Source organism: Roseovarius sp. D22-M7 (genome assembly GCF_037083785.1).
Classification (GTDB): domain Bacteria; phylum Pseudomonadota; class Alphaproteobacteria; order Rhodobacterales; family Rhodobacteraceae; genus Roseovarius.
Map to the genome: position 1 here is coordinate 55,671 of NZ_JBAPKY010000004.1, position 55,652 is coordinate 111,322.

Annotated in this window: 52 protein-coding genes and 1 pseudogene (1 of these 53 only partly in view); 22 read left to right on the forward strand and 31 right to left on the reverse strand. The window is 67.5% G+C overall.

The annotated features are described in order from the left end of the window. A protein-coding gene (locus V8324_RS03165; protein WP_336418468.1) for a response regulator transcription factor crosses the window boundary here: on the reverse strand, positions 1-3 show its beginning. 723 nt of this gene lie to the left of the window's left edge; only the first 3 of its 726 coding nucleotides appear in the window; it begins with the start codon at positions 1-3; its stop codon lies off the left edge, out of view. 335 nt (positions 4-338) lie between these two features. Here V8324_RS03165 and V8324_RS03170 point away from each other — a divergent pair, with 335 nt between their 5' ends. Beyond that, positions 339-1,937 (forward strand): phosphoenolpyruvate carboxykinase, encoded by a 1,599-nt coding sequence (locus tag V8324_RS03170; RefSeq protein WP_336418469.1) that lies wholly within the window; start codon positions 339-341, stop codon positions 1,935-1,937. Positions 1,938-2,017: 80 nt separating this feature from the next. Here the strand turns inward: V8324_RS03170 and V8324_RS03175 are convergent, their stop codons facing one another. Then, positions 2,018-2,386, reverse strand: a complete 369-nt coding sequence (locus V8324_RS03175) for a hypothetical protein (protein ID WP_336418470.1) — start codon at positions 2,384-2,386, stop codon at positions 2,018-2,020. 38 nt (positions 2,387-2,424) lie between these two features. Then, on the reverse strand, positions 2,425-2,751 hold the full coding sequence (locus V8324_RS03180; RefSeq protein ID WP_336418471.1) for an arsenate reductase family protein: 327 nt from the start codon (positions 2,749-2,751) through the stop codon (positions 2,425-2,427). Between the two features lie 195 nt (positions 2,752-2,946). Here V8324_RS03180 and V8324_RS03185 point away from each other — a divergent pair, with 195 nt between their 5' ends. Continuing rightward, positions 2,947-3,153 carry a cold-shock protein gene (locus V8324_RS03185; RefSeq protein ID WP_336418472.1) on the forward strand — a complete coding sequence of 69 codons (207 nt, stop codon included), beginning with the start codon at positions 2,947-2,949 and terminating at the stop codon, positions 3,151-3,153. An 83-nt stretch (positions 3,154-3,236) separates the two neighbouring features. On the opposite strand, the gene V8324_RS03190 is transcribed toward V8324_RS03185, so the two are convergent. After that, positions 3,237-3,824: a riboflavin synthase gene (locus V8324_RS03190; protein ID WP_336418473.1), complete on the reverse strand. Its 588-nt coding sequence runs from the start codon at positions 3,822-3,824 to the stop codon at positions 3,237-3,239. A 139-nt stretch (positions 3,825-3,963) separates the two neighbouring features. Between V8324_RS03190 and V8324_RS03195 the strand changes: the two genes are divergently transcribed. The 3 genes from V8324_RS03195 to V8324_RS03205 all read left to right on the forward strand — a co-directional run bounded on the left by V8324_RS03195 (position 3,964) and on the right by V8324_RS03205 (position 8,511). Then, positions 3,964-5,256, forward strand: a complete 1,293-nt coding sequence (locus V8324_RS03195) for a capsule biosynthesis protein (protein ID WP_336418474.1) — start codon at positions 3,964-3,966, stop codon at positions 5,254-5,256. 148 nt (positions 5,257-5,404) lie between these two features. After that, positions 5,405-6,496 carry a polysaccharide biosynthesis/export family protein gene (locus V8324_RS03200; RefSeq protein WP_336418566.1) on the forward strand — a complete coding sequence of 364 codons (1,092 nt, stop codon included), beginning with the start codon at positions 5,405-5,407 and terminating at the stop codon, positions 6,494-6,496. Further along, positions 6,493-8,511: a capsular polysaccharide biosynthesis protein gene (locus V8324_RS03205; RefSeq protein WP_336418475.1), complete on the forward strand. Its 2,019-nt coding sequence runs from the start codon at positions 6,493-6,495 to the stop codon at positions 8,509-8,511. Before V8324_RS03200 ends, V8324_RS03205 begins: the two co-directional genes overlap by 4 nt. Positions 8,512-8,584: 73 nt before the next feature. Here the strand turns inward: V8324_RS03205 and mltG are convergent, their stop codons facing one another. From mltG to fabD, 6 genes are all read right to left on the reverse strand, one after another. Next, complete coding sequence (gene mltG / locus V8324_RS03210; protein ID WP_336418476.1) at positions 8,585-9,745, reverse strand: endolytic transglycosylase MltG; 1,161 nt, start codon at positions 9,743-9,745, stop codon at positions 8,585-8,587. Continuing rightward, the gene (gene fabF, locus V8324_RS03215; protein ID WP_336418477.1) at positions 9,745-11,004 is read right to left on the reverse strand and encodes a beta-ketoacyl-ACP synthase II; all 1,260 of its coding nucleotides are present in this window, start codon (positions 11,002-11,004) and stop codon (positions 9,745-9,747) included. Before fabF ends, mltG begins: the two co-directional genes overlap by 1 nt. Positions 11,005-11,140: 136 nt before the next feature. After that, entirely contained in the window at positions 11,141-11,884 is a 744-nt protein-coding gene (locus tag V8324_RS03220; protein WP_336418478.1) for a 1-(5-phosphoribosyl)-5-[(5-phosphoribosylamino)methylideneamino] imidazole-4-carboxamide isomerase, read from the reverse strand. Positions 11,885-12,125: 241 nt separating this feature from the next. Next, positions 12,126-12,359, reverse strand: a complete 234-nt coding sequence (locus tag V8324_RS03225) for an acyl carrier protein (RefSeq protein WP_050663737.1) — start codon at positions 12,357-12,359, stop codon at positions 12,126-12,128. Between the two features lie 240 nt (positions 12,360-12,599). Then, entirely contained in the window at positions 12,600-13,337 is a 738-nt protein-coding gene (gene fabG / locus V8324_RS03230) for a 3-oxoacyl-ACP reductase FabG (protein WP_336418479.1), read from the reverse strand. Positions 13,338-13,377: 40 nt separating this feature from the next. Beyond that, entirely contained in the window at positions 13,378-14,322 is a 945-nt protein-coding gene (fabD, locus tag V8324_RS03235; protein WP_336418480.1) for an ACP S-malonyltransferase, read from the reverse strand. Between the two features lie 176 nt (positions 14,323-14,498). Here fabD and V8324_RS03240 point away from each other — a divergent pair, with 176 nt between their 5' ends. After that, positions 14,499-15,719: a cytochrome b/b6 domain-containing protein gene (locus tag V8324_RS03240; RefSeq protein ID WP_336418567.1), complete on the forward strand. Its 1,221-nt coding sequence runs from the start codon at positions 14,499-14,501 to the stop codon at positions 15,717-15,719. A gap of 11 nt (positions 15,720-15,730) precedes the next feature. Here the strand turns inward: V8324_RS03240 and V8324_RS03245 are convergent, their stop codons facing one another. Beyond that, the gene (locus V8324_RS03245) at positions 15,731-16,741 is read right to left on the reverse strand and encodes a Hint domain-containing protein (protein ID WP_336418568.1); all 1,011 of its coding nucleotides are present in this window, start codon (positions 16,739-16,741) and stop codon (positions 15,731-15,733) included. 195 nt (positions 16,742-16,936) lie between these two features. On the opposite strand from V8324_RS03245, the gene V8324_RS03250 reads away from it, so the two are divergent. The 3 genes from V8324_RS03250 (at position 16,937) to V8324_RS03260 (ending at position 19,781) form a co-directional block, all read left to right on the forward strand. Then, positions 16,937-17,716: an SDR family oxidoreductase gene (locus tag V8324_RS03250; protein ID WP_336418481.1), complete on the forward strand. Its 780-nt coding sequence runs from the start codon at positions 16,937-16,939 to the stop codon at positions 17,714-17,716. 116 nt (positions 17,717-17,832) lie between these two features. Beyond that, on the forward strand, positions 17,833-19,200 hold the full coding sequence (locus V8324_RS03255; RefSeq protein ID WP_336418482.1) for a sodium:proline symporter: 1,368 nt from the start codon (positions 17,833-17,835) through the stop codon (positions 19,198-19,200). A gap of 56 nt (positions 19,201-19,256) precedes the next feature. Further along, on the forward strand, positions 19,257-19,781 hold the full coding sequence (locus V8324_RS03260; RefSeq protein ID WP_336418483.1) for a DUF3833 domain-containing protein: 525 nt from the start codon (positions 19,257-19,259) through the stop codon (positions 19,779-19,781). Positions 19,782-19,900: 119 nt separating this feature from the next. On the opposite strand, the gene ribA is transcribed toward V8324_RS03260, so the two are convergent. After that, on the reverse strand, positions 19,901-20,992 hold the full coding sequence (ribA, locus tag V8324_RS03265) for a GTP cyclohydrolase II (RefSeq protein WP_336418484.1): 1,092 nt from the start codon (positions 20,990-20,992) through the stop codon (positions 19,901-19,903). 162 nt (positions 20,993-21,154) lie between these two features. Here ribA and V8324_RS03270 point away from each other — a divergent pair, with 162 nt between their 5' ends. Next, positions 21,155-21,841 carry a response regulator transcription factor gene (locus tag V8324_RS03270; protein ID WP_336418485.1) on the forward strand — a complete coding sequence of 229 codons (687 nt, stop codon included), beginning with the start codon at positions 21,155-21,157 and terminating at the stop codon, positions 21,839-21,841. Positions 21,842-22,002: 161 nt separating this feature from the next. Here V8324_RS03270 and speB read toward each other — a convergent pair whose 3' ends face one another. Then, positions 22,003-22,941, reverse strand: coding sequence for an agmatinase (gene speB / locus V8324_RS03275; protein ID WP_442970456.1), 939 nt, complete (start codon positions 22,939-22,941; stop codon positions 22,003-22,005). 284 nt (positions 22,942-23,225) lie between these two features. Here speB and V8324_RS03280 point away from each other — a divergent pair, with 284 nt between their 5' ends. The 4 genes from V8324_RS03280 (at position 23,226) to V8324_RS03295 (ending at position 25,878) form a co-directional block, all read left to right on the forward strand. Next, positions 23,226-24,014 (forward strand): exodeoxyribonuclease III, encoded by a 789-nt coding sequence (locus tag V8324_RS03280; protein ID WP_336418486.1) that lies wholly within the window; start codon positions 23,226-23,228, stop codon positions 24,012-24,014. Between the two features lie 69 nt (positions 24,015-24,083). Then, entirely contained in the window at positions 24,084-25,010 is a 927-nt protein-coding gene (locus V8324_RS03285) for a co-chaperone YbbN (RefSeq protein ID WP_336418487.1), read from the forward strand. 26 nt (positions 25,011-25,036) lie between these two features. Beyond that, positions 25,037-25,684 (forward strand): LON peptidase substrate-binding domain-containing protein, encoded by a 648-nt coding sequence (locus V8324_RS03290; RefSeq protein ID WP_336418488.1) that lies wholly within the window; start codon positions 25,037-25,039, stop codon positions 25,682-25,684. Continuing rightward, on the forward strand, positions 25,681-25,878 hold the full coding sequence (locus V8324_RS03295) for a Trm112 family protein (protein ID WP_336418489.1): 198 nt from the start codon (positions 25,681-25,683) through the stop codon (positions 25,876-25,878). The genes V8324_RS03290 and V8324_RS03295 overlap by 4 nt, the downstream gene beginning before the upstream one ends. Before the next feature lie 18 nt (positions 25,879-25,896). On the opposite strand, the gene recN is transcribed toward V8324_RS03295, so the two are convergent. The 10 genes from recN to V8324_RS03345 form a co-directional block, all read right to left on the reverse strand. Then, the gene (gene recN, locus V8324_RS03300) at positions 25,897-27,546 is read right to left on the reverse strand and encodes a DNA repair protein RecN (RefSeq protein WP_336418490.1); all 1,650 of its coding nucleotides are present in this window, start codon (positions 27,544-27,546) and stop codon (positions 25,897-25,899) included. A gap of 38 nt (positions 27,547-27,584) precedes the next feature. Further along, positions 27,585-28,433, reverse strand: a complete 849-nt coding sequence (locus V8324_RS03305) for an outer membrane protein assembly factor BamD (protein WP_336418491.1) — start codon at positions 28,431-28,433, stop codon at positions 27,585-27,587. 192 nt (positions 28,434-28,625) lie between these two features. Further along, on the reverse strand, positions 28,626-30,224 hold the full coding sequence (ftsZ, locus tag V8324_RS03310; protein ID WP_336418492.1) for a cell division protein FtsZ: 1,599 nt from the start codon (positions 30,222-30,224) through the stop codon (positions 28,626-28,628). A gap of 349 nt (positions 30,225-30,573) precedes the next feature. Beyond that, positions 30,574-31,908: a cell division protein FtsA gene (ftsA, locus tag V8324_RS03315; RefSeq protein WP_336418493.1), complete on the reverse strand. Its 1,335-nt coding sequence runs from the start codon at positions 31,906-31,908 to the stop codon at positions 30,574-30,576. Then, on the reverse strand, positions 31,905-32,780 hold the full coding sequence (locus V8324_RS03320; protein WP_336418494.1) for a cell division protein FtsQ/DivIB: 876 nt from the start codon (positions 32,778-32,780) through the stop codon (positions 31,905-31,907). Before V8324_RS03320 ends, ftsA begins: the two co-directional genes overlap by 4 nt. Further along, positions 32,768-33,646: a D-alanine--D-alanine ligase gene (locus V8324_RS03325; RefSeq protein WP_442970458.1), complete on the reverse strand. Its 879-nt coding sequence runs from the start codon at positions 33,644-33,646 to the stop codon at positions 32,768-32,770. The genes V8324_RS03320 and V8324_RS03325 overlap by 13 nt, the downstream gene beginning before the upstream one ends. A gap of 87 nt (positions 33,647-33,733) precedes the next feature. Continuing rightward, positions 33,734-34,708: a UDP-N-acetylmuramate dehydrogenase gene (gene murB, locus V8324_RS03330; RefSeq protein ID WP_336418496.1), complete on the reverse strand. Its 975-nt coding sequence runs from the start codon at positions 34,706-34,708 to the stop codon at positions 33,734-33,736. Positions 34,709-34,769: 61 nt separating this feature from the next. After that, the gene (murC, locus tag V8324_RS03335; RefSeq protein ID WP_336418497.1) at positions 34,770-36,179 is read right to left on the reverse strand and encodes a UDP-N-acetylmuramate--L-alanine ligase; all 1,410 of its coding nucleotides are present in this window, start codon (positions 36,177-36,179) and stop codon (positions 34,770-34,772) included. Beyond that, positions 36,176-37,297: a UDP-N-acetylglucosamine--N-acetylmuramyl-(pentapeptide) pyrophosphoryl-undecaprenol N-acetylglucosamine transferase gene (locus tag V8324_RS03340; RefSeq protein ID WP_336418498.1), complete on the reverse strand. Its 1,122-nt coding sequence runs from the start codon at positions 37,295-37,297 to the stop codon at positions 36,176-36,178. The genes murC and V8324_RS03340 overlap by 4 nt, the downstream gene beginning before the upstream one ends. A 17-nt stretch (positions 37,298-37,314) precedes the next feature. After that, positions 37,315-38,478: a peptidoglycan glycosyltransferase FtsW gene (locus V8324_RS03345; protein ID WP_336418499.1), complete on the reverse strand. Its 1,164-nt coding sequence runs from the start codon at positions 38,476-38,478 to the stop codon at positions 37,315-37,317. Between the two features lie 133 nt (positions 38,479-38,611). On the opposite strand from V8324_RS03345, the gene V8324_RS03350 reads away from it, so the two are divergent. Further along, complete coding sequence (locus V8324_RS03350; protein ID WP_336418500.1) at positions 38,612-39,793, forward strand: NAD(P)/FAD-dependent oxidoreductase; 1,182 nt, start codon at positions 38,612-38,614, stop codon at positions 39,791-39,793. A gap of 49 nt (positions 39,794-39,842) precedes the next feature. Here V8324_RS03350 and murD read toward each other — a convergent pair whose 3' ends face one another. Next, entirely contained in the window at positions 39,843-41,240 is a 1,398-nt protein-coding gene (gene murD / locus V8324_RS03355) for a UDP-N-acetylmuramoyl-L-alanine--D-glutamate ligase (protein WP_336418501.1), read from the reverse strand. 139 nt (positions 41,241-41,379) lie between these two features. On the opposite strand from murD, the gene V8324_RS03360 reads away from it, so the two are divergent. The 6 genes from V8324_RS03360 to phnE (V8324_RS03385) all read left to right on the forward strand — a co-directional run bounded on the left by V8324_RS03360 (position 41,380) and on the right by phnE (V8324_RS03385) (position 46,397). Beyond that, complete coding sequence (locus V8324_RS03360) at positions 41,380-41,697, forward strand: ArsR/SmtB family transcription factor (protein ID WP_336418502.1); 318 nt, start codon at positions 41,380-41,382, stop codon at positions 41,695-41,697. A gap of 48 nt (positions 41,698-41,745) precedes the next feature. Beyond that, positions 41,746-42,798: a permease gene (locus V8324_RS03365; protein ID WP_336418503.1), complete on the forward strand. Its 1,053-nt coding sequence runs from the start codon at positions 41,746-41,748 to the stop codon at positions 42,796-42,798. 143 nt (positions 42,799-42,941) lie between these two features. Further along, positions 42,942-43,892 (forward strand): phosphate/phosphite/phosphonate ABC transporter substrate-binding protein, encoded by a 951-nt coding sequence (gene phnD / locus V8324_RS03370; protein WP_336418504.1) that lies wholly within the window; start codon positions 42,942-42,944, stop codon positions 43,890-43,892. Between the two features lie 71 nt (positions 43,893-43,963). Beyond that, positions 43,964-44,785 carry a phosphonate ABC transporter ATP-binding protein gene (gene phnC / locus V8324_RS03375; RefSeq protein WP_336418505.1) on the forward strand — a complete coding sequence of 274 codons (822 nt, stop codon included), beginning with the start codon at positions 43,964-43,966 and terminating at the stop codon, positions 44,783-44,785. Further along, positions 44,782-45,588, forward strand: a complete 807-nt coding sequence (phnE, locus tag V8324_RS03380) for a phosphonate ABC transporter, permease protein PhnE (RefSeq protein ID WP_336418506.1) — start codon at positions 44,782-44,784, stop codon at positions 45,586-45,588. Before phnC ends, phnE (V8324_RS03380) begins: the two co-directional genes overlap by 4 nt. Beyond that, a complete protein-coding gene (phnE, locus tag V8324_RS03385; protein ID WP_336418507.1) occupies positions 45,585-46,397 on the forward strand; it encodes a phosphonate ABC transporter, permease protein PhnE in 813 nt (270 codons plus the stop codon). The genes phnE (V8324_RS03380) and phnE (V8324_RS03385) overlap by 4 nt, the downstream gene beginning before the upstream one ends. Before the next feature lie 15 nt (positions 46,398-46,412). Here phnE (V8324_RS03385) and V8324_RS03390 read toward each other — a convergent pair whose 3' ends face one another. The 3 genes and pseudogenes from V8324_RS03390 to V8324_RS03400 form a co-directional block, all read right to left on the reverse strand. Next, positions 46,413-47,225: a hypothetical protein gene (locus V8324_RS03390; RefSeq protein ID WP_336418508.1), complete on the reverse strand. Its 813-nt coding sequence runs from the start codon at positions 47,223-47,225 to the stop codon at positions 46,413-46,415. A gap of 175 nt (positions 47,226-47,400) precedes the next feature. After that, positions 47,401-49,749, reverse strand: a pseudogene (locus V8324_RS03395) (YbcC family protein); the annotation flags it as partial. 16 nt (positions 49,750-49,765) lie between these two features. After that, on the reverse strand, positions 49,766-51,316 hold the full coding sequence (locus V8324_RS03400; RefSeq protein WP_336418510.1) for a proton-conducting transporter transmembrane domain-containing protein: 1,551 nt from the start codon (positions 51,314-51,316) through the stop codon (positions 49,766-49,768). A gap of 100 nt (positions 51,317-51,416) precedes the next feature. On the opposite strand from V8324_RS03400, the gene V8324_RS03405 reads away from it, so the two are divergent. Further along, positions 51,417-52,289, forward strand: a complete 873-nt coding sequence (locus tag V8324_RS03405; protein WP_336418511.1) for a LysR family transcriptional regulator — start codon at positions 51,417-51,419, stop codon at positions 52,287-52,289. Positions 52,290-52,696: 407 nt separating this feature from the next. Here the strand turns inward: V8324_RS03405 and mscL are convergent, their stop codons facing one another. The 4 genes from mscL to pyrC all read right to left on the reverse strand — a co-directional run bounded on the left by mscL (position 52,697) and on the right by pyrC (position 55,516). Beyond that, the gene (gene mscL / locus V8324_RS03410) at positions 52,697-53,128 is read right to left on the reverse strand and encodes a large conductance mechanosensitive channel protein MscL (protein WP_336418512.1); all 432 of its coding nucleotides are present in this window, start codon (positions 53,126-53,128) and stop codon (positions 52,697-52,699) included. 98 nt (positions 53,129-53,226) lie between these two features. Next, on the reverse strand, positions 53,227-53,583 hold the full coding sequence (locus tag V8324_RS03415; RefSeq protein WP_336418513.1) for a DUF805 domain-containing protein: 357 nt from the start codon (positions 53,581-53,583) through the stop codon (positions 53,227-53,229). Between the two features lie 35 nt (positions 53,584-53,618). Further along, positions 53,619-54,227, reverse strand: a complete 609-nt coding sequence (gene plsY, locus V8324_RS03420; RefSeq protein WP_336418514.1) for a glycerol-3-phosphate 1-O-acyltransferase PlsY — start codon at positions 54,225-54,227, stop codon at positions 53,619-53,621. Continuing rightward, positions 54,227-55,516, reverse strand: coding sequence for a dihydroorotase (pyrC, locus tag V8324_RS03425; RefSeq protein WP_336418515.1), 1,290 nt, complete (start codon positions 55,514-55,516; stop codon positions 54,227-54,229). Before pyrC ends, plsY begins: the two co-directional genes overlap by 1 nt. Positions 55,517-55,652 lie beyond the last annotated feature (136 nt).

The following is a 55,652-nucleotide window of genomic DNA, read 5'->3' on the forward strand; positions in this document are numbered from 1 at the left end:
CATGTCGTCACCCATATTTCGCAGTCGCGAGCGCCACTGCGCCGGATTGCGTAAAAACCGAACTTGTCTTTTCCATGGCATCGACCGTAGCCGGGATTCCTTTCAATTCCCTGAATTCCTTCGAACCACACTCCGGGTAGACCCGGGCGCGCAACAAACATGGCCACGCGGAAGCATCAGCCACGTGATTGCGCTAACTGCAAAAATCGACCTGTCATTTCGCAGATCCGTCGTGTTACGAGACTTTCGCCGGGCGAAGCGCCCGACAGGCACCGCCCGGACGTGGTGCCCATTTCTGAGACCGCAGCCGCGGACAGTATGCACAGGAGCGAAACATCATGACATTCGGACGGGTCAACCCGCACTTCCGGCTGGAGGATCAGGGCATCACCGGGCTGGGCGATGTCCACTACAATCTCATCGAACCGGCGCTGATCGAGGCCGCGCTCAAGCGCGGCGAAGGCACGCTGGGCCAGGGTGGGGCGTTCCTCGTGACCACGGGCAAGTTCACCGGGCGGTCGCCCGAGGACAAGCACGTGGTGAAATCCGACACCACGCGCGACACCATATGGTGGGAGAACAATGCGGCGATGGCACCTGATGCGTTCGACACGCTCTACGACGACATGCGCGACTACATGAAAGGGCGCGAGATGTTCGTCGAGGATCTGGTCGGCGGGGCCGATCCCGCGCTGGCGATCAGGGTGCGCATGGTGACCGAGCTTGCGTGGCACAGCCTCTTCAACCGCACCATGTTCCGCCGCCCCGACCGCGACACGCTTGACGCGTTCACCGCCGATTACACGGTGATCAACTGCCCCGGGTTCAAGGCCGACCCGGCGCGTCACGGCTGCCGCAGCGAAACCGTGATCGCGATGAATTTCGACCGCAAGATGATCCTTGTCGCGAACACCGAATATGCTGGCGAGAACAAGAAATCCATCTTCACTCTGCTCAACTACATACTGCCGGAGAAAGGCGTGATGCCGATGCACTGCTCGGCCAATCACGCGCAGGACAACCCGGTCGACGCGGCCGTGTTCTTCGGTCTGTCGGGCACCGGCAAGACGACGCTGTCGGCCGATCCCGACCGCACCCTCATAGGCGATGACGAGCATGGCTGGTCCGAGCGCGGCACCTTCAATTTCGAGGGCGGCTGCTATGCCAAGACGATCAATCTCGACCCCGAGGCCGAGCCCGAGATCTACGCGACGACCACGCGCTTCGGGACCGTGATCGAGAACATGGTGTTCGACCCGGAAACGCTCGATCTCGATTTCTCGGATGACAGCCTGACCGCGAACATGCGCTGCGCCTACCCGCTGCACTATATCTCGAACGCCTCGGAAACGGCGCTTGGCGGACACCCGAAGAACATCATCATGCTGACCTGCGATGCCTTCGGCGTGCTGCCCCCGATCGCGCGGCTTACGCCGGCACAGGCGATGTACCACTTCCTGTCGGGCTTCACCGCCAAGGTCGCGGGCACCGAACGCGGCGTGACCGAACCGCAGCCCACCTTCAGCACCTGTTTCGGCGCGCCCTTCATGCCGCGCCGCCCCGAGGTCTACGGCAACCTGCTGAAAAGCAAGATCGCCACCCACGGCGCGACCTGCTGGCTGGTCAATACCGGCTGGACCGGCGGTGCCTACGGCACGGGCTCGCGCATGCCCATCCGGGCCACGCGCGCGCTGCTGACCGCGGCGCTCGACGGCTCGCTCGGCGATGCCGAGTTCCGCAAGGACGACAATTTCGGCTTCGACGTGCCGGTCACCGTGCCCGGCGTGGCCGAGGTGCTGCTCGACCCGCGCCGCACCTGGGCCGATGCCGACGCCTATGACGTGCAGGCCGCCAAGCTGGTGCAGATGTTCGCCGACAATTTCGCGCAATACGTGCCGTTCATAGACGACGACGTGAAGGCCGCCGCGATCGGCTGACCGCGTGGGTCAAGGCTTCGAAGATCCGCCCCGGGCACACGGCCGGGGCGTCTTCCATTCAGGACCGGCGCGCTTCCCGGTCAGAAATGCGATTTCGGCTCGTCAGGTTTGCCCGCAAGGACGGCGAGCAGGCCGGCAAGGCCCGACATGCCGATGGGAAACATCGTGAAGACGTTGAAGCCGAACGCGTAATACATCATCACGGCCGCCACGATCAGCAGCACCCCGCCCAGAAGCGCGCGGATCTTGGCCATCGCACCCCCGGCGATGGCCAGCAGCGGCGCCAGGAAACTTGCCGTGCGGATCAGGGTGGGGTCGTTCACCTGCCCCAGCAGCCCCTCGACCTCGCCGAAGCGGTCGACAGCCTCGGTATAGCCGTAGCTGAAAAAGCCCACCAGAACCGCCAGGCATCCGCCGATGATCCCCAGAACCATTGCCGCGCTGCGCATGGTTGCAGTCTCCTTTTTCGAGTTGTCGTATTCTTGCGCTAACCGAGCAGCGCCGCCTGTGTCTCCTTGCCCCAGCCCAGATAAAGCGTGCCGCCGTCATCGATCAGCGGGCGTTTCATCAGGGCCGGGTGATCGGCCAGCAGCGCACGCGGGTCGCGGGCGCGCTCTGCCTCGGGCAGCTGGCGCCAGGTGGTCGATCTGCGATTCACCAGCTCCTCTCCGAACCGGGCGAAGGCCGCCTGTGCGACATCGTCGGGCAAGGGCTGCGTGCGCAGATCATGAAACGCCGCACCTCCAAGAGATTTCAAGGCCTTGCGGCAGGTATCACAGGTTTTCAGGCCGTAAAGCGTCACCGTCACCTCCATTCATTTTCCGCCTCAATACCGGGCAAATGCGCCCGCGTCACTGAGTTTAGCTTGATTTTTACATTGGCGGTGCAATCATCCATCGACATCGAGGCACTGGCTTGGCGGGTTGCGACGTATCGCACGGGTCAGGCGCCTTGATGTGAAACCATGGCCCGGCATGTTCCGGGGACGCGAAGACAAAGGAGAAGCGGCATGCCAACCGGCACCGTGAAGTGGTTCAATACGACGAAGGGCTACGGCTTTATCGCGCCGGAAGGCGGCGGGAATGACGTGTTCGTGCATATATCGGCGGTCGAACGGTCGGGGCTGACCGGGCTCGCGGACAATCAGAAGGTCGCGTACGAGTTGATGGACGGGCGCGACGGGCGTCAGATGGCAGCTGATCTGAAGCTGCTCTGACCCGACAGGCAACGGCACGACAGCGTTGGCAAAACGGGGTGCAGGTCGTCGCGGCCTTTACGCACTTGCGGCTTGATCCCGCGTCAGCCTGCCTCGGCCAGCCGTGCAACGTAGCGCGCCAGCGTATCGATCTCGAGGTTCACCTGGTTGCCGATGGCGACATCGCCCCAAGTGGTCACCTCCTTGGTGTGAGGAATGAAATTGATGCCGAAATCGGTCCCGTCCACGTCGTTGACGGTCACCGAGGTGCCGTTGAGCGCGACGGAACCCTTGGGCGCGATGAACTTGGCGAGGTCTCGGGGCGCGCGCAGCGTGACACGGGTACTGTCACCATCGTCGCGGAGGCCGACAACCTCGGCGAGCCCATCGACGTGACCGGCCACGATATGACCGCCCAACTCGTCCCCGACCCGCAGCGCGCGTTCGAGGTTGACGCGCTTCCCCGCCTGCCATTCCGACAGGTTGGTCTTCGCCAGGGTCTCGGCCGAGACGTCGACGGCGAACCAGTCCGGCCCGAGGTCGACCACCGTCAGGCAAGCCCCGTCGCAGGCGATCGACGCCCCGATCGCGATCGTGCCGGTGTCGTATCCCGTGCCGATCCGCGCGCGCCTGTCGCCGCGCTGCTCGACGCTTCGGACGTGCCCCGTATCGGTGATGATGCCAGTGAACATCGGCGGCTCCTCTGATGCTGCACCGATCACCTAGCCCCGCTCGCGGCACAAGACAAGCAGACCGCCCGACGCGGGGTTTGGCTTGCCTGCAACCCATGGCTATCATCTGGTGCCGAGATCGCGAAGGGACGAGGGTGCCATGACAGGGCCTAACGGGGCGGATCGCGCGTTCCTCTTCCTTCAGGGCCCGCACGGGCCGTTCTTTCACCAGTTGGGCCGAATGCTGCGCCGCACGCGGGCGCAGGTCTGGCGCGTCGGTTTCAACGCCGGCGACCGCGCCTTCTGGCCCGAGGGCGACGGCTACATCGCCTTTCGCCGGGACCTCGCCGACTGGCCCGCAAGCCTGCGCCGGATCATCGCCGAAAAGGCGATCACCGATATCGTGCTTTACGGCGACACCCGCCCGGTCCATGCGCAGGCGGTCGAGATCGCGCGCGCCGCCGGGCTGACGGTGCATGTCTTCGAGGAAGGCTACATGCGGCCCTACTGGGTGACCTACGAGCGCGGCGGCAGCAACGGCCATTCCGCGCTGATGGACATCGATGTGCCCCGGATGCAGGCCGCGCTCGACCGATCCAATGCCGACACCCCCCTGCCCCCTGCAAGCTGGGGCGACATGCGCCAGCACATCTTCTACGGCGCGCTCTATCACGGGGTCGTGCTGGCGCTGAATCACGGCTACCCTCGCTTTCGTCCCCACCGCGCGCTGAGCGTGGGACAGGAATTCTCTCTTTATCTCAGGCGATTGATGCTGATGCCGTTCCAGGCAGCGGGCCGGCGTCTCGCGACGCGCCGCATCCGGCGCGGCGGCTTTCCCTATCACGTGGCCTTGCTGCAACTGGAGCATGACGCCGCGATCCAGGCGCATTCGCCCTTCGCCACCACGGCGGAATTCCTCGAGAAAGTGATCGACGGCTTCGCGCGCGGCGCGCCGGCGCATCATCACCTCGTGGTCAAGGCGCATCCGCTGGAGGATGGCCGCGCCCCCATCCGCGCCACGCTGCGCCGGCTGATTCGGGCCCACGGTCTGCGTGGCCGGGTGCATTACCTGCGCGGCGGCAAGCTGGCGCGGCTTCTCGACGAGGCGCGCAGCGCGGTCACCGTCAACTCGACGGCAGGGCAACAGGCGCTCTGGCGCGGGATCCCGATGCGCTGCTTCGGACAGGCGGTCTACGCCAAGCCGCAACTCGTCTCGGACGCGCCGCTGCCCGCGTTCTTTTCCAGCGCCGGTCGACCCGACCGCCACGCCTATGCCGACTACCGCCGATTTCTTCTGGCTACCAGCCAGATCGCCGGCGGGTTCTACTCGGCGCGCGGCCGCCGGCAGGTGCTGCGCCAGGTGGTGGACATGATGCTTTCCCCGGACGACCCATACGACGCGCTGATCCGTGGCACCGCGGCGCCGCGGCAACAGTTGCGGCTGGTGCGCTGACGCCTCGGCACGCAAAGGTTGAATCTTTGGGCGGACCACCATTAGCTCCACGCAACCAAGAACAAGACCGGAAGGTCGAGGAGGCTGGGCAGTGATACCCCGACACATACACGCGACGCGACCCTTCGCGCTCCTGCTCGCCGTCGCGATGCTCTCGGGCTGCGCCCTCCCGCGCGTCGGCCCCGACAAGGCCGAGATCTACCAAAGCGCGGCCGACCCGCAGGGCGACACCCATGTCGTCGATATAGACAGCCGCGTGGCCCGGCTGACCGACATGGATCCCGGCCTGGGCTTTTCGCAGGCGTTCCAGAGCGCCGGGCTTCTGGGCTCCGACACGATCCGCAGCGGCGATACCCTTGGCCTGACCATCTGGGAAAACGTCGATGACGGGCTCCTGTCGGATCAACCCGGCAACCAGACCATCCTCGAAGAGGTGCAGGTCGGCGGCTCGGGCTTCATCTTCGTGCCCTATGCCGGCCGCATAAAGGCCGCCGGCAACACCCCCGAGGCCGTCCGCCGCGTCATCACCGAAAAGCTCGATCAACAGACCCCCGATCCTCAGGTCGAGGTACGCCGCGTCGCCGGCGACGGCGCCACGGTCTCGGTCAGCGGCGCGGTGACCGGTCAGGGCGTCTATCCGATCGAGGCCCCGACGCGTACCCTGTCGGCGATGCTCGCAGCGGCCGGGGGCATCGCGATCCCGCCCGAGGTCGCGCAGATCAAGGTCCTGCGCGGCACGCACAGTTCGCGCGTTTGGTTTCTGGACCTGTTCGAGCATCCGCGCCACGACATCGCCCTGCGCGGCGGTGACCGGATCCTCGTCGAGGCAGACACCCGCGCCTATACCGTGATGGGCGCCACCGGCCGGCAGGCGCGCGTAACCTTCGAGACGCAGACCCTCAGCGCGCTCGAGGCGCTGGCGCAGGCCGGCGGGCTGACCGCCGCCGCCTCGGATCCGACCGGCATCTTCGTACTCCGCAACGAGCCCGCAGAGGTCGCCAACCGGGTTCTGGGGCGCTCCGACCTGACCGCGGACCAGCGCATGATCTACGTGCTCGACCTGACCGCGCCATCGGGGATGTTCCACGCGCGCGAGTTCGGCATCCGCGATGCCGACACGATCTACGTCACCGAGGCACCCTTCGCCAAGCGCGCCAAGATCATCGCCGCGCTCACCGGCACGCTCGGCGCCGTGGGCTCGGTCTCGACCGCTGCCAACACGCTGGGCGGCGATTTTTGACATCCGGCCCCGGCGCGGAGGCCGCCAAGGCGACGCCCCGCCGACGGCTTTTCCATTTCAACGCGGGATTTCTGTGGCAGGCGCGTCTGCGCCGCATCCTGTCGCTTGCCGGATATGACCTGCGTCTCGGCTGGCCCTCGCCCGACGATTCTGTCGCCGTATGGGGCCGCAGCCCCTACGCCTGGCGCGGGGATGCCGTGGCGGCGCGCACCGGTGCCGGCCTCTTGCGGATCGAGGACGGCTTTCTGCGCTCGCTCTTTCCGGGCCGCGAGGGGGCGCCGCCGCTCGGCCTGCTGCTCGACCAGCGCGGCGTGCATTTCGACGCAAGCCAGCCCTCGGATCTCGAGCATCTGCTGGCCACGCACCCATTGAGCGATCCCGCGCTGATGATCCGCGCGCACGGCTGCATCGCGCGTCTTCAAGAGGCGCACCTGACGAAATACAGCGCCGTCGACCCGTCGCTGCCCTGCCCCGATCCGGGCTACGTGCTGGTCATCGACCAGACCCGCGGCGATGCCTCGATCACCCGTGGCGGCGCCGACACGGCCACCTTCCGCGCCATGCTGGACCACGCACGGCGCGACAATCCGGGCGTGCCGGTACTGATCAAGACCCATCCAGAAACCTTGCGCGGCCACCGCCCCGGCCATTTCTCGACCGCCGACGCCGGCGATCACACCCGGCTGGTCGAGGATCCGCTCAGCCCGTGGACACTGCTCGCCGGGGCGCGCGCGGTCTACACCGTCACCTCGCAGATGGGGTTCGAGGCGATCTGTGCCGGCCACCGACCGCAGGTCTTCGGCCAGCCCTTCTATGCCGGCTGGGGTCTGACCGCGGATCGCCATCCGCACCCCCTGCCCCGGCGCGGCCGCAACTTGAGCGCGGAACAACTCTTTGCCGCGGCGATGCTGCTTTACCCGGTGTGGTACGACCCGCATCGCGACCGGCTCTGCGACGCGGAAACCGCGATCGAGGCGCTTGCGGCCGAGACCCGCGCCTGGCGCGAGGACCGGCGCGGCTGGACGGCGCATGGCATGCGACTGTGGAAACGCGCGCCGCTGCAACGCTTTTTCGGGCGCCATGCCCGTCTGCGCTTTGGCGACACCCCCGGCCACGACCGCCCCGCCATGGTCTGGGCCACGCGGGCCGGCACCGCCCTCGGCATCGCCACACGGGTCGAGGACGGGTTCCTGCGCTCGCGCGGGCTCGGGGCCGAGCTGGTGCCGCCGCTGTCGCTGGTGCTCGACGACCTCGGGATTTACTACGATCCGTCCCGCGAAAGCCGGCTGGAGCGTCTGATCGCAGCACGCGAAACGCTGCGGGCCGACCAGCTCCGGCGCGCCAAGCGGCTGATCGCAGCGCTCGCCCGCCACGGGCTGAGCAAATACAACCGCGGCGCGGCCCCGCTCGCGCTGCCCGACGGCCAGCGTATCCTCGTCCCCGGCCAGGTCGAGGACGACGCATCGATCGCAACCGGCGCGGGGGCGATCGCCAGCAATCTCGCACTTCTGCAAACCGTGCGGGTCGAGAACCCTGATGCCGTGATCCTCTACAAGCCGCATCCGGATGTCGAGGCCGGGCTGCGCCCCGGCGCCCTGCCCGCTTCCGCGCTGCGTGATCTCGCCGACGTGACGCTGACCGACACCGATCCCGCGCCTCTGCTTTCACAGATTAACGCCGTCTGGACCATGACCTCGCTGCTGGGGTTCGAGGCGCTGTTGCGCGGCGTGCCGGTCACTACCACGGGCGCGCCCTTCTATGCCGGCTGGGGCCTGACCCGCGACCTCGGCAAGATCCCGGCGCGGCGCACGGCCCGGCCCGCGCTGGCCGGGCTCGTCCATGCGACGCTGATCGACTATCCGCGCTATCTCGATCCGGTCACCGGGACGCCCTGCCCGGTAGAGGTCGTGGTCGACCGCCTCGCCCATGGCCCGCTGCCGGATCCCGGGCGGCCGAATCGGCTGCTGGCCAGGCTTCAGGGCGCGATGGCGACCCACGCCCATCTCTGGCGCTGATCCCGGCTTCATCTTGCCCCAAATACTCAAGGCTCGACCGCGCCCCCGCGCGCACCGGGTCACGCCTCTCACGTCAGTTGCCCGACCGGCCCGCCTCAATCTCGCGCCAGCGGGCGACGTTGCGGTTATGCTCGTCGAGGGTCTCGGCGAAGGCGTGCCCGCCGCTGCCATCGGCCACGAAGTACACGTAATCGGTGTCGGACGGATCGACCGCGGCCTCGATGCTGGCACGGCCCGGATTGGCGATCGGCGTGGGCGGCAGCCCGGCGACCGCGTAGGTGTTCCACGGTGTCGCGCGGTTGAGCTCGCTTTGCCGCAACCCGCGCCCCAGCACGCCCTGGCCTTCGGTGATCCCGTAGATCACCGTCGGGTCGGTCTGCAGCCGCATGCCGCGCCTCAGCCGGTTGACAAAAACGCTGGCCACCGTGCGCCGCTCGGCCGAGACGCCCGTCTCCTTCTCGATGATCGAGGCGAGGATCAGCGCCTCCTGCGCGCTCTCCAGCGGCAGCCCTTCGGCGCGGCCCTCCCATGCTGCCGCCAGGATCACCTCCTGCGCCTCGGCCATCCGGTCGAGCACGCCTGCGCGGCTGTCGCCGGCGCTCAGCTCGTAGCTGCGCGGCGCGAGCGACCCCTCGGCCGGCACCTCGGCGATCTCGCCCTCGAGGATATCGACCGCGCGCAGCCCCTCGACGACCTGCCAGCTGGTGACCCCTTCGGCAAAGGCGATACGGTAGCGGGTATCGGCGCGGTCGCGCACGGTTGCGTAGATCTCGGGCGGGGCGCCTTCGGCGTCCATCGGATCGAAGGCGGCGCTTTCGGCATAGGCGCCGGCCTCGGTGTCGAATTCGCGTACCACGGCCTCGACCGAGGCCACGCCGACGCGCCAGATTACCTCGGTTCCGCAGGTGCTGGCCCCGCCGCGGGTGACGATATCGGCGATCTCGGCCATGGTGGCGCGCGCCGGAATCAGCCAGCTTCCGGCCTTCAGATCGTCCTGCTTGCCGGCGTAATCCATCCCGATGCGCAGGATCTCGGCATGGGTGACGGCGCCGTCGCTCTCCAGCCGGTTCGAGACCGGGCGCAGCGTGCTGCCCGGTTCGACCCGCAGGCAGAGCGCCTCTTCATGCGGACCCGCAGAGGAGTATTGCGACTGCCCCCAGAGGATGACACCTCCCAGGAGGAACAGGATGACGACCAGCAGTGTCAGAAAATTCGACGCGATGTGCCGCCACATCAGCGCGGTTTCCCGATCAGAAGCGCCGCGTTGGTGCCACCGAAGCCAAAGCTGTTGGAGAGTGCCACGTCGATGCGGCGTTCGCGCTTGGCATTGGGCGCGAGGTCGAGCGGGGTCTCCACCGCCGGCCTGTCAAGATTGATCGTCGGCGGCGCCACCTGGTCGCGCACCGCAAGGATCGAGAAGATCGCCTCGACCGCGCCGGCCGCCCCCAGAAGGTGCCCGACCGCCGACTTCGTCGAGGTCAGCGTGGCATCGGCCGCCGCATCGCCCAGAAGCCGCTCCACTGCCTTCAGCTCGATGGTGTCGGCCATGGTCGAAGTGCCGTGCGCGTTGACGTAATCCACCTGGTCGGGGCGCAGCCCGGCATTCTTCAGCGCTGCGCGCATGGCGCGCAGTCCGCCATCGCCGTCCTCGGCGGGCGCGGTGATGTGATAGGCGTCGCCCGACAGGCCATAGCCCAGGATCTCGCCGTAAATCTTGGCACCGCGCGCTTTCGCATGCTCGTAGTCCTCCAGCACCACGACGCCCGCGCCCTCGCCCATCACGAAGCCGTCGCGATCGGTGTCATAGGGGCGGCTGGCGGTTTTTGGGTCGTGCGCACGCCGGGTCGAAAGCGCCTTGCAAGCGTTGAACCCCGCGATGCCGATCTCGCAGATCGACGCCTCGGCCCCGCCCGCGACCATAACGTCGGCATCGCCGAACATGATAAGCCGGGCGGCGTCGCCGATGGCATGCGCGCCCGTCGCACAAGCCGTCACCACCGAATGATTGGGGCCGCGGAATCCGTAACGGATGCTCACCTGCCCAGAGATCAGGTTGATCAGCGCGCCCGGGATGAAGAACGGCGAGACGCGCCGCACACCCTTGTCGCGGATCAGATTCGTCGTCTCCTCGATCGAGCGCAGCCCGCCGATCCCCGATCCCATCATCACGCCGGTGCGCTCGAGATCCTCGGCCGCGTCGGGCATCCAGCCCGAATCCTCGACCGCCTGTTGTGCTGCGGCCATGCCGAAAAGGATGAAGTGATCGACCTTGCGGCGTTCCTTGGGTTCCATGTAGCGATCGGGATTGAAGGTGCCGTCGCGGCCATCGCCGTAGGGCACCTCGCAGGCGTATTTCGTCACCACGTTGACCGGGTCGAAGCGGGTGATCGTGCCCGCCCCGGACTGGCCCTCCAGAAGACGGCTCCAGCTTTCCTCGACCCCGTCGGCCAACGGGGTCACGAGCCCCAGACCCGTGACAACGACACGCCGCATGATGCTGCCCTTTCAATCCTGTTGTTCCGCACGTGTTTAGCCCGGCTCGCCCCCGAGGGGCAAGGGCATCGCGGCGCACATGTGCAGGGCTCCGCCACTGGGCAAGCCCCGGTGCGATCCCGGCAGGGCGCCCCGCTTACTGGAACTCGGCGACCTTTCCGATCGGCGTCTGCGCGGTGCGCACCGCCTCTGACAGATCGACATCCTTGGCCATCAGTGCCCGCCCGATCAGCGTGCCGGCAATGTTGGGGATGTAGCGCAGCCGCGCCACGTCATCGAGGCTGCGCACCGTGCCGCGGGCAATGACCTGCTGCCTGGTCTGCGCGGCCAGCCCCGAGATCACACCGAGGCTGCCGTCGCTGTCCTCGATGTCGGCGTCGATGTCGGTGACGATCAGCCCGGCCAGCGGCACCCCGTCGAAAGCGCGGATGAAGTCCTCGGCGGTGAACACGCTGCGGGTGTGCCAGCCCGAGGTCATCAGGTGGCCCTGCAGCACATCCACCGCGACGACGATCTGGTCTGGGTGGTATTTGGCCAGTTCCTCGACCGCCCCGGGATCCTGAAGCGCCATGGTGCCCAGCACGATCCGGCCCGCCCCCAGATCAATCCAGCGGGTGACCGCATCGCGCGAGCGAAAGCCGCCGCCAAGCTGCACCGGGATGCCGGCGGCACGGATGATCTCCAACACGAGGTCATCATTGCCGCCGTCGCCGCGCAGCCAGTTTATGTCCGTCAGGTGCATCCATTCGGCGCCGGCGGCGGCAAAGCCGCGCGCCGTCTCGACCGGGTCCACATGCCAGAGCACCGGGTCGTCCAGCCGCCCGCGCGCGAGGCTCACGCATTTGCCGTCGAGAAGTTCAAGTGTCGGATAGATGATCATGTCAGGCCTCCCAATGCTCCCCACGCGCAGTGTCGCCCACGGCACGCAACCGCCGGTCCCGGTGAGCGTGCCTGTCTCGCAACTTGCGCGCGCGATCCTTTACGTCACAATACCACGCGTTCCCGCCGCGCGCATCCCGTCATGCATCCCGAATGACGGGATCGGCCGGCCGGGACATGCGCCGGAAAAACAAAGGGCCCCGCCGATCGGCGAGGCCCCTGCATCACGGCATGGCGAAATCTCAGGACGCTTCGGAGATGAATTTCACCGCGTCGCCCACGGTCTGGATGGTGTCGGCGGCGTCGTCGGGAATCTCGATGCCGAATTCCTCTTCGAACGCCATGACCAGTTCGACCGTGTCAAGGCTGTCGGCGCCCAGATCGTCGATGAAGGACGCCTTGTCGACGACCTTGTCTTCCTCGACGCCGAGATGTTCCACAACGATCTTTTTCACGCGGTCTGCGATATCGCTCATGTCTTGTTCCTCATCTTGTGTTGGGCCATGCGGCCCGGTCTTTGCCCCCGCCCGACGCGGGTAGCGGCGTTATGATGCCCGTTCGGGCGGCTGTCGACTGCCTGCCTGCACAGGGCCTTGAGAGAAACCGCGTGTCCCTCCGGCAAATCTGCGTGGCCTATAGCACATGGTTTGGCGATCGCAAATGAATTCACCGACAGATCACAAGCGATTCGCGCCAGTCTTCGCTCCCGGACCGGATCACGGCATGGTCATGCCGCCATTGACATGCAGCGTGGCGCCGGTGACGTAGCCGGCCTCGGGACTGGCAAGGTAAAGCACCGCCGCGCCGATCTCCTCGGGGGTGCCCATCCGGGCCACGGGGATCTGCGCGCTCAGCGCGGATTTCTGGTCGTCGGTCAGCTTGTCGGTCATCGGCGTGGCTATGAACCCGGGCGCGACCATGTTCACGGTGATGCCGCGCGTGGCGACCTCCTGTGCGATGGATTTGCTCATCCCCGCCAGGCCGGCCTTGGCGGCGGCGTAGTTCACCTGGCCCGGATTTCCGGTGGTGCCCACGATCGAGCCGATATTGATGATGCGCCCCCATCGGGCCTTCATCATCGGGCGCACCACCCCGCGGCACAGCCGCATCGCCGAGGTCAGGTTCACGTCCAGCACCTGCGCCCAGTCCTCGTCCGACATCCGCATGAATAGCTGATCGCGGGTGATCCCGGCATTGTTCACCAGAATGTCGAGCCCGCTCATGGCCTTTAGCGCCGCCTTCGGCAGCGCCTCGACCGCGTCCCGATCGGCCAGATCACAGGGCAGCACGTGCGCGCGCGACCCCAGCTCGGCGGCCAGCGCCCTGAGCGGGTCCTCGCGGGTACCCGACAGCCCCACGGTCGCGCCCGCCTCGTGCAAGGCGCGGGCAATGGCGGCACCGATGCCGCCCGACGCGCCGGTGATCAGCGCGCATTTTCCCGTCAGATCGAACATTCGGCCTCCTCTTCGTCTTTCCTGGCTGTCCCTTGGCGCGTCAGCCCTGACCCAGCGACGCCACCGCGTCGTGCACGTCTTCGGACGTGCCCACGGTCCGGCAGGTGAGGCTGCGGTCGATCCGCCGGATCATCCCCGACAGCGCCTTGCCCGCACCGATCTCCCAGATCTCGGTGACGCCGTCGCGGGCCATGGCCTGCACGCTCTCGCACCAGCGCACGGGCGCGGTCACCTGCGCGATCAGCAACTGCTTGATCTCGCCCGGCTCGGTCACCGGTTCGGCGCGGACGTTCGACACCAGCGGCACCTCCGGCGACACCAGCGTCACCTCGGACAAGGCCTGCGCCATCGCCTCGGCGGCGGGCGCCATCAGGTCGCAATGAAAGGGCGCGCTGACGGGAAGGATCACGGCGCGCTTGGCACCGCGCGCCTTGGCCAGCTCCACCGCGCGCTCGACCGCCGCCTTGTGGCCCGAAACGACGACCTGCCCGGGATCGTTGTCGTTGGCGGCCTGGCAGATCTCGCCCTGGGCGGCCTCGTCGGCCACGGCGCGCGCGGTCTCGAAATCGAGTCCCAGAAGCGCCGCCATCGCGCCCACGCCCACCGGCACCGCATCCTGCATGGCGCGGCCGCGGATGCGCAGCAGCCGCGCGGTATCGCCCACCCCGAGCGCGCCGGCCGCGGCGAGCGCGGAATATTCCCCCAGCGAATGACCGGCCACGAAGGCCGCCTGCCCGACATCGGCGCCCTCGGCCGCCAGCGCGCGCATCGCGGCCAGCGAGGTGGCCATCAGCGCGGGCTGCGCGTTGGCGGTCAGCGTCAGGTCGTCCTGCGCCCCCTCCCAGATCAGCGTCGACAGCTTTTCGCCAAGGGCGTCGTCGACCTCGTCGAAGACCGCCTTCGCCGCCGGATGTGCCTTTGCCAGATCGGCGCCCATGCCGATCACCTGCGCGCCCTGTCCGGGGAAAACGAATGCTCGGGTCATCTGCGCGCTCCTCGCTTCATGAGAGTTAATCCCGGGTACATCGCCAGAAACCTCAAGGCAACGCCAAAGCCACCCCCCCGATCCGTGCCGACATGCACGGCGGCCGTGCGCAAGGCGGTGTTTGTCCGCGGCTCGGGATCGGCTAAATGTCAAATGCATCCAAGAGGACCACCGAAATGCCGCTTACCAATTCCACGACCACCTATGGCAGCGTCACGAAGACGTTCCACTGGCTGATCGCCCTGCTGATCGTGTCGAACGTCGCGCTTGGCTGGATCGCCTCCGACCTCGCGCACCGGGTCGAGAGCAGCGCGAACGAGGCGCTGATCGACCGTGCCAGCCTGCTGTTTTCCATCCACAAGACCACCGGTGTCGCGATCTTCTTCGCGGCACTGGCGCGCATCCTCTGGGCGGTCAGCCAGCCCAAGCCGGGGCTTCTGAACGGCGACCGGCCGCTCGAGGCGCGCGCGGCGCAGACTGCGCATTGGCTGCTTTACGGCTCGCTTGTCGCGGTGCCGCTTTCAGGCTGGGTGCATCACGCCGCGACCAGCGGTTTCGCGCCGATCTGGTGGCCATTCGGGCAGACCCTTCCGCTCGTGCCGAAATCCGAATCCGTATCTGAGACAGCCGCGACGCTGCATTTCCTGCTGCAATGGGTGATGGTGGGCGCGATCGGCGCGCATGTCGCGGGCGCGCTCAAGCATCACGTGATCGACCGCGACGCGACGCTGCGCCGGATGCTGCCGGGCCGGACGCCTGCGCAGCCCACGGCGCGCCAGCCCGGCCATGCCCTGCCGCTTGTCGCGGCGCTGGCGATCTGGGGCGGCACCATCGGCGGGGCGGGCGCGATCGGCATGTTCGATGCACCAGAGCAGGCCACCCCCAGCCTCGCCGAAGTCGAAAGCGAGTGGAAGGTCGACAGCGGCAACCTCTCGATCACCGTGGTTCAGATGGGGTCCGAGGTCACCGGCAGCTTCGATGAGTGGACCGCCGACATCGCCTATTCCGAGACGCCCGACGCAAACGGCCAGCACGGCACCGTCGAGGTGGAGGTGGCGATTCGATCGCTGTCGCTCGGGTCGGTGACGTCGCAGGCGATGGGCGCGGATTTCTTCAACGTGGAAGAGCATCCGACAGCGAAATTCACCGCCGATCTGGTGGCGGACGAGGATGGCAAGATCGCTACCGGCACATTGACGATCCGCGACCAGTCGGTGCCCGTCGAGATGCCGTTCGAGGTGACGATAGACGGCGACACCGCGACCGCAAGCGGCGGGCTGACCGTGGACCGGCGCAATTTCAACATAGGCCAGGGCGTGAAGGACGAAGGCTCGCTCGCCTATTCGGTGGATATCGCGTTCGAGCTGACGGCGACGCGCGCCGGCAGCGCGGACTGACCCGCGTCCCCCTACCGGATCGAGGCGCGTTTCAGCAGCCCGGCGGCATCGGGATGGGTCAGCACCGCGTCGCTGGCCTCGAATTTCAAGTGCGGGCGCGCCGCGTGGTCCCCGAAATCCGGCAGGACCACCTCGACATCGCGCGGAAGCGCCGCGCGGGTGCGCGGGTCCACAAGCAGTGTCTCGGCGGCGATACCCTCGGCATAGATGATCTGATGCGCGTCGAAGAGGATCTGGCAGTACTCGACGAAACCGCCGGTCTCGCGTCGCACGCTGTCCCCGTTTACGAGGTGGCGCGCGCGCACCAGCACCTCGGGCCGGCCGGCACCGATGGCATCGGAGCGCTGGTAGATCAGCAGCCGGTGATCGGGGCTGACCAGCAGGTCACCCTCGTTATGCAACGTGCCGGCTTTGATGCGCACCGGCGCGAAATCGCCCACGGCGCGCACCGTGCTGCGCCCGAGCCAGCGCACCGGGCAAGGTCCGTCGTCGCGCGTCAGAACCATGTCACCGGGTCGCAGCAACTCGACCGGGGTCTGCGCCCCCGAGGCCAGCGTGATATGGGTTCCGGCGGTGAACGCGACGCAGGCGGCCTGCGCGAACTTGCGCAGCGCCCCCTCGCGCGCGACGCCGACAAGCGCGTAGCCGGTGCGCGGGGTGATCCGGGCCAGCGGCATGCCGTAGACCTGTGCGACATCGCCCACCGCGTCGACCTCGACGAAAACCAGCATCTCGGTCATCCCGCCGGTCGCCGCCATCAGTGTGAGCGCGCAATCGAGATGGACACGTGCGCCAGGGCACCCGCGCTCTGACGCGTCGCCGATCATGAACGGTCCCGCGCCGTGCATGACGAGGTCCAGTCGCGCCGTCCGCGCCTGCGCGCCCAACTCGTACATGTCGTCGAGATCGAGCTCGTCGGCGAAGGACAACGCGTCGCCCAGATTCGCCCCGCTCACCACGCGGAAATCCGACGCGTCGAAGACCGGGATCGATTGGGCGGGGCGGGCGTCTGGCGAGGTCATCAGCAGGGCCGATCGGGACAATAAACATCTTTCGCGTGTGCCGCGACAGCACTCTTACTGCTTAGGGTGGTGGCGTACCGCGGTCAATCCGAATGGACGCAGCGAACGGGCACCGCCGACGCCGCATCTGGTGATTCTATCCCTGCGGGTGTTAAGGCATGGTGTATCTGACCGTCGAAAACAGGGGGATAGAGGATGGATCTCGGGATCACGGGCAAGCGGGCGCTGGTCTGCGCGGCATCGAAAGGGCTGGGCCTCGGCTGCGCGCGCGCCCTCGCAGAGGCCGGGTGCGATCTGGTGATGAACGCACGCGGGGCAGAGGCGCTTGAAGCCGCGGCAGAGACGATCCGCACCGATTTCGGCGTCGAGGTGGTCACGGTAGCCGCCGATATCAGCACCGAGGCGGGACGCGCCGCGCTGCTCGACGCCGCGGGGCCGGTGGATATTCTTGTCAACAATGCCGGCGGCCCGCCGCCGGGGATGTGGACCGACTGGACCCGCGAAGATTTCATCGCCGCCCTCGACGCCAACATGCTGGCGCCGATCGCCATGATCACCGCGCTGGTGCCGGGCATGATGGAGCGCGGCTGGGGCCGCGTCGTCAACATCACCTCGCAGGCGGTCAAGGCGCCGATCCCGGTGCTGGGCCTCAGCAATTCCGCGCGCGCAGGGCTGACGGGCTATGTCGCGGGCACCGCGCGGCAGGTGGCCGGTGACGGCGTGACGATCAACAACCTGCTGCCGGGTATCCACGCCACCGACCGCGCCACGTCGCTCGATCAGGGCGTGTCCGAGGCCGAGGGCATCACCATGGACGAGGCCCGCGAACGGCGCTGCGCCACGATCCCCGCGGGGCGCTACGGCACACCCGAGGAGTTCGGAGCGGCCTGTGCCTTTCTGTGCAGCCGGCATGCCGGGTTCATGGTCGGGCAGAACATCCTGCTGGACGGCGGCGCGGTGAACGCGACGCTGTAACCTCGCCTTGCCCCCAACCGGGATCACGTTCGCGTCAGGCGTGGCGCAAAAAGATGGCCGATCTCCGCGCGCTTTGCTAGCGATTGGCAGGGACAGGAACGTCGGGGATCAAAAAAATGCAAACACTTGCAGTCATTTGCCTTTTCGGGCTGGTCATTCTGGGCAGCCTGCTCGTCGCCCCGCGACGCGCGACCCTTGGCGGATTTTTCAGCGGCGCGGACCTCGCGGGACGCGCGCCGGGGCTCTGGGTGCTGGTCCTCAGCCAGGTGACAACCTGGATCTTCGCACGCTCGCTGATGAACTCGGCCATACTGGGGTATTTCTACGGCATCTGGGGCACATTGGCCTATGCCACCTATTACGGGTCTTTCCTGACCGGCGGCTTCATCGTGGGTCGGCTGCGTGCCGGCGGCGCGGGATCGGTGCAGGACTGGCTGGGCGCGCGGTTCGGGGCCACTGGCAACGCCTGTTACAACCTCGTGATCGCGCTGCGCCTGCTGTCCGAGGTCTTCGCCAACCTGCTGGTGGTCGGGCTGATCTTTGCCGCCGTGCTGCCCGGGACGGGCTTGGCGCGTGAGGCGTCGATCCTGGTCGTCGCGGCCCTCGGCCTGGCCTACAGTGCCTGGGGCGGCCTGAGCGCCGCGCTGCGCACGGATGTGTTGCAGATGCTGGTGTTTCTGGCCGTCTTCGCGGCTGCGCTGGTCGCGCTGATCCTCAGCCCCGGGTTCGAGATCGGCGCGGTGCTGACGGCGCCCGGCACGGCGGGGGCGTGGAACGGACAGGTGCTGCTTCTGGTGGCACTACTACAGGTGTTCTCCTACCCTGCACATGATCCGGTGATGATGGATCGGGGATTCATCGCCGACCCCGACACCACGCGGAAATCCTTCCTCCACGCCTTCTGGATCTCAGTGCTGTGCATCATCGGGTTCGGCTTCTTCGGCATTCAGGCAGGGCTGGTCGGCGCCAAATACGAGGGCGAGCTGATCGGCACATGGGCGGGGATGTTTCCACCATGGCTTTTTACCGCGCTGCTGGTGTCGCTGCTCATCTCGGCGCTCAGCACGCTCGATTCGGCGCTGTCGAGCGCCGCGCGGCTGGTGGTCGAGGAATTGCGCCTTGGCGCGCGCTCGCTGCTGGCGGGGCGCGCGGCGATGGTCGGGTTCATGGCCCTGGGGGCGGCGCTGACGCTCTGGGGCAACCAGACGCTGTTCGATGCCGTCGCGGTCAGCGGCACGGCCAGCATGTTCCTGACGCCGGTCCTTCTGGTGGGGCTGGTGATGGGCCGGCGCGTGGCGCTCTGGTCCTACCTCGTGGCCTTCGTTGCCGCGATGGCAGGCGCGGCGACCTATTTCGCGCGCGAGACCGCGTGGGCGGCGGCGGTGTTGCCCGTGGGCCACAAGTACGAGCAACTGCTGGCGATCTGCGTCGCGGTGCTGGTCCTGGGCTTCGCGGCCGTGCTGACCGGCGCGCGCCGCGCCTGAGCCTTGTCGCGGGATGAGGTCGTGATACGTTCGCAATACAAACCACGGAGGTTCCCATGCGCGCGTTATTTCTGATCCTGTCGCTGACGGTTCTTGCGGCCTGTGCCGGGCGGCCCGATCTCGCAGACGAGAAATTGAGCGCGCAAGAGTTCAATCTCGAAGAGTTCTTCGACGGGCAAGTCGTCGGCTACGGCCAGTTCCAAGACCGCTTCGGCACCGTGCGCCGCCGCTTCGAGGTGCAGGTCACGGGCGACTGGGATGGGACCACCCTGACCCTGGACGAACGCTTTGCCTATGCTGACGGCAGCACCGAAACCCGGATCTGGACGCTGACCAAGACCGGCCCCGACACCTGGCGCGGCAGCGCCGACGGCGTGATCGGGGCGGCCTCTGGCGAAGAGCGGGGCGATGCCTTCAATTGGCAATACCGCATCGACCTGCCGGTGCCCGATGGCACGCTGCGCGTCAGCTTTGACGACTGGATGTGGCAGATCACCGAGGACCGCGTTCTCAACCGCGCCTATATGGACAAGTACGGTGTCGAGATCGGCGAAGTCATCATCTGGTTCGAAAAGCAGTGACGCGATGACATCTCTCGCCACCCGACGGGGTCGAGCAGCGGACCTCGTGAAAATTCATGTCAGGAGAATTCTGAATTTTCCTGGGCACGGCAGACAATCGTGACACCCGGCCTTGAGGTCTAAAGCAGGTGCCCCGATTTCGCCGCCTTGGTCGCAAGATAGGCGTGGTTGTGCGTGTTCTTGCCCAGCTTCAAAGGCACGCGTTCGGTCACTTGGATACCGCTTTCCCGCATCATCGTGATCTTGGCGGGATTGTTGGTCAGCAGTCGCACCGTCGAGAAGCCCATCAGCGACAGGATCCGCGCGCCGATGCGGAAATCGCGCTCGTCATCCTCGAAACCCAGCCGGTGATTGGCCTCGACCGTGTCGAACCCCTGGTCCTGCAGCGAATAGGCGCGCATCTTGTTGGCTAGGCCGATGCCGCGCCCTTCCTGGTTGAGATAAAGCAGCACGCCCGTGCCCTCGGCCCCCATCTGGGCCAAGGCACCGCGCAGTTGCGGGCCACAGTCGCATTTCAGACTGCCCATCAGGTCGCCGGTGAAACAGGCCGAATGGAGCCGCGCCAGCACCGGGGTGTCGCGGTTGGGCTGGCCGATCTCGACCGCGTAATGCTCTTCCCCGCCATCCTCGGGTCGGAAGATGTGCAGCCGGCCCGCGTCGGATACTTCCAGCGGCAGCCTCGCGCTGACCACCGGATGCAGCGGGCTGGTCTGCATCAGTTTCGGCGCGGCGGTGTCGAGCGGCACCGAGGTCAGCCCGTGACGCGCGGCAAAGCCCGCCCCGTCAGAGATCGTCTGCACCACTGCCGCCGGCAGCAGCCGCGCGGATTTCACCAGCGCGAGCGCCAGACGGTGCAGCCCGCTATCGCCGCCGCGCTGCGTCGTCAGGGGGCCTTTCATCGGGGTCTTGAGGTCGTCGGCCGGATCCGCCACCGCCAGCACCCACGGAAGCCGCGCATCGGGCGGCAGCACCACCCGCGCCAGGTCGCCGTCATAGGCACGTGCCTTCAGCGTCGCGGCGCGTCGCGCGGTGATCGCCAGAACCGGGGTGCCGCCAAGCGCGCTGAGATCGGCCAGGCGCTGTGCATCCAGCGTCTCGGCAGCCATCACGAGCACGGCGCCTGCGTCACCGCACAGGACGACGGGCACGCCCATGCGCAGGTCGGCCCGGGCCCGGGCGATGATTTCGGTCACGTCTGGCGTTAGGCTCATCCGGCGGGGCCTCCCTTTTCGGTCTGACCGGCATTTAGGGCGTTCCGTCGGAAATTGAAACAAAACTTCGCGTCGCAACACGTGGGCGTGAGACATCTGTCGTCGCCCTTGCCGCGAACCCGGCCGAGGTGCACGGTCGATCCATCAAGAGAGGATTTCACGATGACACACGTCAAGAAGATACTGCTTGTCGATGATGACGACGACCTGCGCGAGGCGCTTGGCGAACAGCTGGTGATGACCGAGGATTTCGACGTGTTCGAGGCCTCCGACGGTGCCGACGCGATGCGCAAGATCAAGGAGATGCTCTACGATCTCGTGATTCTCGATGTCGGGCTGCCCGACACGGACGGGCGCGAGCTGTGCCGCGTGATGCGCAAGCAAGGCGTCAAGGCGCCGGTGGTGATGCTGACCGGGCATGACGGCGATGCCGACACCATCCTCGGCCTCGATGCCGGTGCCAACGACTACATCACCAAACCGTTCAAGTTCCCCGTCCTGCTGGCGCGCATCCGCGCGCAACTGCGCCAGCATGAACAATCCGAGGACGCGGTGTTCCAGCTTGGCCCCTACACCTTCAAGCCGTCGATGAAGATGCTGGTCACCGAGGACGAGCGCAAGGTGCGCCTGACCGAGAAGGAGACCAACATCCTCAAGTTCCTCTACCGCACCAGCGAGGGCGTGGTGCCGCGCGACGTGCTGCTTCACGAGGTCTGGGGCTACAATGCCGGGGTGACGACCCACACGCTCGAGACGCATATCTACCGCCTGCGCCAGAAGATCGAGCCGGATCCGGCCAACGCTCGCCTCCTGGTTACCGAGTCCGGCGGATATCGCCTTGTGGTTTAATTGACACGGTTCGCGGTTTTTGCACGGGGAATGACTCTGCGGAAACCGGCCGATCTGCTACGATGACTAGACGTTTTACATGAACCTCCCTGTTGACTGGCCCCGGCACACTGTCGGGGCCTTTTTTCATGCCTCGACCCCGCGGCGCATGAAGGGGGCGATCAGCCACGCGTCGCGGCGTATAGACAGATCAGGTCATTGGCCAGCGTCGCCGCCGCCAGCGCGGTGATCTCGGACATGTCATAGGCCGGCGCGACCTCGACCACGTCCATGCCCACAAGGTCGATCCCTGCCAGCCCGCGCAGGATCTCCTGCGCCTGCCATGTGCTCAGCCCGCCGATCACCGGCGTGCCGGTACCGGGCGCACAGGACGGGTCGAGCGCGTCGATATCGAAGGTCAGATAGGTACGATTGTCGCCGATGATCCTGCGCACCTGTGCTGCCACCGCCTCGGGGGTGCTGCGGTGGATCTCGCGCGCGTCGATGACATGAAACCCAAGCGGATCGGGGTTGTGTGTGCGGATGCCAACCTGCACCGACCGCGCAGGGATCACTAGCCCCTCGCGCACCGCGTGCCAGATCACCGTGCCGTGATCGATGCGCCCCGGCGCGTCCTTCCAGGTGTCGGAATGCGCGTCGAACTGCACGAGGGCAAGCGGCCCGTGCCGTTCGGCATGTGCCCGCAAGAGTGGCAGGGTAATGAAATGGTCCCCGCCAAGGCACAAGAGCCCGACATCCTGCGCCAGCACGTCGCGCGCGGCCTGCGCGATCGCTCCGGGCACCTCGGCGGGATATCCGGGATCGAAGAAGCAATCGCCGCAATCCACGACCGACAGCGTCTCGAAGGGGTCGGCCGGCCACGGCCAGGGTGCCTGCCACGCGATATGCGCCGAGGCGGCGCGCACCGCGCGCGGCCCCAGCCGCGCGCCCGACCGGTCCGACACGGCCAGGTCGAACGGTACCCCCATCACCGCCAGATCTGCCCCGGTCAGGTCCCTGGTGTAGCGCCGCCGCATGAAGCTGAGCGCGCCGGCATAGGCGGGCTCGGCGACGGTGCCGCGCGGATCGGGNCCGCCGCATGAAGCTGAGCGCGCCGGCATAGGCGGGCTCGGCGACGGTGCCGCGCGGATCGGGCCGCGTAAACGCCAGATCCGAGGCCACCGGCGTGACGCTGGACGTGTCGGTCATGGAATGTCCTTTCGGTGTTTACTCGGGTCGCGTCGCGCGGCTCCGATGGCGCGCACGGTCGGCGCACAGCATGCCCGCACGGCGCGGTGCTGTAAACGCGGCACCCAGCGCGGCCCGCGGCGCGCATTTGGGGGTTGTGTTCGCGCAGGGCCTGAGGTCAGTTGCCGCCAACCTGTGACACCCCGCCGGAGGCCCGATGCCGTTCACCCTTGCCACCTGGAACATCAACTCTGTCCGCCTGCGCGAGGGGCTCGTCGCCCGGCTGATGCAGCAGGAAGCGCCCGACATCCTGTGCCTGCAGGAGTGCAAGAGCCCGGTTGACAAGATCCCGCTGGAGCAGTTCCGCAGCCTTGGCTACGGGCACATGGCGGCACGCGGGCAGAAGGGCTATAACGGCGTGGCGATCCTGTCCAAGCTCCCCCTCGAGGACATGGGCGAGATGAATTTCGCCGGCCTCGGCCACGCCCGCCACGTGGCGGCACGGCTGGAGAGCGGCGTGGTGATCCACAATTTCTACGTGCCCGCCGGCGGCGACGTGCCCGACCGCGCGCAGAACCCGAAATTCGGCCAGAAGCTCGACTACCTGACCGACATGCGCGACTGGTTCGCGGATAACCGTCCCGAAAAGTCCATTCTGGTGGGCGATCTCAACATCGCCCCGCGCGAGGATGACGTCTGGTCGCACAAGCAGCTTCTGAAAATCGTCAGCCACACGCCCGTCGAGGTGGACCACCTCGGCGCCGCGCAAGAGGCCGGCGGCTGGCACGACGTGACGCGCGCCGACATTCCCGAGGGACGACTTTATTCGTGGTGGTCCTATCGCGCGCGCGATTGGGACGCCGCCGACAAGGGGCGCCGGCTCGATCACGTCTGGGCCAGCGCCGATATCGCCGCCGCCGCGCATTCCAGCCGCATCCTGCGCGATGCCCGCGGCTGGGAGAAACCATCCGATCACGCGCCGGTCTTCGCGCAATTCGACCTTTGAAACCACCGCCCAACCTCTCATATAGAGAAGCGACACACGGCAGACACACGAAATCAGGGGATGCAGACCATGCTGGAACTGGGTCAAGGCAACAAGGCGCCCCAAGCGGGCGATCATATCAAGGACGTCTCGGAAGCCACCTTCATGGCCGAGGTGATCGAGGCCTCGCAGGGCGTGCCAGTGATCGTCGACTTCTGGGCGCCGTGGTGCGGGCCGTGCAAGACACTGACCCCCGCGCTCGAGGCGGCGGTGACCCGAGCGAATGGCGCGGTGAAACTGGCCAAGGTCAATGTCGATGAAAACCAGGCGATCGCCGGGCAGTTGCGCATCCAGTCGCTGCCAACCATCTACGCCTTCTGGCAGGGCCAGCCCATAGACGGATTCCAGGGCGCGCTTTCCGGGTCCGAAATCGACGCCTTCGTGGACCGCGTCCTGCAGGCCGCCGGCACCGCGGGCGGGCAACAGGGCGGCGGCCTCGAAGAGGCGCTCGACGCCGCCGACCAGATGCTGGAAGACGGCGCCGTCGACGATGCCGCCCAGACCTACGCCGCGATCGTGCAGGAGGACGGCAAGAACGCCCGCGCTTATGCCGGCATGGCCCGTGCGCAGATCGCGGCCGGCGACCTCGACCAGGCCGAGGCGATCCTCAACGGCGCGCCCGCCGAGATCAGCAAGAGCGACGAGGTCGAAGGCGCGCATGCGCAGCTGCAACTCGCCCGGCAGGCCGAAAACGCCGGCCCGGTGGACGAGTTGCGCGCCGCGGTCGAGGCCGATCCCGACGACCACCAGGCCCGCTTCGACCTGGCGCAGGCGCTTTATGCCAGCGGGCAGGTGCAGGCCGCGGTGGACGAGCTGCTCGAGCTTTTCCGCCGCGACCGCGAGTGGAACGACGGCGCGGCGAAAACCCAGTTGCTGACCATCTTCGAGGCGCTCAAACCCAACGACCCGGTGCTTCTGAACGGGCGGCGCAGATTGAGCTCGATGATATTTGCCTGAGCCATGGCACGGGCTAACTGCTCGATATGACAAAGCATATGGACCTGCCCGAAATCATCCCGATCTTCCCGTTGCCGGGCGCCCTATTGCTACCGCGCGCGCGGTTGCCCCTGCACCTGTTCGAGCCGCGCTATCTCGCGATGCTCGACGATGCGCTGAAGACGCCGGAGCGTCTGATCGGCATGGTGCAGCCCAACCGCATGCCCGGGCGCAACGGCGGCACCGGCCTTCACACCATCGGCTGTGTCGGGCGGGTCACGCAGTTCTCGGAAACCGAGGACGGGCGATACATGATCACGCTGACCGGGCTGTCGCGGTTCCGCGTGGTCGAGGAGGTCGAGGGCTTCTCGCCCTACCGCCGCGCCAAGGTCTCCTGGACCGGGTTTGAGCGTGACAAGGGCCCGTCGGAAACCGATGACGGGTTCAGCCGCGACAAGTTCATGAACCTGCTGTCGCGATATTTCACCGCGCAGGAATTGCAGACCGACTGGGAGTCGCTGAAAGAGGCGGATGACGAATTGCTGATCAACTCGCTGTCGATGCTGCTCGGGTTCGAACCCGAGGACAAGCAGGCGCTGCTCGAGGCGCCGTCGCTGAGCACCCGGCGCGAGACGCTGGTCACGCTCATAGAATACTCTATGCGGGGCGGCGACGGCGAGGATATCATGCAATGACCGACACGCCCAAAAACGGCGCCGGCTTCGACCGGCGCATGCTCGACGGGCTGATCTGCCCGCAAACCCACGCCACGCTGCGCTATGATGCCGACGCGCAGGAACTTATCAGCGAGGCCGCCGGGCTGGCCTTTCCGATCCGCGACGGCATTCCCGTCATGCTGATCGACGAGGCGCGCAAGATCGATCCCTGACGCACTGGCCCCGTAGCCTCATCCCTGCATGAGCGCGCGCGCCGCCGCGCGGGCCTCTTCGGTCACGCGGTCGCCCGATAGCATGCGCGCTATCTCGTCGATGCGCTCCATACCATGCATCGCGCGCACCGTAGACAGCGTCACCTCGCCCTCGACCCGCTTCTCGACGCGCCAGTGATGCGCGCCGCGCACCGCCACCTGCGGCGAATGCGTGACTGCCAAGATCTGCCCCGCCCCGGCCAACTGCGCCAGGCGCCGGCCGACCGCATCCGCCGTCGCCCCGCCGACGCCTCGATCGATCTCGTCGAAGATGATCGTCAGCCCGCTTTGCGGTCCCGTAAGGCAGACCTTGAGCGCCAGCAGAAAGCGGCTCAGTTCGCCGCCCGAGGCGATCTTGTTGAGCGGTCCGGCGGGCGCGCCGGGATTGGTGGCGACGGTGAAAGTCACGTCGTCGATGCCCGACGGCCCGGGCTCGGCCGCGCCGATCGCGGTGGTGAAGACCGCCCGCTCCATCTTCAGAGGTGCCAGCTCGGCCATCACCGCCGCGTCAAGCGCCTGTGCCGCTTCGCGCCGCGCCGCGCTCAGCACCTGCGCCTCGGCGTCAAAAGTGCTGTCAGCCTCGGCCAGTTTGGCGCGCAATGTCCGAAGATCCGCATCGCCCGCGTCCAGCGCGGCGATCTGCGCGCGCAGCCCGTCGGCGAAGGTGCCAAGGTCGTCGGCTGGCACGCCATGCTTGCGCGCCATCGCACGGATGGCGAACAACCGCTCCTCGGCCTGCTCCAGTTCCAGCGGATCGAAGCGCATGACCTCGAGCGCCCGGTCGATGCCCTGCCCGGCCTCGTCCAGTTCGACAAGCGCCCGGCCAAGCGCCGCGATGGCCCCGTCGAGCGCGCCCTCGGCGGGCGCGGCAACCCCTTCCAGCCAGCGCAGCGCGTCGCCCGCGGACCCTTCGGCGCCCTCGGCCCCGACAAGCGCCGCGGCACGCAGGATATCCTCGCGGATGCGCTCGGCCCCCTGCATCATCCGGCGGCGGCTGTCGAGGTCGTCATCCTCGCCCGGCTGCGGATCGAGCGCATCAAGCTCGGCCACCGCATGGCGCAGGTAATCCTCCTCGGCGCGCACCGTCTCCAGTGCCGCCTCGGCCTCGGTCAGCGCCTTGTGGGCTTGCCCGCGCGCGCGCCAAGCCGTGCGCACCGCCTCGCGCATCGGGTGCAGCCGGCCAAACGTGTCGAGCATGTCGCGATGCGCGCGCGGGTCCAGAAGCCCCCGATCGGCCTGCTGGCCGTGCAGTTCCACCAACGTGCCCGACAGCCGGCGCAGCACCTCGCCCGACGCGCGGCGATCGTTGACATAGGCGGTCTTGCGGCCGTCGGCGGTGTTGATGCGGCGCAGGATCACCTCGTCGCTGTCGGCAAAACCGGCCTCGGTCAGCACGTCGCGGGCCGGATGGCCGTCGGGCAGATCGAAGACAGCCGTGACCTCGCCGCGCTCGGCGCCCGCGCGCACCAGGTCCGACCGCCCGCGCCAGCCCAGCACGAAGCCCAGGCTGTCGAGAAGGATGGATTTGCCCGCCCCGGTCTCGCCTGTCAGCACGTTCAGTCCAGGTTGGAACGTCAGGTCCAGCCGGTCGATGATCAGCATGTCCCGGATTTCGAGCGCGCCCAGCATTCAGCCACTCCATCGGGCGACAGGCCGCCCGGTGCCCCCTACAGCCAGCGGCCCTGGATCGTCTGGCGGTAGATCTGTCGCAGCCAGTTGTCGCCCGCCGCCTCGAGTGTCAGGCCCTGCCCGGTCAACAGCTTGTAGCTGTCCTCGTACCAGCTCGTGCCGCGGAAGTTGTGGCCCAGGATCGCCCCGGCGGTACGCGCCTCGTCGGTCAGCCCCAGCGACAGGTAGGATTCGACCAGCCGGTGCAACGCTTCGGCGGTGTGGCTGGTGGTCTCGAAATCCTCGACCACGACGCGGAAGCGGTTGATCGCCGCGGGGAAGTGATCTCGCTTGAGGTAGTAGCGCCCGATTTCCATCTCCTTGGCGGCAAGATGATCGAAGGCGAGGTCGAATTTCAGGATCGCGGTGGTCGCGTATTCGCTGTCGGGATACCGCTCGATCACCTCGCGCAGGGCCTGCAGCGCCTGAAAGGTCAGGCCCTGGTCGCGCCCGACCTCGTCGATCTGGTCGTAATAGCTGAGCGCCAGAAGATACTGCGCGTAGGCGGCATCCTCGTCGGCGGGATAGAAATCGATATAACGCTGCGCGGCGGCGCGGCTTTCCTCGTAATTCCTGTCGCGGTGATGGGCGAAGGCCTGCATGATCACCGCCCGCTTGGCGAGATTGGAATAGGGGTACAGCCGCTCGACCTCGGCAAAGTTGCGGGCCGCGAGGCCGGGATCGTTCTGCGCCAGATCGTATTCGCCGCGCTCGAAGATCTGCTGCGCCGTGTAGTTCTCGTAATTGACGTTTCCACGCTCGACGCTTTCGTTGCCGCCGCATCCGGCCAGCGCGATCCCCGCCGAGACGGCAAGTATCAACGTGACACGGGACTTCCCCTTACTCATGCGCGTTCTCGCTCCAGCTTCCGGTCGCGCGGGATCACCCCCGCCTTGGTTTGCTCCTAGCACATAAGTTTTCGGTGCAAAACGCCTTTGGCACATTTCGCGGCCCCGCCGGCGTCGCCTCACAAAGCCTCGGGCAGACGCGAAAGGCCGCCCCGACGGGACGGCCCTTGCATGCGCGCGAAACGGCGGCTGTCAGTTCGCCTGCCGCCTCAGGAAGGCCGGGATCTCGATCTGTTCATCCTCTTCCTGCGCACGCGGTGCGGCCTGTTGCGAAGGCTGCGACTGCACCTGCGGCTGCTGACGGGTGGGGCGCGGCGCCTCCGGGCCGCCATGGCCGGTCATGCGGTTGATCAGCGAGTTGATGCCGAAGCGTTGGCGGTCGTCCACTGCCGGGTCCGGGCGGCGCTGCTGGGGCTGCACGGGGGCCTTGTTGACGGCGGCCTGCAACCGCTGCATCGCCTCGGGCGACGGCGTGCCGGGCGCGCGCGGGCCATCGGCCTGCGCTGCCGGCTGGGCAGTCCGCGCCTGCGCCGGTGCGGCCTGCGGGGACGGGCGCGCGGGCGTGAATTCCTCGACCCGCGGCTGGAAGGCAGGCTCCATCGCGTCGTCGAAGCCTTCGTCGTCCTCGAAGATGTCCTGCCCGCGCTCCTCGGCGACGGTGAATTCGGGCTCGGCCTCCTGGAAGAGCGACGGCTCCGGATCCTCGTCATAGACCGGCTCGGGGGCGGCGACATCGGCGACCGCGGGCGTGTCGACATGCACAGCCTCGGGCTGCTTGAGCGGCTCTGCCAGCGACCGGCGCGGCAGCGGCGTCTCGTGGACCTCGGTGGCGTCGATCCCGGTGGCGACCACGCTGACCCGAATCGCGCCTTCCATCGACGGATCGAGGGTCGAGCCGACGATGATGTTGGCGTCGGGATCGACCTCCTCGCGAATGCGGTTGGCGGCCTCGTCAAGCTCGAACAGCGTCAGGTCGTGCCCGCCGGTGATGTTGATCAGCACGCCCTTGGCGCCGCGCAGGCTGATCTCGTCGAGCAGCGGGTTGGCGATCGCCTTTTCGGCGGCCTGGATGGCGCGGTTCTCGCCATCGTCCTCGCCGGTGCCCATCATCGCCTTGCCCATCTCGTCCATCACCGCGCGCACGTCGGCGAAGTCGAGGTTGATCAGGCCCGGCCGCACCATCAGGTCCGTCACGCCCTTGACGCCCTGGTAGAGCACGTCGTCGGCCAGGCTGAACGCCTCGGTGAATGTGGTCTTCTCGTTGGCGAGACGAAACAGGTTCTGGTTGGGGATGATGATCAGCGTGTCGACCATCTTCTGCAGGGCCTCGACGCCTTCCTCGGCCTGGCGCATCCGCTTGCCGCCCTCGAACTGGAAGGGCTTGGTCACGACGCCAACGGTAAGCACGCCCAGCTCGCGAGCCGCCTGCGCGATGATGGGGGCTGCCCCGGTGCCGGTGCCGCCGCCCATGCCGGCGGTGATGAAGCACATATGCGCGCCGGCCAGGTGATCGACGATCTGCTCGATGCTCTCCTCGGCGGCCGACGCTCCGACAGAGGGCCGCGCTCCGGCTCCAAGGCCTTCTGTGACCTTCACGCCAAGTTGCACGCGGTGCTCGGCATTGGACTGGCTGAGCGCCTGCGCGTCGGTATTGGCGACCACGAAGTCCACACCGTCGAGCGCCTTCTCGATCATGTTGTTGACGGCGTTGCCCCCGGCCCCGCCGACACCGAACACGGTGATGCGGGGCTTGAGTTCGTCATGTCCGGGTACTGAAAGGTTGAGTGTCATTGCTCTGTCCGCCTGTCTTGATGGCCTCGTTGATGGGCCGTTTTCCGCCTCATTGCCATTGATCCTACCGATCAATGGGCCAATCGTCATCAAAAAAACACGGGAATACGCCCATATCTCGTCGGTTTTCCCTACCAATACGCAAATTTTCGCCAACTTTGGCACATGTGGCGGCCAAGGCCATTGGCACCACAAGACGTGCTGCCGTGCTGCGCGAAACGCGCATCAGCTTTGGTCCGGTCATTCTGGCAGACACTGCTCGACTGCTTGGCGGGTCCTTTTCGGACCTCGTTACCTGCTGGGTATCAGAAACGCCGCGGCGCGTCACCTCGTGATTACATGAAAATCCTCACCAATTGTCCTTGAACCATTTCACCGCCCGCCGCAGCGACCGCGCCGGGTAGCGGTCCACGGGGATCTCGAAATCCCACCACTCGTCCTGCGGATTGGCGGCGAACAGGCACATCCCCACGGCACTGGCAAAGCCCGCGCCGGTCGCCGCCTGCGGCAGACCGTGCACCCGCATCGGCCGCCCGAGGCGCACCTGCTGGCCCAGGATACGGCTGGCCAGACCGTCGAGCCCGGGGATCTGGCTGCCACCCCCGGTCAGCACGATCTGCTGGCTGGGCAGGTGGTCAAACCCCGCAGCATCCAGCCGCGCACGCACCTCCTCGAGGATCTCCTCGACGCGCGGACGCATGATCCCGATCAGTTCGGCGCGGCTGACCTGGCGGCGGTCATGCTCGTAATCGCCGGTATCGCCGCCGATATCGATCATCTCGCGGTCGTCCATCCCGGTCGCCACGACGCCGCCATAGAAGGTCTTGATCCGCTCGGCCACGGCCATCGGCACCTGCAGGCCCATGGAAATATCCTTGGTCACGTGATCGCCGCCCATGCGCACGCTGTCGGCGTAGATCATGTGCTTGCGGATGAAGATCGACACGCCCGAGGTGCCGCCGCCCAGGTCGATGCAGGCCGCGCCCAGTTCCTGCTCGTCCTCGACCAGCGTCGAGACGCCCGACACGTAAGCCGAGCTTGCCAACCCCGCCAGTTCCAGGTCGCAGCGGGTCATGCAATGGGCGAGATTGCGGATCGCGTCGGCATCGACGGTCAGCATGTGCATGTCCGTGGACAGCGCCTGCCCCAGTTGGCCGCGCGGATCGATCAGCCCGGTGCGGTGGTCCAGCGCGAAGTTCACCGGTTGGGCGTGCAGCACCTCGCGCCCGTCGCCGTATTCGGGCACGTCGCAGGCGCTCAGCACGCGGCTGATATCGTGTTCGCTGACAACCTGGCCCTCGAGTTCGACCTCGCCGGCCAGCCCGTAGCTGCGCGGCCCGGCCCCGGAAAAGCAGGCCAGCACGTGATCGACGCGCGTGTCGGCCATCCGCTGCGCCGCCTGCACGGCGGTGCGAATCGCGCGCTCGGTCTCGACCATCGCGTCGATCTCTCCAAAGCGCACCCCGCGCGAGCGCGTGGTCGCCGCCCCGATCACCCGAAAGCCCGCCTGCCCGGCCATGCGGCCGACCTCCTCGGCCTCTGCCATGCGCGGCGTGCCGTCAAAGCGCAGCACAAGGCAGGCGATCTTCGATGTGCCGATATCCAGCACCGCCACCACACCGCGGTGCAACGCCGCCTGTCGCATCGCGCGCATCGCCCTTTGCGATTCGTAAAGCTCGATCATTGCGTTCCCGCCCTTGATAGGATGCCTGTCATCCGCTGCCATTCACGGCTTGCATACGCGCTCAGCCGCACGGTCGGACGCGGGCCGATCCGCATGTCCACCGCCACCAGGTCGCGCTCCAGCATCTCGTGGGTGGCATTCAGAACGATCACCCGTTCCAGCGCGCGCACCGGGTCCGCCTCTGGCAGCATGATGCGCTTGCCGTCGCGCAGCACCATGTCCCAGCGGCGTTCCCCGACGCGCACAAGACCGCGGATCTGCATGTTCAGGGGGCCCGCGGCCTCGAGCAGATCCAGCGCCTCGGGGACATACGCATCGGCCCTGGCTCCGGTCATCACGGGCAAGCCGGGCCGCGCCGCGCGGCTTTGCAAAGTGGCGATCGCCACGCCCTCGCGGTCGAGCAGCCGGATCCCGCCACGGGTGCGCCACAGCACCACCGGAACGCGTTCGTTGACGTCGACCGCGAGGATGCCACCCTGCCGGACCCGAACCGCGGCCTGCACGACCGCCGGGATCCCTTCCAGCCGCGCGCGGATCACCGACAGATCCAGATCGAAGGAACTTGCCGGCAGATCATACGGAAAGACCGCGCGGATTTCCTTGTGCACCGCATCGCTCGCGCCGTCGACGGTCATCCGCTGGACCATGAATTCAGGGCGCGTCTCGATTTGGCGGCGGAACTCGGCAACCTGATCGACGATCGCCATGCGCCGCGCCTCGTCGGCGAGATAGCCCGCGATGCCGCCCACCACGACCAGCACCGGCAGCCCGACGCGCAGGAACCAGCGGCAGAACGGCGTCAGCATCATCCGCTGAAGACGGTAGCTCAGCCGCGAGGGGGCGGGATCGGCGCGCGGGATCACCGGTCGCATGACGCGTCCTCCACCATCCACGCACACAGTTCCGGGAAAGAGATCCCCACCGCCTGCGCCTGTTCGGGGCTGAGCGATGTGGGCGTCATCCCCGGCTGGGTGTTGGTCTCAAGCAGGATCAGCCCGGCTTCGCCCCGCGCCTCGTCCCAGCGGAAATCCGTCCGGCTGAGGCCGCGACAGCCCAGAACCTCGTGCGCGCGCAGCGCGTGCGCGAGGCAGGCCGCGAAGATCTCGGGCGGGATCTCGGCGGGCACCACGTGGCGCGATCCGCCGGGCGTGTACTTGGCGTCGTAGTCGTACCAGCCATCGGTCAGGATATCGGTAACCGTCAGCGCGCGGTCGCCCATCACCGTGGTCGTCAACTCGCGCCCCGGCGCGAAGGCCTCGACCATCACCGTCTCGGGCATGTCGTCCGACAGCGCGGGCGGGGCATTGGCCGCCTCCCGCACCAGGTAGACGCCGACCGATGACCCCTCGTTGTTCGGCTTGACCACGTAGGGCGGCGGCATCACGTGGCGGCTGCGCACGTCGTCGCGCGCCGCAAGCAAGCTGTCGACCACCGGCAGGCCGGCGGCGCGATAGGCGGCCTTGGTCCGGTCCTTGTCCATCGCCAGCGCCGAGGACAGGACACCGGAATGCGTATAGGGCAGGCCCAGCCATTCCAGCAGGCCCTGGACGCAGCCATCCTCGCCCCAGCGGCCATGCAGGGCGTTGAAGACCACATTCGGGGAAATCTCTGTCAGCCGCGCGGCAAGGTCGCGGCCGGCATCGACCTCGATCACGTCATAGCCCGCGTCCCGCAATGCGGCGGCGCATTCGCGCCCCGAAGACAGCGACACCTCGCGCTCGGCCGAGGGGCCACCCATGATTACCGCGATACGGGAGGCTGTTCTGCTCGAACCAACCACCGTCTGCCTCGAAATTCCGGGCCATTCTTGCGGGCCCTGTTATCGTTATGCCTGCTCGTCCGCGGGGCGTTGCCCCTTCTTGCCCTGTAAGCTATCGCCCTGGGCCGGTTCGCCGACCCTCAATATTTCCCAGTCTAGCGTTATTCCGCTGTCTTGGAAAACCCTTTTTCGCACCTCTTCGCCAAGCGCCTCGAGATCGGCGGCGCTGGCCCCACCGGTATTGATGAGGAAATTGGGGTGCTTCTCGCTCATCTGCGCGCCCCCGCGCCGCGCGCCGCGCAGACCGGCGGCGTCGATCACCGACCACGCCTTGAGATCGTGCACGTCATCGGCCCGCCCGGTCGAGGAATGCCCCGCCGGATTGCGAAACGTGCTGCCGGCGCTGCGGTCGCGCGTCGGCTGAGCGGCGTCGCGCTTGGCGATCTGGTCCTCCATCCGCGCCGCCAGCGCCTCGGGGGCGCCTTGCGGTCCCTGAAACGTCGCCTCGATGATCACCGCGCCCTCGGGAAGCGCGCTCTGGCGATAGCCGAAGCGCAGGTCACCGGGCGTCAGCGTCACGATCTCGCCCGACCGCGTGACCGCGCGCGCCGCGACGAGGCGGTCGGCCACGTATTCGCCGTAGCAGCCCGCGTTCATCCGCACCGCCCCGCCGATGCTGCCTGGTATGGTGCGCAGGAACGCAAGGTCGACGCCCGCCTCTGCCGCGCGCCGCGCGACATGCGCGTCGAGCACCGCAGCCCCGGTGATCACGCGGGATCCCTCGATGCGGATACCGTTGAAGCCGCGCCCCAGCCGGATCACCACGCCCCGGATACCGCCATCGCGCACGATGAGATTCGACCCGACCCCCATGGCAAAGACCGGCACATCGCCCGGCAACGCGCCAAGAAACGCCGCAAGATCACCTTCGTCGGCGGGCTGGAACAGCCACTCGGCCGGGCCGCCGACGCGCAGCCATGTCAGATCGGACAGGATGCGGTGCGGGCTCAGCCGGCCACGTGTCTGCGGAAGCTCTGTCATGGCATCGATCCTTGCCCGTTCCCGCCCCGAAGATAAAGCCCGGCCTGCGCCAAGGGGCGGCTCAACCCCCCGCGACGCGGGCCAGACGCTCGGGCAGACCGTTCGCCCATGCGGTGATCGTGCCGGCGCCCAGACAGACCACGATGTCGCCGGGACGCGCCTCGGCGCGCACGAGGCGTTCAAGATCGTCCTCGTCCTCGACCGCCACGGCATGACGGTGGCCGTGCTGCCGCAGGCCGGCGACCAGATCGTCGCGCGCGGCACCGGGCACGGGGGCCTCGCCGGCCGCGTAGACGGGCGTGATTCCCACGACATCGGCCTCGTTGAAACAGCCGCAGAAATCCTCGAACAGGCTCGACAGGCGCGAATAGCGGTGCGGCTGATGCACGGCGATGACACGCCCCTCGCTAGCCTGTCGCGCCGCGCGCAGCACCGCGGCGATCTCGACCGGGTGATGGCCGTAATCGTCGATCACCGTCACACCACCCACCTCGCCAACGCGAGTGAAGCGGCGGTTGACCCCCTCGAACGCGGCAAGGGCGGCGCGGATCTCGTCCCGCTTCATGCCCAAGTGACGCGCCACGGCCACCGCGCTCAGCGCGTTGCTGACATTGTGATCGCCGGGCATCGGCAGCGTGCAGCCCTCGATCATCAGCCCCTCGGCCTGCAAGGCGATGTCGAAATGCGCCACGCCGCGCGCATAGCGCAGGTTCACGGCGCGCAGATCGGCCTGCGCGTTGAAGCCGTAGGTGACCACGCGCCGGTCGCTGATCCGCCCGACCAGAGCCTGCACCTCCGGATGATCGGTGCAGCACACGGCCAGCCCGTAGAAGGGGATGTTGCTGACGAAGTCGTGAAACCCCTGCCGCAGCCGGTCGAAACTGCCCCAATGCTCCATGTGCTCGGGGTCGATATTGGTGACGATCGCGATGGTGGCGGGCAGGCAGTTGAAGGTGCCGTCGCTCTCGTCGGCCTCGACCACCATCCATTCACCCTGCCCCATCCGCGCGTTGCTGCCATAGGCGTGGATGACGCCGCCATTGATCACCGTCGGGTCGATCCCGCCATGGACCAGCAATTCGGCGACCAGCGTCGTGGTGGTCGTCTTGCCATGGGTTCCGGCCACGGCGATGTTGGATTTCAGCCGCATCAGCTCGGCCAGCATCTCGGACCGGCGCACCACCGGCAGGCCGAGCCGGCGCGCCTCGTCCAGCTCGGTATTGCCGGGCTTGATCGCCGAGGAGATGACCACGACCTCGGCCCCGTCGAGATTGCCGGGCGCCTGGCCCTCGAACACGCGCGCGCCCATGCGCGCAAGGCGTTCGGTGATCGGCGAGGATTTCAGGTCGGATCCCTGCACGGTGTAGCCGTGGTTGAGCAGCACCTCGGCGATGCCGGACATACCGATGCCGCCGATGCCCACGAAATGGATGGCGCCCACATCGGTGGGCAGCTTGGTGGCGGCGTTCATGACGTCAGTTCCTTTCTCGGGTCGGGCTTCCAGGCCAGTTCCTCGACCATGTCGGCCAAGTGGCGCGGCGCATCGGGTAGTCCCTGTCCAAGCGCCGCCTGTGCCATCAGGTTCGCACCTCGTGGGTCGCCAAGCACAGCGGCGATCTGCGCGCTCAGGCTGGCGACGTCAAGCTTGCGTTCGGGAATGCGGATCGCGCCACCGGCCTTGACCAGCCCGCGCGCATTGGCGGTCTGGTGATCGGCGGCGGCAGCAGCGTAGGGCACCAGGATCGCCGGCCGCCCGATCACCGAGATGTCGGCGATGCTCGACGCGCCGGCGCGGCTGATGACCAGCTGCGCCTCGCTCATCCGGGCGGGCACGTCGCGAAAGAAGGGTTGCACGTCGGCGTCGATCCCGGACCCGGCATAGACGCGCCGGACGCGGTCGAGATCCTCTTCGCGGGCCTGGTGGCTGACCCTCAGGTTGCGCAGTATCTCGTCGGGCAGCGCCGCGATGGCCCCTGGCACCACGTCGCTGAGGATGCGCGCGCCCTGGCTTCCGCCTATCACCAGCACCGACATCGGGTAATCGCCGGGGGGAATATAGGCCGCGCCCGCACGCTCCAGCACCGCGGCGCGTACCGGGTTGCCGACATGCAGCCCCTCGGCCCCCTCGGGCAGGTCGGTGGGCCAGACGCCGCAGGCCACCACGTCGACCCGGGGCGCGAAGATCGCGTTGACCTTCCCCAGCACGCCGTTCTGTTCATGCACCATGCGCGGGCGGCGCAAGGCCCAAGCCGCGGCCAGCGCCGGGATCGTGGGATAGCCGCCAAAGCCCACCACCGCGTCGGGCCGGTCGCGCCACATCCGCCAGACCGCGCCCAGCACGCCACCGGCGACATGCAGCGGCGTCAGGACCTTGTTCACAAGCCCGCCGCGCGCGAAGGTGGCGCTTGCGACCTGCTCGATCTCGACCGAATGGGGAAAGCCACCAACATAGCGCGCACCGCGCGCATCGGTGCTCAGCCGCACCCGCCAGCCGCGGCGCAGCATGACCTCGGCCAGCGCCTGCGCGGGGAACATGTGCCCGCCGGTGCCACCCGCGGCGATGACCAGATAGGGGCTCGTTCTGCTCATGGCCTGCCTCAAACGCGTCAGCGCCGCCCGCGCAGCAGATCGCCGATCTGCCCCTGCGGCCGCGTCCGGGTGAAAGCCAGAAGCATGCCCATGGCGATCCCCGCCGCCACGACCGATGACCCGCCGTAGCTGACGAAGGGAAGCGTCATGCCCTTGGCGGGCAGCAGGCGCACCGCCACGCCGAGATTGATCAGGGCCTGCGCGCCCAGCACGGCGATCAGCCCGGCCCCGGCCAGCCGGATAAACGGATCGCGCTCACGCATCAGCCGCACCAGCGAGCGCAGCACGATACAGGCGTAAAGCGCGATGATGCACAGCACCAGAACCAGCCCGTATTCCTCGGCGGCCACTGCAATGATGAAATCGGTATGAGCGTCCGGCAGGGACCACTTCACCTGCCCCTCGCCGACACCGACGCCGAAGAAGCCGCCCTCGCGGATTGCGTTGGTTGCGAATCCCAACTGCGTCGTGGGCTCGACCTCGGTGCTGAGAAAGCCGTCGATGCGACGCGCGAAATGTTCGGAATTGGTGTAGGCAAAGGTGCCCGCCAGCACCACGCAGCCCGCCATCCCCAGAAGCAGCGTGATCGGCGCGCCGGCGACGAAATACATCACGCCCCAGCTGAACAGGACCAGCGCCGCCTGCCCGAAATCGGGCTGCAACGCGAGAAAGCCGAGTATCACGAGCATCAGCGCGAACGACCAACTGCGCCCCGGCGGCCCGCCGATCTGGCCGCTGGCCGCGATCATCCATGCGGCGAGCACCACGAAGGTCGGCTTGAGAAACTCCGACGGTTGTACAGAAGCGACCCCAAGACTGTACCAACGCACGGCCCCCTTGCCGAAATCCGTGCCCAACACCGGCAGCAGTATCAGCGACGCGAAGGCCGCGAGAAAGCCCAGCACCGCAAGGCGCCGCACCAGGTCGGGCCGCATCATCGAAACGACCATCATCACCCCTAGCCCCAGCATGCCGAAGACCGCCTGCCGCTGCACGTAATGAAAGGGGGCAAAGCCGTTCTTCTCGGCCAGCGGCGGTGACGCGGCGAGCCCCAGCAGGATGCCGATGCAGCCAAGGATCAGCACGCAGGAAAACGACCACTTGTCGATCGTACGCCACCATGCCGGAAGCACGGGCTCCGCGTCCCTTTGGGGCACTGCCCCATAGACCATTTCCGTCATCTGACTGCCGCCTCGTTCTGCCTGTACGCCCCTTTGCGGGATCTGGATATTACTCTATCGATATTCGGCGTCCGAGGCCAGAACTATCCCCCTTGCCTTTCGGCAGGATTTCGCGTTTTGGCCGCGCATGACCATGGCCTTCAACACACTCATCCTCGGCGCGGGCGCGGCGGGGCTGATCTGCGCCGCCGAGGCCGGGGAAAACACGCTGGTCATCGACCACGCAAAGGCCCCGGGCGAGAAGATCCGCATCTCGGGCGGCGGGCGCTGCAACTTCACCAATCTATACACCGAGCCCGGGAATTTCCTGTCGGGCAATCCGCATTTCTGCAAGTCGGCGCTCTCGCGCTACACGCAATGGGATTTCATCGACAAGGTCGACCGCCACGGCATCGCGTGGCACGAAAAGACCCTCGGCCAGCTTTTCTGCGACGGCAAGTCAACGCAGATCGTGACCATGCTGGTCGACGAGGCGCGCGGCGCCGGCGCGGATCTGTGGCTCTCGACGCGGCTCATGGATCTGTCGCATGACGGCGCGCGCTTTCACGCCACGCTCGAACGCGACGGGGCGCGGATCGCGATCACCGCGCGCAACCTCGTGCTGGCGACGGGGGGCAAGTCGATCCCCAAGATGGGGGCGACCGGGCTCGCCTACGAGATCGCACGGCAATTCGGCCACGCCCTGACAGAGATCCGCCCCGCGCTGGTGCCGTTCACCTTTTCCGGCGCGCCGTTTGCGGATCTGGCGGGCACTGCCGTGCCGGTGCGCGCCGCCTGCGACGGCACCTCCTTCGACGAGGCCGCGCTCTTCACCCATCGCGGTCTCTCCGGCCCCGCGATCCTGCAGATCTCGTCCTTCTGGCGCGAGGGGTCCGCGATCACCCTCGATCTCGCCCCCGGCGCGGCGCTCATTGACACCCTGCGAGAGCACCGCCGCACCCATGGCCGCCGCAACCTGACGACAGAGCTTGGCGCGCACCTGCCGGCAAGGCTGGTCACGCATCTGGCGACTAAACTCGATCTTACGGGCAACCTCGCCGACCACTCGGATGCCGCGCTTGCGCGGATCATGGGCGCCTTGCGTGGCTGGTCGCTCAAACCCACGGGGACCGAGGGCTACCGCACCGCCGAGGTGACCTTGGGCGGCATCGACACGGCGGGGCTTTCGTCGAAGACCATGGAATCGGCGCATCTGCCCGGGCTCTACGCCATCGGCGAGGCGGTGGATGTCACCGGCTGGCTGGGCGGCTACAACTTCCAATGGGCCTGGTCGTCGGGCTGGGCCGCCGGACAGGCGATCGCGCAAAAGACCTGAGCCGCCAAAGCCGTGTTTTCATCTTGCCAAGAATACTCAAGATCACCGCTCACAGCCGGGCGCGCACCTCGGTCATAAAATCCTCGCCGCGCCGCTCGAAATTGTCATACTGGTCGAAACTCGCCGCTGCCGGGGCCAGCAAAACCACCTCGCCCGGGGCGGCGTCGGCCATCGCCGCCTCGACCGCGCGCGCCATGGTGGTGCAGATCGCGACCTCGACCCCCTCGAGGCCAAGCGCGAATTGCGCGGCCTCGCGGCCAATCACGTAGGCCTTGCGGACATGTTGCAACCCGGGGGCGAGAGCAGACAGACCGCCCTCCTTTTCCAGCCCGCCGCAAATCCAGCGGATCTTGTCGAAGGCCAGCAGCGCCTGAAGGGCAGCGTCGACATTGGTGGCCTTGCTGTCATTGACGTAACGCACGCCGCCGGCCTCGGCAACGATCTGGCTGCGATGCGGCAGCCCCTCGAAGCTGCGGAACGCCTGCTCGATCACCCGTGGTGCCAGCCCCAGCGTGCGGCAGGCGGCATAGGCGGCGCAGGCGTTCTGATGGTTGTGCCGCCCCGGCAGCCCGCGCACCGCGCGCAGGTCGATGGCACCGACCTGTTTGCCCTTGCGGTATTCCGAAAGGAACCCCGTGTTGGCAAAGACCGACCAGCCCGGCCCCGACAGCTTGCCCGCGACCGAGACCCGGATCACCCGGTCGTCGCCGCGCCCCTCGCTCAATTCGCCGGCAAGATGCCGCCCCTCGGACTCGTCCACGCCGATCACTGCGCGATCCGGGCCACCCTCGACAAAAAGCCGCCGCTTGGCCGCGAAATAGCCACCCAACCCCGCGTGCCGGTCGAGGTGATCGGGCGAGAGATTGGTGAACACCGCCACATCCGGCGTCAGCGCGCGGGCCAGATCGATCTGGTAGCTCGACAGTTCCAGCACCACCACGCCGCCATCGCCGGGCGGATCGATATCGAGCACCCCGCGCCCGATATTTCCCGCGATCTGCACCGATCGCCCGGCACTTTCCAACACGTGATGGATCAGCGCCGTGGTGGTGGATTTGCCGTTCGATCCGGTCACGGCGATGACCCGCGGCGCCACGTCGAAGCCGTCCCAATCGTCAGTCGCGAGCGAGCGGAAGAACAGCCCGATATCGTTGTCCACCGGCACGCCCGCGTCCTGCGCCGCCGCCACGACCCGGTGCGGCGCGGGGTAAAGATGCGCGATGCCCGGGCTGACGATGAGCATCGCGATCTCGTCGAAGGCCCCCGCGCGGGTCAGGTCGCGGACCTCCAGCCCCTCGGCCTCCGCTTGCGTGCGGGCCTGCGGGTTGTCATCCCAGCAAATCGCCTGCGCGCCGCCCGCGCGCAAGGCCCGCGCCGCCGACAGGCCCGAGCGGCCCAGCCCCAGCACGGCGATGTTCGCGCCCTCGACGCCCCGCACAGGTATCATGTCGCCCTCCCTCGCAATCTCGCCCGCCATTTGCGCCGGGATCGGGCCAAGTTGCAAGCCGCGGCAGAACCGCCGCGCCGTGAGATCGCGCTCAAAAAAAACGACTCGACATAACCGGAACTTTAGTTATATTGACTGCATGAGTATCAACAGCCCCACCGCCCGCGCCCTCGCGGCCCTCGGTCACGACGCGCGCCTCTCGATCTACCGGCTTCTGGTGAAGGCCGGCGATGACGGTCTGCGCGTTGGCGACATCGCCGAGCATCTGGACCTCGCCCCCTCGACGCTGGCGCATCACCTGCGCGCACTTGTCGAGGCGGGGCTCGTCGTGCAGCAGAAACGCGGCCGCGAGGTGGTCAACATGGCCGATTTCGCGGCGATGAACGGGCTGGTGCAGTACCTGACCAAGGAATGCTGTACCGGTGTGACCCTGAAACGGCGCGACGATGCGGCCTGAGCCAAGCGTCTTGCGTCTCAAAGAAACCATAATTCCGGAGATACGGATATGACTGACACCACCCTGCCCCCGACCACGGCGCTAGCCCGCGCGGTCTGGCGCGATCACCGCGTGTGGCTCGCCTCGGCGCTGATCCTTGCGGGTCTGGCGCTGGTCGATCCCGGCCAGGCGCTGGACAGCCTCGGCTTCACCGCCGATGCGCTGCTGCGCACGGCGCCGTTCCTCGTGCTGTCGATCGCGGTCGCGGCCTGGGCCACGGCCACCGGCGCCGACAACCTGATCGCGCGCGCCTTCACCGGCGCCCCGGCGGTGATGATCCTGTTCGCGGCGCTCGCGGGTGGGCTGTCGCCCTTCTGTTCCTGCGGGGTGATCCCGCTGATCGCGGCGCTGCTGGCGATGGGGGTGCCGCTGTCGGCGGTGATGGCCTTCTGGCTGGCCTCGCCAGTGATGGACCCGTCGATGTTCGTGCTGACCACCGGGGTGCTGGGACTGGAGTTTGCCATCGCCAAGACGCTGGCGGCCGTGGGCCTTGGCATCGCCGGCGGCTGGGTCGTGCACCTGCTGGGCCGCGCCGGGGGGCTGGCCGATCCCCTGCGCCCCGGTATCGGCAATGGCGGCTGCGGCGGCGGCAAGCTGCGCGACCCCAAGCCGGTCGTGTGGCGGTTCTGGCAGGATCCCGAGCGGCGCGCGAAATTCGGCCGCGAGGCACTGAGCGTGACGCTGTTCCTGGCGAAATGGCTGACGCTGGCCTTCCTGCTGGAAAGCCTGATGCTGGCCTTCATCCCCGCCGAGACGGTGACCTCGGTGCTGGGCGGCAGCGGGCTGGCCCCCATCGCGCTCGGGACGCTGGTGGGCGTGCCCGCCTATCTCAACGGCTACGCCGCGCTGCCGCTGGTGGGCGGGCTGATCGACCAGGGCATGGCGCATGGCGCGGGTCTGGCCTTCCTCGTGGCCGGGGGTGTCACCTCGCTGCCCGCCGCCATCGCGGTCTGGGCGCTGGTCAAGCCGCGGGTCTTCGCGCTTTACGTGGCGCTTTCGCTGTCGGGGGCTTTCGCGGCGGGGCTGCTTTTCCAGCTTTGGGGCACCCTGGGGATCGGTTGACGCAAGGCACGGTGACGCAGAACATGGCGGCGCGGGATCGACCCTGCGCCGCCATGTCTTCCGGTGAATACAGAATGGACACGTTGCTGTTACATTGACATTCTAGATGCGGCCACGGATGTCCAATGAACAGAGGATCCACCATGACACGCACCACGACACTCACCGCGATTTTAGCCCTGACGCTGGCGCTGCCCGCGCAGGCCGAGTTCCAGCTCAGCGACCGCTATACCGACGAGGACGGCGACCTGATCGCCGACATCCCCGAAGACGAGACCGAGTGGCTCGATCCCGACACGCTGATCTTCGCCTACACGCCGGTCGAGGATCCCGCAGTATACGCCGATGTGTGGGCGGGCTTTCTCGATCACATGGCCGAGGTTACCGGCAAGGACGTGCAATTCTTCCCCGTGCAATCGAACGCCGCCCAGATCGAGGCGATGCGCGCCGGGCGCCTGCACGTGGCGGGCTTCAACACCGGGTCGAACCCGATCGCCGTGGCCTGCGCGGGCTTTCGGCCCTTCGCCATGATGGCGGCCGAGGACGGATCCTTCGGCTACGAGATGGAGATCATCACCTATCCCGGTTCGGGCATCGAGGAGGTCGCGGATATCCGCGGCGAGGAGCTGACCTTCACCTCCGAGACGTCGAATTCCGGCTTCAAGGCCCCGTCGGCGCTGCTGAAGGGCGAGTTCGACATGATCGCGGGCGAGGATTTCGACACCTCCTTCTCGGGCGCGCATGACAACTCGGTCCTCGGCGTGGCCAACAAGGATTACATGGCCGCCTCGGTCGCCAACTCGGTCAAGAACCGGATGATCGACCGCGACGTGGTGTCGGAGGACCAACTCGAGGTCGTTTACACGTCGCAGACCTTCCCGACGACCGGCTACGGCACCGTCTACAACCTGCATCCCGACCTGCAGGAGAAGGTCCGCGAGGCGTTCTTCGGCTTCGACTGGGAAGGCACCAAGCTGGCCGAGGAATTCGGGCGCAACGGCGAGGACCAGTTCATCGAGATCACCTTCAAGGAGGATTGGCAGGTGATCCGCACCATCGACGCGGCCAACGACGTCACTTACGATTGCAACTGACACGTGTTTCCGGACATGATTGCGTGGGCGGCAATGCGCCGCCCACGCATTTTTGTTGAACAGAGGCTGCCATGCTGACCCTCGACGGGCTCTCGAAGACCTACAAGACCGGCGAAACCGCGCTCAGCGAAGTGACGCTGACCGTGCCCAAGGGCCAGATCATGGGGCTGATCGGGCCGTCGGGCGCGGGCAAGTCGACGCTCATCCGCTGCATCAACCGTCTGGTCGAGCCGAGCGCCGGCAAGGTCATGCTGGGCGACGTGGATCTCGCGCGCCTCGGCAAGCGCGAGCTGCGCCGCCAGCGCCGCCGCATCGGCATGATCTTCCAGGAATACTCGCTGGTCGAACGGCTGACGGTGATGGAGAACGTGCTGTCGGGGCGGCTCGGCTACGTTTCGTTCTGGCGCAGCTTCCTGCGCAAGTTCCCCGGCGCCGACATCCAGCGCGCGTACCAGTTGCTCGACCGGGTCGGGCTGCTCGACAAGGCCGACAATCGCGCCGATGCCCTGTCGGGCGGACAGCGCCAGCGGGTCGGCATCGCGCGCGCGCTCGCGCAGGACCCCGAGCTCTTGCTGGTGGACGAACCCACCGCCAGCCTCGACCCGCGCACCAGCCGCCAGATCATGCGCCTGCTGACCGAGATCTGCGCCGAGCGCGGCCTGCCGGCCATCGTCAACATCCACGACGTGCCGCTGGCCCAGCAATTCATGCAGCGCATCGTCGGGCTGCGCGCCGGGCGCGTGGTCTTCGACGGCCCGCCCGAGGATCTGACCGAGGCCGCGCTGACCACGATCTACGGCGAGGAAGACTGGAACGCGATGCGCCAGGGCGACGAGGAACAGGCCGAGGCCGAAGCCGATGCGCGCGCCCGCCTGGAGGCGCTGGCGCAATGACGGTCCCCGCCTACCCGACCCGCTGGCGCCGCCCGCCGCAGATCATCCGCGACAAGCGATGGCGCATCGCGGTGCAACTGGGCATCCTCGTCTACCTCGTGCTCGCCATCGGCACGATCGAGGTGGACTGGGCCCGCGTCTACCAGGGGCTCGAACGCGGGCAGCGCTTCGTCATGGGGTTCCTGCAGCCCGACTTCGCCAGCCGCTGGTCGGATATCGGAAAGGGCCTGTCGGAAAGCCTGACCATGACGCTGACCTCGACGGTGGTGGGCGTGGCGATCTCGGTGCCCATCGGCATCGGGGCGGCGCGCAACCTCGCCCCGCGCGGCGTCTATTACGTCTGCCGCAGCATCATCGCCGTCAGCCGCTCGCTGCAGGAGATCATCATCGCGATCTTCCTCGTGGCGATGTTCGGCTTCGGCCCCTTCGCGGGGTTCCTGACGCTCAGCTTCGCGACCATCGGCTTCATCGCCAAGCTGCTGGCCGACGACATCGAGGAGATCGACCCCACCCAGGTCGAGGCGGTCCGCGCGACCGGCGGATCGTGGGGGCAGCTGGTGAACTACGCGGTGCAGCCACAGGTCATGCCGCGGCTGATCGGGCTGTCGCTCTACCGGCTCGACATCAATTTCCGCGAAAGCGCGGTGATCGGCATCGTTGGGGCGGGCGGTATCGGGGCAACGCTCAACACCGCCATAGACCGCTACGAATATGACAGTGCCGGCGCGATCCTGCTGATCATCATCGGGCTGGTGATGGTCGCCGAATACGGCTCCAGCTACCTGCGAAAGTTCCTGCAATGACCGAGGTCACGCATTACAGCCAGGTCTGGGCGCATCGCACCCCGCGCAAGCGGCTGTTCATGTGGATGGGCTGGCTGGCGCTGGTGGCGCTGTTCGTGTTCTGCTGGCAGCTGATGACCCGCGACACGATCTGGGCCTTCATCGCGGACGCGCCACGGCAGGCCGCCGATATCGGCAACCGCATGATGCCGCCCGAATGGGCCTACCTGCCGGAGCTGTGGGGCCCGCTCTGGGACACCATCAACATCGCCACGCTCGGCACCATCGGGGGCGTCATCATGGCGGTGCCGGTGGCGTTTCTCGCAGCGCGCAACACCACGCCGTCGCAACACATCCTGCGGCCCGTGGCGCTGTTCGTGATCGTCGCCTCGCGCTCGATCAACTCGCTGATCTGGGCGCTTCTGCTGGTGGCGATCATCGGGCCGGGCCTGCTGGCGGGGATCGTCGCCATCGCGCTGCGCTCGATCGGGTTCGTGGGCAAGCTGCTTTACGAGGCGATCGAGGAGACCGAGGTCAGCCAGATCGAGGCGATCGAGGCCACCGGCGCCAGCGGCGCACAGGTGCTGAATTACGGCATCGTACCGCAGATCATGCCGGCCTTCTGGGGCATTTCCGTGTTTCGCTGGGACATCAACATTCGCGAAAGCACCATTCTGGGTCTGGTCGGCGCGGGCGGCATCGGGCTGAAACTGCAAGCCTCGCTGAACACCCTCGCGTGGAGCCAGGTGACCGTGATCCTGATCCTCATCCTCGCCACCGTGGTGCTCAGCGAATGGGTCTCGGCCCGCATGCGCCACGCCATCATCTGACGCGCGCCCGAGGGCTCAGGGCGCCGGCAACGCGTCAATCCGGCGCTGAGCCTGCAACACGCCCGCGAGGTTTTTGAGGTGGGTGGCATAATCGGCGCTGCTATCGCCGTGTTCAGACCTCACACACTCAACCAGACGCTCATGGACCGCAACCGTCTCCGCCCCCTTGGCAAGCCGCCATGTCATGCGGGCATAGGCCGCGAGATGCTCGAAGGTCTCCAGCAAGTCGCTGGCGCGTTTGTCGCGGGTGTAAGCGTCATGCCAGCGCACCTCGGCCTCGGACACCTCGCCCCGGCCATAAGCGGCGCGGGCGGTTTCCTGCACCGCGAGTTCGTTGCGCGCCTCGATCTCGGCAAAAATGTCGTCGGCGATAGAGTAGTCACCCTTCTCCAGCGCCGCCTTGGCCTCCTTGATACGGTCACCGCCGATATGGTTACCCCCGCGGTCGAGCAGGGCTTCGAGGTCGGCCATGCGTGTGCGGGCCTCGGCCAGCGACTCTTCGGGTTTCGCAATCTTCGCTTTCAGATCGGCGATCTGTCGTCGAAGCAGGTCCTTCTCGTCCTGATGCGCAGTCGAGAGTTTGGCTTCGAGTTGATCCTCGCGTTTCTGAAGGATTGTCAGATGCTGGTCCATCGTCAGGACGTGACCTTGCGGCAAGACCAGTTCGGCCGGCGGGGATTTGCGGCGGATCACATAGTACCAGATTACACCGCCGGTAATGCCGGCGACGGCGATACCTGCCGTGATCGCCGCGGCCATGGCCGTCACACGGTTCTGGTGATCCTCGACCACGAACCACGCCCAAATGGCATTGCCGGTTTCCACCAATTGATCGATCAAGATCTTGCCCCGCCCTTCGCACGCTGTGCCGACCCTATCCGACACTTACGAAAATGGAAGGGGGTGCGGTGCGCCGTTGCCTGTCCGAGGGCAGGCGAGCCGACGGGTTTTCAGAGCGCTTGATCTCTGCGCCGTCCGCGCCCGCCATTTCGCTTCGCGTTCCCGTCCAGGTCAGGCCGGGGCGGTAGCGGGCGGCAACCCGGCCGTCTTCCAATGCGAGAAGGTGCAGCCAGCCATTGTCGAAGAGGTTGCGCACGCCGTCATGCCTGCGCAGGACCTCGGTGATCGCCTCGGTGGGGGCCTCGATCATCACCGTCAACCGCAACGCGTCATGGGCAAGGCGTACGCCGTCATGCACGCTCTGCCAGGGCTGGCCGGGGCGCAGCAGACCGCCATTGCCCTGGACGACGCCGATGCCGCCGACCACGTTGTGGATCAGCTTGTTGCCCCCGCCAAAGAGGTGCTGCGCGACGGTCGAGCCGTAATATTGCAGGCTTATCCAGCTTGCCACCACCACCGGCGCGGTCAGGATCAGCTCCAGCGTGGCGAAGCCTTCGTCCGCGCTCCAGTCATAGCTGTGCAGGAAGGCACGCCCCGAAAGATCGCGCCCGCGCGTGACGTCTCGCGGCGCTGCGATGAAGGCGCTGCACCCGGCAAGCCCCCATTCGGGCCGGATCTCCGACCAGTCCGCGGCACGGCGCGCGAGGCTTGCGCCGGTCGCACCCGGCAGGCGCAGCGCGCGTTCGGCCCGCGACTGTTGCCCGGCGGCGGCAAGCCATCCCTCGGCGCGGTTCAGCGCGGCGGCGTGATCCGGCGCGGGCGCGTCACGATAAAGCGACACCGCGTCGGTGACCGTGTCATGCAGGCCCGCGACGAACAGCGTGTCCTCGGGCACCGACACACCATGGGCGGGCAGCCCGGCGCGGGTTTCGGGATCGTTGAGCAGCATCGCCAGCAGCCGCGCCGACACCTCGCCCGTCTGCCCGCAGCAGGCGCCGCAATGATAACCGCTTTGATGCGGGTTGTTGCGCATCTGCGCGCCGTGGCCGATCAGCAGGACCAGCGTGGCATGGCCGTCGGTCAGGCTCATCGCGCGCAGCACGGCGGCGGCGGTGTGCGCCTTCTGCTCCGCCGTCAGATCTTGCTCGAGGCGCGGCGGGGCGTTGGCGCGCAGGCCCTTGGACCCAAGGCCGAGCGTGTCGCGCACCAGCTTTGCGCCGTAGACCGGGCCCGCCGCCTCGACGAAGGCAAAGGACGACACGGCGGCCTGGCGGAACCGGTCCCAGGCGCGCCGTGCGCGCGCGGCGATCCGGGTTGCGGCCTCCTGGTCCTTGCCGCCATGGCTGGTCGAGATCAGCGCAGGCGTGAGCAGCGCGGGCAGATGCGCCTGGACCTCGTCGGTGCCTTCCGGGCGATGCGCGACTGGGATCCCGAAGAAACCGGCAAAGCCCGTGGTCTCGACCCCGTCATCCTGCGCCTCGAGCGCACGGCGAAATACCTCGGAGCGCACGTCGATGCAGAACGCCGCCTGCATCGCGGGCCGGCCCGCATCGGCCTCGGGGCCGGTCAGGGTCGCGGCCAGCTTGCGCTGATGGGCACGCTCGGCGGCGTCCTGCAGGATCGCGTCGAGCACCTGGTCCGGCGTGGGCTGCAGCGGCGCGGCATGCGCGGCGACGGTCGCCTGCCAGTCATCGGCCACCACGGGGCAATGGATCAGCAATGCCTCGTCCCAGATCAGCCGGATCGCCAGCAGATCGGTCAGCGTGGCATCCGTCCCGCCGGTCAGTTCGGTCTGCCACAGAAGCCAGCGCGCGTGCTGCGGCCAGCCCCCGAGATCGACGAGCAGGCGGTGGAATGCCGTCTCGGCCGCGTCCGGGGTCAGCCCGAGCCGCTCGGCCGCGCGCAGGAGGGCGCGTTCGGCGGTATCGGGCGCCTCGGCGACATGGGCCGAAAAACCTGTCAGCCCCGCGATTTCAGGCGTCAGGTCATGCGTGGCCCATTCGCACCAAGCCGCATACGCCCCCTGGCCGGGCCGCGGTGTCCAGAGTGCCTGGCCCCTGTCGAAATGGCCCGCAGCCCAAAGGCCGAAGCTGCGCGCGATGATGGCGGGCCAGTCGGTGCCTGTCGCCGCCGCTGCGAGGGTCGCGACCGTGGGCAGGGGCGCGGGCGGCGGGCTTTCGGCCGTCATCCGCGCCTTCAGCATCGCCAGATCGCACGGCTTGACCGGCGAGGTCGAGGCGATCAGCGCCCCGGCCAGATCGTCGTCGTTGATCTCCCCCGCCGACACCTGTGCGGCGAGCGCGGCGCGCGGCTGCGTCAGGGTGGCCCCGGCCACCCGGCCCAGCCGGGCAGAGGCCATCACAAGATCCTCGCCCGATTGGCCGAGGAAGGGGTTGACCGCGACAGTCGCGTCCAGAGGAAAGGCCGGCGGAACGGCGCGGGCCGCGGCCTCGGCCGAGGCAAGCAGCTGCGAGGCCAGCGAGGGCGAGATCGATGTCTGTTTCATGAACATGGGCTGTCTCCGAGGATCAGGGCCTGGTGGGTGCGCGGAAGCCGCCGATCAGGCGGTCCAGCAGCGCGTTGAGGTAGAAGCCATTGGCGACATGCACGCGCAGTCCCGCCGTCGCCGGGTGATGCGCCCACAAAGGGAAGAGCGCCTGCGCGAAGGCCACGAGGCCGAAGGACAGGACCGCCAGCACGATCAGCGCCCATTCCAGCGGACCGGCGACCGAGGCCGCGGGCAGCGCCGGCCCCCAGACCGCAAGGGCGAGCACCTGAAAGCCGAAATAGGCCAGCGCCGTGCAGACCGACGCCACGATCGTCCGTCGCGTCAACGCGCCCGGCGCGGCATCGGCCAGCCCCTGCGCTATAAGGTAGGAAACCCCGAAGATCAGTATCGCGCCGAGGGCGAGAGCCTGTGGCGACTTCTCGCCCGCGAGCCACGTGAACCCGACCGCCACACCGATATAAAGCGCCAATGCAAGGGCAAACGAGCGCGCCACGGCACCGACATCCGGCACCGCAACGGGGCCGGGCTTGCGGATGGCATTGACCGCGCGCACCGCCTCGCCCGACGCCAGAAAGGCATGCGCCTTGTAGAGCGAATGCGCGACGAGGTGCAGAAGCGCCAGCGCCCAGAGGCCCAGCCCGCATTGCAACAGCATGAACCCCATCTGCGCGACGGTGGACCAGGCCAGCGCCGTCTTGACCGCGCTTTGCGTCAGCATCACCAGCGCGCCGAAGAGCGCCGTGAACCCGCCGATCATGACCAGCGCCGCCAGCGCCCCGGGGCTGCGCTCGACAAGGCCGGCCAGCGTGATCAGAAGAACCCCGCCCGCGTTGATGATGCCGGCATGAAGCAGCGCCGAGACGGGGGTCGGCGCCTCCATGACTTCGGTCAGCCAGCCATGCAGCGGAAAGGCCGCCGTCTTGAGCACGGCTGCCAGCACGAGGACCCCGATCGCGATCTGTGCCGTCACCGGCACCGGCAGGCTGGTGGTCGCGGTGAGCGTCGCGATATCGACCGTGCCAGTGCTTTGCCAAAGCAGGATCGCGGCCAGAACCAGCGCGGCATCGCCCGCGCCCCAGACCCGGGTGAACTTGGCCGCCGCGCGCAGGGCCTCGGGCCGGTCCGGGTAGAACAGCAGAAGCTGCCGCAGCGCCAGCCCGATCGCCACAAAGCTCGCGATCAGGACAGGCAGGCTGGCCGCCTGCGCAAGCACCAGGACGAAGGCGATCGCAGCCAGGGTCAGGCCGTGAAACCGGCCCTCGCGCGGCTCGCCGTCGAGGTAGCGGCGCGCGTAGCGGCTCACGCCCCATCCTACGAACGAGACGAGAAGCACGAGGGTCATGCTGATCGCATCCAGCCGCACGAGTGCCACGTCGCCCAAGGTCAGGATTTGCGGCCCCGTGATCCGGAACTGGAAAAGACCGACGACACCAAGGCCGAGGGCGGCGACCGGCGCGGCTTCGGCAAGACCCAAAAGGCGGCCCGGACGGCGACCGGGACGTACGAGGAAGCAAAGCGCCGTTGCCAGAAGAAGAAGGGGGGCCACGGCGATAAACGGAAAGAATGTCATGGCAAGCTCCGGGGTGGGGTGTCACGCCGGACGGTCTAACGCTTGCAATGGATTTAAAAAATTACATTATATGCGCGGTTATATTCGCTTTGATAGAACAATGAACCCTTTGAACCTTCACCATCTGCGCCTTTTCCGCGCGGTCGCGCGCGACGGCACCCTGACCGGCGCGGCGCGCGGCCTGAACCTCTCGCAATCCGCGCTGTCCACCCAGCTGCGCGCGCTGGAGGCCACGCTTGGCCAGGACCTTTTCGAGCGGCGCGGGCGCCGCCTCGTGCTGACCGAGGCCGGCCGCATCGCGCTGGATCATGCCGAGACGATCTTCCGCACCGCCGACGACCTGACCGCGACCTTGCGCGAAACCGGACGGGTCAGGCGGGCGCTGCGGGTCGGCGCCCTGTCCACACTGTCACGCAACTTTCAGATGCAGTTCCTGCAGCCGCTGATCGGACGCGCGGATGTCGAGATCATCCTGAGATCCGGGTCGCAGGACGAATTGCTGCGCGGGCTTCATGCGCTGTCGCTGGATGTTGTCCTGACGAACCTCGCCCCGCCGCGCGATGCCGCCAGTCACTGGCTGGTGCACCGGATCGACGAGCAGCCGGTCGGCCTGATCGGAACGCCCGCGCGCCTCGGTCCCAAAACGCGGCCGCTGAAGGCGCTGCTGGCCGACCACCCGTTGATCGTTCCGACCCGCGAAACCGCCCTGCGCGCGGCGTTCGACGCGTTTGTCGCCCGGCTGGACGTGACGCCGGTTCTTGCCGCCGAGGTTGACGACATGGCGATGATCAGGCTTCTGGCGCGGGCGGATGCGGGCCTCGCGATCATCCCGCCGATCGTCGTGCGCGATGAGCTTCGCAGCGGCGTGCTGATCGAGGCGGCAACGCTGGACGGGATCAGCGAAACCTTTTTCGCAGTCACCCAGGAACGGCGCTTCCCCAATCCCCTGTTGGCAGAGGTCTTGCACCGGTGACGCCAAGGGGAAAGGATTGCGTCCAATCCTCAGCGACCGTCTGAAAAGGGGCCGCTTGCGATCACGGGTTGCGGCCTGCCCCTGCGTCCGTTTCGGTGACGGGTGTTCCGATGCGGATTGCGGCTGACACCGCCGCGCGTAACGTGTCGAGTGCGGCCGAGTTCCGCGCCGGGCCGCGGGCCTCGACGTGTTCGCCGAGGGATCTCGAAAAGACCGAGACCGTCTGCCGTCGTCAGCACGATCCGGGCCCGCCACGACGAGCGGCGACTTTTCCGCGAGGTTCATGCCCAGGCATGCACATCTTTCGGCCATGCGAGACGCCTCGGGGCAGTGCCCAAGCGGCCCGCGGCGTATCGCGCGAAGCCCCGGCGACCGGGCCCGGGCGACAGCGTCATCCCCTGCCCGGCTCAGGATTTCTTCAACGCGTCGCGGATCTCTATCAGGATGTCCAGTTCCGAGGGGCCTGTGGGAACCTCCGGGGCGACCTCCTGCGGCTTGTCAGCCAATGCCTTGATCTTGTTGACATAGCGCACGAGCATGAACACCACGAAGGCGATGATGAGGAAATTCGTCACCGACATGATGAACGCGCCATATGCGAAGACCGAGGCCCCCGCTGCGCGCGCCGCCTCGAGGCTTGCGCCCTCGGGCACCTCGCCGGCGAGTACGGCGTAGTTGTTGGTGAAGTCGAACCCGCCCATGAAAAGACCGATGATCGGATTGATCAGGTCCGATACGACTGACGAGACGATGCCCGTGAACGCCGCGCCGACGATGATGCCTACGGCCATGTCCATGACATTGCCCTTGGCGATGAAATCCCTGAACTCTCCGAACATGATCTTTCTCCCTTACTCGGCTGCGTCGTCGATCGGTCTGGCCAAGCGCCGTCGGATGGTGAATTCGCCCGGGCGCACAGCCTGCACCCCACGGGGCGTCAGCCCGCCTGTCGCGCGGGGTGCGAGGCAGGGCCGAAGCGGTTCGCACCCCGCGTGCCGGGGCGGATAAAGAAGGCGAAGATCAGTATCAGCGGGCCGAGCACCGGGATCAGCACCAGAAGGTACCACCAGCCGGGGCGGTCCACGTCATGCAGCCTGCGCACCGCGACGGCAATGCCGGGCAGCAGCACCGCGAGCCCGAAGAGGCCGCCAAGCACGTCGGACACGGCACCCAGCAGGACCGACACCACGAACACAAAAAGCGCGAACCACCAGAATTCCGGACGCGACGCACGGCCGCTGAAATTGACGTAGTTCTCGGTGAGAACCGTCTTGATCGCAGTCATGAAATCCATCTTCAAAGTCCCTCGCGCGCGATACCTGTTTTCGGTCAATTCTTCTGCCCGATCCGCGGTTCCGTCCCGTCCCGGATGCGGGCGATATTTCCGTTGTGCCGCCAGAGGATCAGCCCCGTCAGCACCAGCGCCATCACGATTGCGGCGCCGTGCCCGAGGATCAGCATCCACAGCGCAGAGGATCCTGCCGCCACCATCGCCGCCAGCGAAGACAGCCGCGACAACGCGGCCACGGCCAGCCATGTCAGGCAGCCGGCCACGCCCACCGGCCAGGCCAGCGCCAGCAGCAGCCCCAGAAATGTCGCCACCCCCTTGCCGCCGCGAAAGCCCAGCCAGACCGGGTAGCAATGCCCGAGAAAGGCCATCAGCCCGGCGAGCTGTACCGCGTCCTCTCCGGCAAAGGCGCGCGCCAGCAGGACCGCGAGCGCCCCCTTGCCGCCATCAAGGATCAGGGTCAGCGCGGCCGCAAACTTGTTGCCGGTGCGCAGCACGTTGGTCGCGCCGATATTGCCCGACCCGATGTCGCGCAGGTTCCCCAGCCCCATCAGCCGTGCCAGCACCATGCCGAAGGGAATGGAGCCAAGGACGTAGCCGATCACGGCCCACAGGATGAGCAGGGCGGGGGCGGTTTCCAGACCCGGCATCAGGACACCTCGTAGACTTGAGTTCCGGCCACGTATGTCGCCATGACCCGACCCTGCAGGCGCGCCCCGTCGAAGGGCGTGTTCTTGGATTTCGAGCGCAGCGCGAAACGGTCGAGCACGAGCGGCTTGCCGGCGTCGAAAAGCACCAGGTCGGCAGGCGCACCGGGGCTCAGCCGGCCGCACTCCAGCCCTAGCCGCGTTGCCGGGTTGAGCGACATGGCCCGCCACAGCGTCGGCAGGTCCAGCGCGTCGGCATGATAAAGCCGCAGCGCCGCCGGCAGCAGCGTCTCGAGCGCCACCGCGCCGCTCGCCGCCGCCTCGAAGGGAAGGCGCTTGGATTCTTCGTCCTGCGGCGTGTGCATGGAGCTGATAATGTCGATCACGCCCTCCCGCAACGCCTCGATCATCGCCTGCCGGTCCTCTTCGGAGCGCAGCGGCGGCTTGACCTTGAAGAAGGTGCGGTAATCCGCGACGTCGAGCTCGTTCAGCGTCAGGTGATGGATCGAGGTGCCGGCGGTGATGTCCAGCCCGTTGCGCCGCGCGCGGCTGAGCGGCGGCAGCGCGCGGGCGGTGGTGATCTGGTCGGCGTGGTAGCGCGCGCCGGTCATCTCGACCAGCGCGATGTCGCGGTCGATCCCCATCCGCTCGGCCATCGGCGAGACCGATGGCAGGCCGCGCAAGCTCGCGAACTTGCCGGAGGTCGCCGCGGCCCCGGCGCTCAGCCCCGGATCCTGCGGATGGCCGATCACCAGCGCGCCCAAGGAGCGCGCATAGCTCAACGCGCGCGCCAGAACGCGGGTATCGGTCACCACGTGGTCGCAATCGGTGAAGGCCACGGCGCCAGCATCCATGAGAAAGCTGATCTCGACCATCTCGGCACCCGCGCGCCCCTTGGTCAGCGCCGCCATCGGCAGCACGTTGACGGGGGCGGCCTCGTTGGCGCGGCGCGCGACGAATTCCAGCACCTCGGGGCTGTCGATGGCGGGCAGCGTGTCGGGCCGGGTGGCCATGGTGGTGACCCCGCCCGCCGCCGCGGCCAGCCCGGCCGAGCGGTAGCTTTCCTTGTGCCGCTCGCCCGGCTCGCAGACCTTGACGCCGATATCGACGATCCCCGGCGCAAGGCAGTGCCCGCCGCAATCGACGATCCGTTCGGCCTGCGGCCGGTCCGCCCCGGTGCCCGTCGCGGCGATCGTGCCCTTGTCGACCAACAGCCAGCCCGGCGCGTCGGTCCCGGTCTCAGGGTCGATGAGGCGCGCATCGGTGAAAAGGGTGGTGCCCGCGTCGCTCATGCCGCCACCCAGACCATGATCGCGGTCAGCGCGACGATCACGAGGATGGCATACATCGCCACCTTGCCCGAGGTGCGCGGATCCTTTGGTTCCTGCATCGCATTGTCCTTCCTCTGGCGCGCTGCCCGCGCCGCTG

What these genes read in the sequence shown, in the direction of transcription:
- V8324_RS03170 (WP_336418469.1), top strand. Translation starts at nt 339, where the DNA reads ATGACATTCGGACGGGTCAACCCGCACTTCCGGCTGGAGGATCAGGGC.
- V8324_RS03175 (WP_336418470.1), bottom strand. Translation starts at nt 2,386, where the DNA reads ATGCGCAGCGCGGCAATGGTTCTGGGGATCATCGGCGGATGCCTGGCG.
- V8324_RS03180 (WP_336418471.1), bottom strand. Translation starts at nt 2,751, where the DNA reads ATGGAGGTGACGGTGACGCTTTACGGCCTGAAAACCTGTGATACCTGC.
- V8324_RS03185 (WP_336418472.1), top strand. Translation starts at nt 2,947, where the DNA reads ATGCCAACCGGCACCGTGAAGTGGTTCAATACGACGAAGGGCTACGGC.
- V8324_RS03190 (WP_336418473.1), bottom strand. Translation starts at nt 3,824, where the DNA reads ATGTTCACTGGCATCATCACCGATACGGGGCACGTCCGAAGCGTCGAG.
- V8324_RS03195 (WP_336418474.1), top strand. Translation starts at nt 3,964, where the DNA reads ATGACAGGGCCTAACGGGGCGGATCGCGCGTTCCTCTTCCTTCAGGGC.
- V8324_RS03200 (WP_336418566.1), top strand. Translation starts at nt 5,405, where the DNA reads ATGCTCTCGGGCTGCGCCCTCCCGCGCGTCGGCCCCGACAAGGCCGAG.
- mltG (WP_336418476.1), bottom strand. Translation starts at nt 9,745, where the DNA reads ATGTGGCGGCACATCGCGTCGAATTTTCTGACACTGCTGGTCGTCATC.
- fabF (WP_336418477.1), bottom strand. Translation starts at nt 11,004, where the DNA reads ATGCGGCGTGTCGTTGTCACGGGTCTGGGGCTCGTGACCCCGTTGGCC.
- V8324_RS03220 (WP_336418478.1), bottom strand. Translation starts at nt 11,884, where the DNA reads ATGATCATCTATCCGACACTTGAACTTCTCGACGGCAAATGCGTGAGC.
- V8324_RS03225 (WP_050663737.1), bottom strand. Translation starts at nt 12,359, where the DNA reads ATGAGCGATATCGCAGACCGCGTGAAAAAGATCGTTGTGGAACATCTC.
- fabG (WP_336418479.1), bottom strand. Translation starts at nt 13,337, where the DNA reads ATGTTCGATCTGACGGGAAAATGCGCGCTGATCACCGGCGCGTCGGGC.
- fabD (WP_336418480.1), bottom strand. Translation starts at nt 14,322, where the DNA reads ATGACCCGAGCATTCGTTTTCCCCGGACAGGGCGCGCAGGTGATCGGC.
- V8324_RS03240 (WP_336418567.1), top strand. Translation starts at nt 14,499, where the DNA reads ATGCCGCTTACCAATTCCACGACCACCTATGGCAGCGTCACGAAGACG.
- V8324_RS03245 (WP_336418568.1), bottom strand. Translation starts at nt 16,741, where the DNA reads ATGACCTCGCCAGACGCCCGCCCCGCCCAATCGATCCCGGTCTTCGAC.
- V8324_RS03250 (WP_336418481.1), top strand. Translation starts at nt 16,937, where the DNA reads ATGGATCTCGGGATCACGGGCAAGCGGGCGCTGGTCTGCGCGGCATCG.
- V8324_RS03255 (WP_336418482.1), top strand. Translation starts at nt 17,833, where the DNA reads ATGCAAACACTTGCAGTCATTTGCCTTTTCGGGCTGGTCATTCTGGGC.
- V8324_RS03260 (WP_336418483.1), top strand. Translation starts at nt 19,257, where the DNA reads ATGCGCGCGTTATTTCTGATCCTGTCGCTGACGGTTCTTGCGGCCTGT.
- ribA (WP_336418484.1), bottom strand. Translation starts at nt 20,992, where the DNA reads ATGAGCCTAACGCCAGACGTGACCGAAATCATCGCCCGGGCCCGGGCC.
- V8324_RS03270 (WP_336418485.1), top strand. Translation starts at nt 21,155, where the DNA reads ATGACACACGTCAAGAAGATACTGCTTGTCGATGATGACGACGACCTG.
- V8324_RS03280 (WP_336418486.1), top strand. Translation starts at nt 23,226, where the DNA reads ATGCCGTTCACCCTTGCCACCTGGAACATCAACTCTGTCCGCCTGCGC.
- V8324_RS03285 (WP_336418487.1), top strand. Translation starts at nt 24,084, where the DNA reads ATGCTGGAACTGGGTCAAGGCAACAAGGCGCCCCAAGCGGGCGATCAT.
- V8324_RS03290 (WP_336418488.1), top strand. Translation starts at nt 25,037, where the DNA reads ATGACAAAGCATATGGACCTGCCCGAAATCATCCCGATCTTCCCGTTG.
- V8324_RS03295 (WP_336418489.1), top strand. Translation starts at nt 25,681, where the DNA reads ATGACCGACACGCCCAAAAACGGCGCCGGCTTCGACCGGCGCATGCTC.
- recN (WP_336418490.1), bottom strand. Translation starts at nt 27,546, where the DNA reads ATGCTGGGCGCGCTCGAAATCCGGGACATGCTGATCATCGACCGGCTG.
- V8324_RS03305 (WP_336418491.1), bottom strand. Translation starts at nt 28,433, where the DNA reads ATGAGTAAGGGGAAGTCCCGTGTCACGTTGATACTTGCCGTCTCGGCG.
- ftsZ (WP_336418492.1), bottom strand. Translation starts at nt 30,224, where the DNA reads ATGACACTCAACCTTTCAGTACCCGGACATGACGAACTCAAGCCCCGC.
- ftsA (WP_336418493.1), bottom strand. Translation starts at nt 31,908, where the DNA reads ATGATCGAGCTTTACGAATCGCAAAGGGCGATGCGCGCGATGCGACAG.
- V8324_RS03320 (WP_336418494.1), bottom strand. Translation starts at nt 32,780, where the DNA reads ATGCGACCGGTGATCCCGCGCGCCGATCCCGCCCCCTCGCGGCTGAGC.
- V8324_RS03325 (WP_442970458.1), bottom strand. Translation starts at nt 33,646, where the DNA reads ATGGGTGGCCCCTCGGCCGAGCGCGAGGTGTCGCTGTCTTCGGGGCGC.
- murB (WP_336418496.1), bottom strand. Translation starts at nt 34,708, where the DNA reads ATGACAGAGCTTCCGCAGACACGTGGCCGGCTGAGCCCGCACCGCATC.
- murC (WP_336418497.1), bottom strand. Translation starts at nt 36,179, where the DNA reads ATGAACGCCGCCACCAAGCTGCCCACCGATGTGGGCGCCATCCATTTC.
- V8324_RS03340 (WP_336418498.1), bottom strand. Translation starts at nt 37,297, where the DNA reads ATGAGCAGAACGAGCCCCTATCTGGTCATCGCCGCGGGTGGCACCGGC.
- V8324_RS03345 (WP_336418499.1), bottom strand. Translation starts at nt 38,478, where the DNA reads ATGACGGAAATGGTCTATGGGGCAGTGCCCCAAAGGGACGCGGAGCCC.
- V8324_RS03350 (WP_336418500.1), top strand. Translation starts at nt 38,612, where the DNA reads ATGGCCTTCAACACACTCATCCTCGGCGCGGGCGCGGCGGGGCTGATC.
- murD (WP_336418501.1), bottom strand. Translation starts at nt 41,240, where the DNA reads ATGATACCTGTGCGGGGCGTCGAGGGCGCGAACATCGCCGTGCTGGGG.
- V8324_RS03360 (WP_336418502.1), top strand. Translation starts at nt 41,380, where the DNA reads ATGAGTATCAACAGCCCCACCGCCCGCGCCCTCGCGGCCCTCGGTCAC.
- V8324_RS03365 (WP_336418503.1), top strand. Translation starts at nt 41,746, where the DNA reads ATGACTGACACCACCCTGCCCCCGACCACGGCGCTAGCCCGCGCGGTC.
- phnD (WP_336418504.1), top strand. Translation starts at nt 42,942, where the DNA reads ATGACACGCACCACGACACTCACCGCGATTTTAGCCCTGACGCTGGCG.
- phnC (WP_336418505.1), top strand. Translation starts at nt 43,964, where the DNA reads ATGCTGACCCTCGACGGGCTCTCGAAGACCTACAAGACCGGCGAAACC.
- phnE (WP_336418506.1), top strand. Translation starts at nt 44,782, where the DNA reads ATGACGGTCCCCGCCTACCCGACCCGCTGGCGCCGCCCGCCGCAGATC.
- phnE (WP_336418507.1), top strand. Translation starts at nt 45,585, where the DNA reads ATGACCGAGGTCACGCATTACAGCCAGGTCTGGGCGCATCGCACCCCG.
- V8324_RS03400 (WP_336418510.1), bottom strand. Translation starts at nt 51,316, where the DNA reads ATGACATTCTTTCCGTTTATCGCCGTGGCCCCCCTTCTTCTTCTGGCA.
- V8324_RS03405 (WP_336418511.1), top strand. Translation starts at nt 51,417, where the DNA reads ATGAACCCTTTGAACCTTCACCATCTGCGCCTTTTCCGCGCGGTCGCG.
- mscL (WP_336418512.1), bottom strand. Translation starts at nt 53,128, where the DNA reads ATGTTCGGAGAGTTCAGGGATTTCATCGCCAAGGGCAATGTCATGGAC.
- V8324_RS03415 (WP_336418513.1), bottom strand. Translation starts at nt 53,583, where the DNA reads ATGGATTTCATGACTGCGATCAAGACGGTTCTCACCGAGAACTACGTC.
- plsY (WP_336418514.1), bottom strand. Translation starts at nt 54,227, where the DNA reads ATGCCGGGTCTGGAAACCGCCCCCGCCCTGCTCATCCTGTGGGCCGTG.
- pyrC (WP_336418515.1), bottom strand. Translation starts at nt 55,516, where the DNA reads ATGAGCGACGCGGGCACCACCCTTTTCACCGATGCGCGCCTCATCGAC.